Below are 55385 nucleotides of genomic sequence, written 5' to 3' on the forward strand. Positions count from 1 at the left end.
ATCTGGCGCTGCTGGCAAAACCACACCACCTACAACCCCCAGCTCCACGGAGGCGCCATGCAAATCGCGCCCTGAGGTTGACCTAGGGAATCTCATCGGCCCGCCGTTCTGGGCAGCACCACGTCAACAGTCCAGCCCCGCTCCGACGAAGGCCCGGCGGCGAACGAGCCGCCGAGAAGCATCGCGCGCTCGGTCATCCCTACCAACCCATAACCGAGTGAGGTCCCGGGCGCCGAAGCACCTTCTCCGTCGTCGCGAATCGTGAGCCGTACGGCGTCACCGTCCACCGCCACCCGTACATCGATGCGAGTCGCCTGACGCGCATGCCGCACGGCGTTCGTGATCGACTCCTGAGCGATGCGATAGATCGCCGCATCCACCGCTGGTCCGAGGTCCTCGACATCACCCGACACCTCGACCTGAACCCGCTCCCCCACGCTGCGCGCGAGCCGCTCCAGATCAGCAACTCCCGGGTTCGGCGTGAGCGCCGCCGTCCCTTCATCACGCAGTACGCCGACCATCCGCCGCATCTCCGCGAGAGTCCGTGTGCCCTCCGCTTCGATCACTGCGAGCGCGTCCACAGCAGCCTCAGGACGGGAGGCGGCAACGGCCCGGCCGGCCTGCGCCCGAATGACGATCGCCGACACATGGTGAGCCACCGTGTCGTGCAACTCGCGAGCCAACTGCTCGCGCTCGCGTAGCCGTACCTGATCGAGTTCGCGGAGCCGGGAAGTCGACCGATAACGGACCGCGGCCCCGAGCGTTGCCGGGAAGAACAAGAACATGGTGCCGAAGACGGCTTCGACGTACCCGGTGAAGTCGCTGATGTTCGCCAGCGCCGCCGCGACCAGCATGATCACCAGCCCGATGCCGATCTCGCGCCCGGATCCCCAGCGGACGAGTGCGTAGGGCAGCAGGATCACGCAGATCATCGTGTACAGGCCGAAGGGCGCGCGACCGCTGATCATGGCGACGATGTCGATCAAGATCACGGCACCGAACACTGCGGCCACCACGGCGAGAGGCTGGGTACGTCGCCACAGGAGCGCCCAGACGACGGCCACGGCCACCACGGTCGCGAGGGGCCTCCAGACCACGTCCTCGCGGACCACGCCTTCGATGACCGCCGACGTCAGCAAGCCGGCCACGAGCACCCAGTCGCGCCATACCCGCTGCGGCGGATACGGCGCTCGTGGCTCGGCCAGCAGCGAGCGGACGGCGTTTCTCAACATGCCCACAGCGTAGGGACTTCGGGCGCCCAGCGGATCGGCTCAAAGTACGGCTCACAGCTCGGCTCATCGGCCGAGGAAAGTCCGCCCCATCGCCCGAGGTGTGGTCCGGTTCGTCGCCGAGACGATGAACCGCGAACCCTCGCCGAAGGAGCTGAACCATGAGGTCGAATCTCTACAGACTTGGTCGGTACGCCGCACGCCGGCCATGGATTGTCATCGGGGCGTGGCTGGTGGTGGCGGCGCTCGTCGTCGCGGCATCCGGCGCCTTCGGGAAGAAACTCGAGGAGTCGTTCGGGGCACCGGGCGTCGACTCGCAGTCCGCGACCGATCTGCTGTCGGCCGCCGGAGCGGATCAAGCCGGCCTGACCGCGCAGGTGGTCGTCACCCCGCGCGATCCGTCGGCAACCCTCACCTCGCCCGAACTGCAGGCTGCTCTGGCGCAGGTCCGGTCGACCGCGGCCGGGCTTCCTCAGGTGCTTCGTGTGGGGGATCCTGTCATCTCACCCGACGGCCGAGTCGGCCTGATCCGGCTGCAATACCCGGTGCTGGACGAGCTGGAGCCGAGCGATCTGGACAATCTCAAGTCATTGGCAGCCGCTGGTTCGCCGCTGCGGATCGAGCTGGGTGGCGACCTGTTCTACGCCTTCGAAGAGGGCCAGGCTGGTTTCGGCGAGGCGTTGGGTCTGATCGCCGCGATCGTCATCCTGCTGCTCGCCTTCGGTTCGATCATCGCGATGGGCCTGCCGATCGGGATGGCTCTGTTCGGCCTTGCGTTAGGGATCAGTTCGCTGTCCCTGGTCACGTACCTCATCGAGCTGCCCAGCTGGGCGCCTGTGCTCGGCAGCATGATCGGCCTCGGGGTGGGGATCGACTACGCCCTGATCATCGTCACGCGGCACCGCGAGTCCCTCGCCCGCGGGATGAGCGTCGAGGAGTCTGTCGGGCGCGCTGTCAGCACCGCGGGTCAGGCTGTGCTGTTCGCCGGCGGCACGGTGGTGGTCGCGATCCTCGGGCTGGTCGTGGCCGGCGTACCGTTCATGACCGCTGGTGGCGTTGCGATCTCGCTCATCGTCCTGATCATGGTGCTCGCGTCGCTCACCCTGCTGCCGGCCTTCCTCGGCCTTGCCGGGCACCGGATCAACCGCCTCCGGGTACGACGCGTGCGGTCCTCCCCCGGTCCGGGTTGGCAGCGCTGGGCGGGACATGTGTCGCGGCATGCCGCCGCGTATGCAATCAGCGCGACCGTTCTGCTGCTTGCACTCGCGGCACCGGTCCTCGCGCTGCAGGTCGGCACACCGGATGACGGTGCGCTTCCCGTGCAGCGAACAGAGCGCCGGGCTTACGACCTCGTCGCCGCGGGATTCGGGGCCGGGAGCAACGGTCCGCTGGTCGTCGCCGTCGACATCTCGAAGGATCCGACCGTCGTGCAGCCGTTGCTCAAGGCCGTCAAGGCCGACCCGGGGATCGCCTCGGTCGCACCTCCCGAGGTCAACAGCGCGGCCGGCGTCGCGACGCTGATCGCCGTACCGACGACCGGTCCGCAGGACGATGCCACGATGACCACAGTGAAGCGGCTCCGCACGGAGGTCTTCCCTGCGGTACTGCGGGAGAGCCCGGCGAAGGCGCATGTGGGTGGTCAGACGGCGACGCTCGCGGATGTCGGTGCCAGGGTCAACGATCGGCTGGGGCTGTTCATCGGGGCGGTGATCCTGCTGTCCGTCGTACTGCTGACCTTCGTCTTCCGCTCGATCGTCGTACCGGTGAAGGCCGCGCTGATGAACCTGCTGAGCATCGGTGCGTCGTTCGGCGTGATGGTGATGGTGTTCCAGTGGGGCTGGGCGGCCGACCTGATCGGGTTGGAGTCGACCATTCCGATCATCCCCTTCATCCCGATGTTCATGTTCGCCGTGGTATTCGGTCTCTCGATGGATTACGAGGTCTTCCTGCTGACCCGGATCCGGGAGGAGTACGTGCGGACCGGCGACAACCGCGGCGCGACCGTCCAAGGCATCGCGACCACCGGCCGCGTGATCACTTCGGCGGCGCTGATCATGATCTCGGTCTTCGTCAGCTTCGCCCTCACCGACGATCCGACCGCCAAGATGTTCGGCTTGGGTCTGGCGGTGGCCGTACTGATCGACGCCACCGTCGTGCGGCTGGCCCTGGTCCCAGCACTGATGACTCTCCTCGGCGACGCCAACTGGTGGCTTCCGCGGCGCCGGCGGACGCGCACGCGCGATGTCACAGACCGAGTGGCTGTCCTGTCCAAGTGAGCGACCGGTCTGTCCCCTTTCGTCATGGAGGTCGTTCAGGTGCCGCACAGCGCTCCACTCCACGTGCATGGCAGCCACCAGGTCGCCCGGGACCATTGCCTCAGCCCGGCACGCGCCGTCGACCGGCCCACCGGCTCGGCGCGTTACGGGCGGAGTTTCCCGGACTCGAGCCGCTCGGCACCCTTGTCGACGTCGAGTGCCGCGGCGGCGCGGGAGAAGCGCTCGAACCAGGACACGGCCATGACTGTCATACCCTCGGCTCACTGCGGTCTCGTAGGTCCTCGTCCTGCGGGCTGGACGCCGGCGCTATGCCCGCGGCCGCGTACGCCTCCTCGGCGTCGAGGGTCTCCTTGTCCAGCAGCGCCTGGGCCAGCCGGTCGAGGTTGGTCCGGTGGTCGCGCAGGGTGTTGCGGGCTCGTTCGTCGCACTCGTCGAGGCGTACCTCCCGGTCGACCAGCGACCGGGTGTCGGGTGCGGGACTGTTGCCGTCGAGGCCGGGGAACTGCTCCTGGTCCGGACGCGGCAGCACGGTCACCGGTCCGATCGCCTCGGACATGCCCCAGCGGCCGACCATCTGGCGGGCGATCGCGGTGGCCTGTTCGAGGTCGGATTCGGCGCCGGTGCTCACGTCGCCGAACACCAGCTCCTCGGCCGCCCAGCCGCCGAGCGCCCCGATGATGCGCCCGCGCAGGTACGTCGACAGGTACCCTACCGGTCCTCGCTCGGCAACTGGAACGTGACGCCGAGCGCTTTCCCACGCTGCTCAGGCGCGGACATCACACGTACGCCTCGTGGGCGTAGCACCAACGCCAGTTCTCGCCCGGCGCCCCGCCCACCGTCGCCCGACTGGCGTGATGGGCGCATCACCAGAACGAGTAGTGCAACCGGTTCGAGGTGCGCGCCGGGATCTGTGCCACCAGGTCGGTGGCCTGCGTGGAGTACTCCGGCGCGCTCTACAGGTCGTACGTCGTGTCTACCGTCGCGCCGTACTACGAGAAGCCCCGGTCACCGCCGGTCAGCAGGTGCGCGACGGGCCCCACACGACACCGAACACCGCGCCGAGACCACGCCCCAGACCATCAGGCATCCGTGGCTCCGAACAGCACTCGGTCACGCCGCCGAACGCCACAGCGTGATCCCGTTCACCTCGATGCCGTTGCACCGAGCAACGATCTCGTGCGCAGGACGGACGCGAAGAACAGGACGGCGGCAACGATCGCGGCAATCAGGTACGCCGTGGCACTGCGGCCGGGGAAGACCGCGGGCAGACGGCCAGTGGCGACGCCCGGCCACGAGGATGACGAGGATGGCGAACACGCTGAGATCGAGGCAGACGGGGATGCCGGCGATCCGGCCGAGCCGGACGGACGCGTGCATGACTAGGCCTGTTCGGCGGCGAACATCCACCTGTGCTTCTCGAGGCGGGCAGTGATTCCGACGACGAGGCCCTGGCTGACCAGGTCCTCCGCGCCGAGGCGCTCGATCCAGGCCCGGTTGCTCGACGACCCCGGTAAGCCGCTCGACCATCAGCGGCGCCACCTGCGTGCTCTCGACGAAGCCGCTGGGAAAGCTGCCGAAGGGTGTCGTCTTCGCCACGGTCTCCACACGGGCGTCCGCGGCGACGCCGATCGTCGCGAGCACCTCCGGCTGCGTCATCCCGCGACCGCGTAGGCACTGGATCAGTTCTCTCGACGACCAATACGACGTCCGTCGGCCGCGCCAGCATGCTCAGCCCGCGCGTGGCACCGGCGGCAGCGGGAAGCGCAGCGACGCGGCGACCATGTGCTGCTTCAATGTCGTGTCCGCCAGAACATGCTCGATCGAACCGCCGGTCGCCATGACCGCCTCCACCAGCTCGTCGATCACGTCGGGTGTTCGTCGCGTCCGCGCGCCGCACAGCGGGCAGGCCTCCCCCACAGTCGCCAGCCACCCGGACTCGTCGCAGACCACTCCCGGCGCGGTGGCGCCGTCCTGCACCAGCAGAAGCTGGATGGCGGCCGTGGAGCCGGCCCAGAGGCATTGGTCCAGACCGGCCGCGGCCGCGTCCCCGACCGCCACCCGCTCCATCACTTCGGCGACCAACCGCCGCTCCTCCTCACGTTCGTAGCGATCGACGATGCCCTCGGCGGTCCGCCGGATCTCAGCCTCCCTGCCGGTCGCCTCGTCGATGTCGAACGTCCCGGCGACCTTCGGCCGGATGGCCTTCGGGAGGAACTTGAGGAAACCTGGCACGTCCTCCTGATGCCCCCCGACGATCAGGAGTTCGTACCCCTCCACGCGGAACAGGTCGTCCAGCACGGTTGCGACCTGGTGGAAATGACGTCGGGTCAACGTGTCCGCCTTGTTCCGCACCCGGTGCTCGACCAGCCCGTGCCAGCCCGCGAAGTCCGGTTTGCGCAACGTGCGCGCACGAACGCTCCCGACCGGATGCATCTCGCCGAGGTGGAGCTCCCAGAGTTGTGCCGTTGCCCGGTCGACGGCGGCGACGCAGGCCCTGTGGTACTCGTCGAGCACGGCCACCATCGGCCTTACCCACGGCGTCACGTCGACGACGACACGATCCCTGACCGTCCGGGGCAACCGGAGCTCCTCGAACAACCCCGCGGCACTGCAGGCGAACGTCACCAGGGTGCCTGGACCCACGAGGTCCGCCCGTACCGGGTCTTCGATCCGGTTGATGTCGTTCCGCAACGACAGCCGCGCCTCGTGTCCGAGCGAACGGTCCTCGGTGAGCGGGCGGATGTCGTGCATCAGTGAGGACAGACGTGTCCGGACGGCACTACGGGACCCAGTGCCCTCGTCCACGCCGACGTAGACCGACAGCACCGGTATGCCGCCCGAGTTGAAGCGCAGAATCCGGTCGATCGTTTCGGCTGTGATCATCGACTCCACCCCAAGACCGAGCCTGCCGCGGTTTCGGCAGTGCGGCAATCCTCGCTCGCGACCGCACGAGCGAGGATCCCCCAAACACGTAGTTCGCGGCTCGATCATTCGCCGGTCGATGGTTCATACGTGAGGACGACGCAGGTCAGCTCCCCCCAGGATCCGATGTCGAGCCCGCGAAAGGCATGCCGCAGATGCGACTCGACCGTGTGCGGAGACAGCGAGAGCTCGCGGGCGATGGCGCGGTTGGTGAGTCCGTCCGCGGCCCGTCGCGCGACGCGGAGCTCCCCCTGTCAGCCAGCCGAACGCGGGCGCGCCGCTGTGCCGGCGATCGTTCCTCCCCTCGGCGGCCAGCCGGCGCCGCCAGGATCAAGCTCGCCTTGATCGGAGACCCGCGCAACGACGTCCACCTGTTTCGCTGACGCTGCACGTTGCCCTGCTACATGCGCACAATCGGATTGTTGACAAACTCCAGGCGGACGTAGCCGAGGGTGATGTCAGCGGCGAGGCGATCGCCAAGCTCATCGGCGCAGAGCCCCTGACGACCGACGAACTGTTGCAGAACTGGCTGCACGGTACGCCGCTGTGGTTCTACATCCTCAAGGAGTCCGAGCACCGCGGCGACGGCGACCGGCTCGGCGCGGTCGGCGGCCAGATCGTCGCGGAGGTCCTGATCGGTCTCCTCCGCGCCGACCCAGCCAGCTACCTGAGCCTCGAACCAATCTGGGAGCCGTCCCTGCCTTCCGCCGGACCAGCCTTCGGCCTGGCAGACCTGCTCACACTCAGGCCGTGATCATCCGCGGAGGGCTGGCTCAGGAACGGTCGTAGTGGCTTGGTGGGAACGGGTGCTTCTCCGTCAGCGGGTAGACCTCGCCCTCGGACTCTTCCCGGCGGAACTCCGCCTCGGCCTCCTGGTACTCCTCCGACTCGGTGAGGTCGGTCGGCACCGGCTCGTCGGTTGCCGGCGGTACGTCGTCCGGGTCGTAGTCGTCGATGCCGGCCTCGACCCGCTCCTGCTCGGTCCGGCGGGCCAGCTCGTCGTCATCGGGGCGCAGCGACGAAGCCCCACCATGCTCCCGCCGATCGCGCCGAGCATCCTCAGACGTCTCGAACGGTTCATCCGTCATGATTCCTCCTCAAGCGCAGCTGGCGGTCAGGCGGCCGTCAGGAATCACAGTAGTCACGCCTCGCTCGGCACCGGAGCGACCTCGAAGTGGGTGACTGTGTCCTCCCGGTCCAGGAGGTAGTCGTCGTCCTCGGGGTAGTACTTGGCGTGGCTGATGTCGTCGCCGGCGAAAGCGCGGATGTGGTCGAGGTCGGACCACCAGCTCAGCGTGATGATCTCGGTCCGGCCGTCGCCGAGATCGCGGGTGAGCAGCTGCGCGCCCTGGTTCCCCGGCGTACGCCGATAGCCGGACATCCCGGTCCGCTCAACGATGTCGACGTACTCGGCCGCCTTCTCGGTGGGCACCCAGCCCCGCCACATGCGCGCGATCATGCGATCACCGTACGCCGGACAGCGGGGCGCGGACCGGCTCGGGCCGGATAGGGTTTCGTCAGCCGCGACTTGGGGGGAGGCCCATGCTCGACCGGTCCGAGTCTGCGCTGAGCATCGTCGTCCAGTCGCGTTTCTACCGTTCGGCGTTCCTGTCGTTGCTGATCGCCGGGATCGGGGTGTCGGCCGCGACTCCGCAGCTGACCCTGTTCCTCGTCCGCGACCTGGGCGCTCCCCTGCCCGTGGCCGGCCTGTACTACGTCACGAACCTGGCCGCCCCGGTCGCGGGCTACATGGTGGGTCGGTTGTCGGATCGAAGCCATGATCGACTGCTCTGGTTCCGCATCTGCGCGCTGATCGGGACTGCCGCCTGGCTCGCGATGGCGTCCGCGAACACTGTGTGGCTCCCGTTTGTGATCAGTGCCATCGCGCTGAGTGTCGCCGGCGGATCCATGGCGCAGCTGTTCGCGGCGTGTCGAGACGAACTGAGCCGGCACCCGACGAAGGCCGAGAACAGGGTCGTGGCGACGGTCCGGATGGCGTTCACGACCGGCTGGATCCTGGGGCCGGTCTTCGGCAGCTGGTTCGGCGGTGTGTTCGGACTTCGAGCGCTCTTGGTGGCGACGGCGGTCTGCACCTTCGCGCAACTGATCCCGCTCGGGCGCCAACGCGTGGAGCGCTATCACAACCTGTCGATGCCGCCGCGACCCACGAGCCGGCGGCAGATCGACCACCTGATGCCGTTGCTGATCTTCACCGCTGTCTGCGTACTGGCGATGACCGGTGACACGATCAAGTTCGGCTACCTGCCCATCTACATGGCCGAACAGCTCCATGTCTCCGACTCGGTGCGCGGCGCGGTGATCGGCGTACAGCCCCTGCTCGAATTGCTCCTACTGCCCGTGGTCGCCCGGCTGGCCGACCGCTTCGGGCCGATGCTGGTCATGACCGGAGGCGCCGCGATGGGCCTGGCCGGGAACATTGCCTACGCGACCAGCACCTCAGTCGGAGGACTGTTCCTCGGGCAAGCGCTGACGGCCGGTCTCTGGGCGTGCGTCGGCGCGCTCGGAGTGTCGATCGCACAGCAGCTCTACCCCGAAGGCGTCGGTACGGCGTCCGGCATCTTCCTCAGCGCGATCCCGCTCGGCTCCGCGGTCGGAGGCACGATCGGCGGCATCGGCGTGGCAGCCATCGGTCTCCCCCACGTGTTCTTCGTGCCGGCCGTGCTGACGACGTTCGCCATGGTCGGGTTCGGCGTACTCACTGCGCGCAACCACCTGCGCAGGATCCCGTGATCTCCCGGCGCCTGTACTTTGTCGATGCGATGTGTCGACCCCGGGGACTCGTGTTCGACGCATGGACGACAGCACGTCACATCACCCCAAGGAGGAACTGATGCGCACCCTGATCGCCACCGCGTTCGTCTCACTCGACGGCGTCGTCGAGGCACCCGGCGGGGAGCCCGGCTACCGCAACTCCGGCTGGACGTTCAAGGACGTCGCGTTCGACGAGGCGGCGTACGAGATCAAAGGCCGCGAACAGGAGCAGGCCGCGGCCATGATGATGGGCCGGGTCAGCTACGAGGTTTTCTCGCCCGTCTGGCCGGACATGCTCGAGGACTTCCCGCGCTACAAGGTCCTGCCGAAGTACGTCGTGTCGACAACCCTGCAGGACAAGGACCTGGTCACCAACTGGGGTGACATCACCATCCTGCGCTCGCTCGACGACGTCGCCGCCCTCAAGGAGACCGACGGCGGCCCGATCATCATCCACGGCAGCGCCACCCTGGACCGCAACCTCTCCGACGCCGGCCTGATCGACCGCTACCACCTGCTGGTGTTCCCCGTCCTCCTGGGCGCCGGCAAACGCCTCTTCAGCGAAACCGACAAAGACAAGCAAATGCTCACCCTCGCCGAAAGCCAGTCCTACCCCAACGGCCTCCAAAAACTCGTCTACGACGTAACCCACTAACCACCCGATCCGAGACGCCGGACGGACACCCCACCGGTGCCCGTCCGGCGTCTCGCGCCCGGCTGGAGGTTGACGTTGGACCGACTGGTTGCGCATGGCACCGGTAGCCAGCTCCGGCGCTCCGCGGCACAACGGATACACACCCGCACAGCAGGTGATCGTCTCCGGATCACCCACGACTCCCCCGGGTACAAACCGGGTCCACACCCCGTGGCGCAGGGGGCGACTCCGCATCACCCCCACGACTCCCCGGACACACCGGATCCACACCGGATCCGCACCGGCCCGCGTCCACCTCGTGGTCACAAGCGGGGCGACGCAGGAGCCCCGCGTAAGCGAGGAAGGGGCGGGTGGGAGCCGGGGCGAGCACGCGACGGCAGCAGCGCGTAGTCGCGCGGCGGGGCTTCTAACAACACCCTCACACCACAGGTGATCGGGGCGGTTGGGATGTGGTTGGGGCGCGGGTATCGTTAGTTTAGCTAACGATATTGTTTGGGGTGTACACGTGAGTTCTGCACCGGTCGGTACGTCGTCCCGGTTCACTGTTGATGCCGATCATCCTCGTTACAAATGGATCGCGCTCTCCAACACCACGGTGGGCATGCTGATGGCAACCATCAACTCCTCCATCGTGATCATCTCGATGCCGGACATCTTCCGCGGCATCAAGCTCGATCCGCTCCAGCCGGGCAACGTGAGTTACCTGTTGTGGATGCTGATGGGCTTCCTGCTCGTCACCGCGGTCCTGGTGGTTTCCCTCGGCCGGCTCGGTGACATCTACGGCCGGGTGAAGATCTACAACCTCGGTTTCGCAGTGTTCACGGCCGGGTCGATCGCGCTGGTGTTCGATCCGTTCACCCAGGGTTCCGGCGCACTCTGGCTGATCCTGTGGCGCCTGGTTCAAGGCGTCGGAGCGGCCATGCTGTTCGCGAACTCGACCGCGATCCTCACCGACGCGTTCCCGTCCGATCGGCGAGGTTTCGCCCTGGGCATCAACCAGGTCGCCGCCATCGGCGGATCGTTCGTGGGCCTGGTCATCGGCGGCCTGCTCGCACCAGTGGACTGGCGACTAGTCTTCCTCATCTCCGTACCGTTCGGCCTGATCGGCACGGTCTGGTCGTACAAGAGCCTGCGCGAGACCAGCGTCCGCACGCGGGCGCGCGTCGACTGGGTCGGCAACGCACTGTTCGCCGTCGGCCTCACCGCGATCCTGGCGGGCATCACCTACGGCATCCAGCCGTACGGCGGCCACGACATGGGCTGGACGAATCCGTGGGTACTGACCGGACTGATCGGCGGGGCCGCCCTGCTGGCCGTCTTCTGCGTGGTCGAGGCACGGGTCGAGGCCCCCATGTTCAACTTGTCGCTGTTTCGCATCAGAGCGTTCACGGCAGGCAACCTGGCCGGTCTGCTGGCCTCGGTGAGCCGAGGCGGACTGCAGTTCATGCTGATCATCTGGCTGCAAGGAATCTGGCTGCCGCTGCACGGCTACAGCTTCGCCAGTACGCCGCTGTGGGCCGGCATCTACCTGCTGCCACTGACCGTCGCATTCCTGATCGCAGGACCGTTGTCCGGCTTCCTCTCCGACCGGTACGGCGCCCGCGCCTTCGCAACCGGCGGCCTCCTGCTGGCGGCGCTCAGCTTCCTCGGTCTGATGATGCTGCCCACCAACTTCAACTACTGGGCTTTCGGCGGCCTCCTGGTGCTGAACGGAATCGGGTCCGGACTGTTCTCCGCGCCGAACACCACCGCGATCATGAACAGCGTTCCGGCCAACCGGCGCGGCGTCGCGTCCGGTATGCGCGGTACATTCTTCAACTCCGGTACGTCGCTGTCCATCGGCATCTTCTTCAGCCTGATGATCGTCGGCCTCGCGCAAACGTTGCCGGCAGCACTGACCTCCGGACTGGAAGCGCACGGGGTCTCCGCAACCGTTGCTACCGGCATCGGACAACAACCGCCCGTCGGCAGCTTGTTCGCCGCCTTCCTCGGCGCCAACCCGATCGGGACGCTCCTCGGCGGCCTGCCGGCCTCGGCCGTCCAAGGCGCCGACCTGAACACCCTGACCAGCAAGCAGTTCTTCCCACAACTCATCGCCACCCCGTTCCATCACGGCCTGGTGATCGTGTTCAGCGCAGCCATCGCAATGTCCCTCATCGCCGCCGTCGCCTCGCTCTTCCGCGGCACCCGCTACGTCCACACCGACTGATCCTCAAGGGAGCAAGCAAATGAAGAAGCCACTGATGGTCGTACTGGGTGTTGTGGTGGCGCTCCTTGGCCTCCTCTTCACCCTGCAAGGCGCCGATGTGATCGGCGGCAGTGCGATGAGCGGCACCACGTTCTGGACCGTCGCGGGCCCCATCATCATCGTGATCGGCCTGGTCGTCGCCGCCGTCGGAGTCAGGGGCCGGACCCGGTGATGTTCAGGCACAACCGGCGTACGGATCCGGAGGACGACGACCTCCGGGGTACGCCGATCGGCCGCCGAACGATCCTGGGGCTGGCCGCGCTCGCCGGCGCCGGGGTCGTGACCGGCAAGGCGATTCAGGATGGAGCGGCCAAGGTTCTGGCGCCGATCGAGCTTCATGATCCGACCGGCCTGATCTCCCTGATTCCGGTGGGCGACTCCTTCCGGTTCTACTCGGTCACCGGAGGTGTGCCGACCAAGAACGCCCAGACCTACCGTCTCGCCGTCGACGGCATGGTGGCCAATACCGCGTCGTACTCGCTCGCCGATCTTCAGGCGATGCCGCAAACCAGCCTGACGCGGGACTTCCACTGCGTGACGGGTTGGCAAGTACAGCAGGTCCACTGGTCGGGCGTCCGGCTGTCGACCCTGCTCGATCGCGCGCAACCGGCTCCCGGTGCGACCGCCGTACGATTCCGTTCTTTCGACGGCACGTACACCGAGAGCCTGACCCTCGAACAGGCCCGGTTGGATGACGTCATCGTCGCCCTGCAGATGCTCGGTGGGCCGATCACCCACAATCACGGCGGTCCGGTCCGGATGTACGTCGCTCCGATGTACGGCTACAAGAGCACGAAGTGGCTGTCCGGTATCGAACTGACCTCCGCCGTCGAGACGGGCTACTGGGAACACCGTGGCTATCCGGTCGACGGCTTCATCGACCCCACGCAAGGCAAAGACTCATGAACGGAACGGTTCGCCGGTTCGGAAAGGCCACCCGGGCGGTTCACTGGACCGCAGCGTCGCTGATGATCATCTGCATCCTCACCGCCGCGATCCTGTACAACGGGTCGCTCGGAGTGGCGATCGGACACCGCCACATCGTCGAACTGATCCACGTGTACGCCGGATTCGCCCTCCCGGTGCCGATCCTGCTCGGCACAATCTCGGCGGCGTACCGGCTGGATCTGCGACGCCTCAATCGCTTCACGCCGAAGGACTGGAAATGGCTGCGGTCACGCAGCCGGCGCGATGGTTCGATCAAGGTCGGCAAGTTCAACGCCGGACAGAAGCTGAATGCCGCGTTGACCGCCGGCGCGATCGTCGCGCTGCTCGGTACCGGAATCACCATGTTCTTTCCGGGCCTGACGCGATTGGCCTGGCGCACCGGAGCCACTTTCGTGCACGACTGGTTCGCGCTGGCGGTCGGGTTGCTTGTGGTCGGTCACATCTTCTATGCAGTCAAGGATTCCGAGGCGCGCCGCGGAATGCGCACCGGAAAGGTCTCGACGTCGTGGGCCCGTGCGGAACACGCGGCCTGGGCCGACGAGGTACTTCGCCGCCAAGAAGACGACGAATAGGCGCTCATTGCGCCACCTGGGTCTCTGCGCCGATCAAGGTGCGGAGTGCGCGCAGGGCGTAGTACGACCTCGACTTCACGGTGCCGGGAGGTACGCCGAGTTCGCGGGCGGCCTCGGTGACGGATCGGCCGCGGTAGTACAACTCCACCACGACGTCGCGATGTGCGGCGGACACTTGGCGGAGGGCGTCGCCGAGCACCATGGTGTTCACCACGGAGTCGGAGTGATCTCCATGGACGCGGCTGTGCTCACCGATGTCCCCCAGCTCCAGGGGACGGTGGGCTCGAGCGCGGGCCCGGTCGGCGACGAGGTTCCGCGCGACCGTCAACAGCCAGCCGAGCACCGAGCCCTTCTCTTCGACCAGATCGTCGGCATGCTTCCAGGCCCGGACCAGCGTCTCCTGGACGATGTCCTCGGCCCCAGTACGGTCGCCGGTGAGCCGGGTGACGAACAGCAGAACGCTCCGCCCGTACTCGGCGTACAAGCCGTTGACCAGTACGTCGGCCCGACAGCGGTCCGCCTCACCATCAGAGCGCATCCCGGCGAGTCCTCAGAACCGGCTGTCCGGCGCCATCAGCGCAACCGCGGTCGGCAACACGAGGCCGGCCGCGACGAGCGCGAACAGGAGCAGGCGCAGCTGGTCCGTGTCCCGTTCGTCGTACATCTGCCGCGCCGGATGAGGTACGTCGAGCGCGCGGGCTGCCTGGTCGGCGCGCAAGTGGATCACCGATTCCAGCTCCGACATCCGGCGGAGCCGCAGGACGCGGTCGTCCGACCGTGCATACCTGTCGTGCCGCTGCAGCAACTGCCGAAGGCTGACCGCGATCTCCTCGATCGGCGGCCCGATCGGTTCCAAGGCGCCGTCCAGGGAGTTGACGAGCCGCCGGGACCTGGCCCGACGTACGAGGAAATAGGTCACGCCCGCCAGCAGCAGCGCGAGTGACACTCCGCAGAGAACGATGACGATCATGTGCCCGGAATCCCTTGATGTGAGGCGATCTGGGTCCCCCAGGCTGGTGTTGCCTGCTTCACCGGGTACTGCGCGCGATGCGCCGGTGCTCGGCAAGCTTCGAGGCGTTGCATCCGTTGGCCTCGGCAATGATGTAGTGCACCACGCTCATCACGATCGCGTCGGTCTGAGTGGGTTCGATCCGGTCCGAGTCGCAGACCCGGCACCGCATCAGCCACTCGCCGGCCCGCTCGCTGCAGACGACGACCGGGGCGCCGTCAGTTTCCGGGTTGTATTCGACGACCACGTTCACTGTTCGACCTCCTCGTACCGTCGTGCGCGGCACTGTCCGGGGGCAGATCGCCCTCCGGCGAGGGGTGGGACGGGTTAGCCGGGGCCGGCTCCCGTCACACCTCCCGGGACACCTATGGGGACACTCCCAGACTGGGCCGTCCCGCCCTTCCCGGTCGACACGGTCAGCCCCCGTCCCTCCCCCCTGCTAGCAGGAATCCAGCTGGACCCGCCGAGAGCGTGCAGGCACCTCCCGCGGCTGTACGCCGTAGGAGGTGCCTGCGTCGCCGTCCGGTCAGGCGGCAGCCTGTTCGATCGGCTGCCCGTCGACGCTGAGGACGACCTCGATGTTGCCGCGGGTGGCGTTGGAGTACGGGCACCGCTCGTCCGCGCGGAGCATCAGGTCCGCGGCTTCGGCGGCGGAGAGATTTGGTGCGTGCAGGTCCAAGGTGACCTGCAGGCCGAAGCCGCCGTGGCCGGTCGGGCCGATCCCGACCCGGGACCGGATCTGGGAGTCGGCGGCATCAAGCTTGCGACCCTGCGCGACGCCCAGCAGCGCCGACTGGAAGCAGGCCGCGAAGCCGATCGCGAACAGCTGCTCGGGATTCGTGCCGGTACCACCCTGGCCGCCCATGTCGCCGGGGACCGACAGGTCGACGTCCAGGTGACCGTCGGTAGTCCGACCATGCCCGGCCCGGCCGCCCTCCACGGTCGCCTCGGCGGTGTAGAGCACCCTGCTCAACGGTGTGGCTGGCATTCTGCTTCCTTTCTGACGCGCTGACAGACGGTCCCCGGAACGCCGGGGGCTCACCTCCGACGATTGCGCACGAGAACGCCGGTGTCGCTGCGGCCAGCCTCCGACCTCGCGTGCAGCCAGCCGGACGTCAGTCCTTCCCGTTAACAGGTACGTCAGCGAGCCAGGTGCCCCAGGCCGGGCAGGAAGCGGCCGGTAGTGGCGGCGTACTGCTGGTACTGCTCGCGGTGGGGTGGCGAGCAGGTACGGCTCTCCGACGACGCGGGCCTCCAGGTGCAATGCGACGATCAGCACCACGGCGCCGGCGAGTGCAATCCAGTTCGGGACCATGCAGGCCGGGCCGATGCCGGTCAGAACAGGACGAGCGCCAACAGAGTCATGGAGTCAGTCCTTGCAGCAGTCGTCGGTGCAATGGCCGGCACCGCCTTGGGAGTCGGCGATGGGTGAGCAGCAGCCTTCGCCGCGCCAGGCTTGAAGACCCTCACGCACCGCGACCCCGGCGATGACCAGTCCAGCGATCGGGTCGGCCCAGCCCCAGCCGAGCGTCGCGTTCAGCACGAGTCCGAGCAGAAGGACGGCGGACAGATAGGTGCAGAGCAGGGTCTGGCTGGAGTCGGCAACGACGGCGTTGGAGCCGAGAGCCCGACCGGTACGGCGCTGCGCCCACGACAGCAACGGCATAACGATCAGCGAAGCGATCGCCAACCCGATCCCGACCGGCGACGTGTCCGGGTCGGTGCCCGTGATCAACGTCCGAACCGACTCGAAGCCGACGTACGCCGCAAGTGCGAAGAAGGAGAACGCCAGCAGTCGCAGTGCCTGGCGTTCGCGGGTCTCGGGCAGGCGGTGGCGGAACTGCCACAGGATGATGAGCCCGCTGGAAACCTCAACAACCGAGTCCAGCCCGAACCCAACCAGCGCGACGGACCCCGCCACGAGACCCGCGCTGATGGCAATCACAGCTTCGATCACGTTGTAGGTGACCGACGCCCCGGCAAGCAGCTGAGCCCGCCGTCCGAGGCGCCGCCGCTCCTCCGGATCACTGGTCCAGGTGCTGGGCGGCGCGGTGCTGATCTGCACCGACTGCAACTGCAACCCCGACCGACCGTCGCCTGGTCGCGCAATGTACGCCGATGGCGTCTCAGCCGAGTCGGGAGCTGTGCTGGGCGCCGCGCCGGTGACCTGCAGCGGCCGCACCTGCAACTCCGGCCGACCGTCGACCGGTCGGGCAACGTACGCCACCGGCGTACCAGTCGAGTCCGACGCTGCCTTGGTCGAGGCCGACGCCGTGGAACTGCTGGTGTCGCGGTGCTCGGGATGCCCGGCGCGCTCGGGGTACTCGGCACGCTCGGGGTACTCGGCACGCTCGGGGCGCTCGGGGTGGCTCATGGCTTGGCGTCCTGGGTGTGCCGTGCCGCCTCGCCGAAGTTCGGGCAGAGCGCGACCGCGTCGCCGGTCAGGCTCAGCAACCGCTCAGCAGCCGACAACATCTCAAGCGTCGCCTCAGGATGCGTAAGGCTGAACACCGAAGCCCGCCCCTGCGGCCGCGACTCCACCAGCCCACAATCCCGCAAACAAGCCAAATGCTTGGACACCGTCGACTGCGCCAACCCAAGGTGCTCAGTCAGATCCACCACCCGCTGCTCACCCAGCGCCAGATACCGCACAATCGCCAGCCGAGAAACATCACTAAACCCATTGAAGAGACAAGCAGCCACCACCAACGCCCGACCATCATCCAGTCCAACATCGACCGCCCCGGCTATCATCGCCATCCAGCGATGCTAACCGCCGACATCCCCCTTGGGAACCCACCGAGCACTCCCATTCCCGTGCGCGCACAACTGCCGGCCGACCAACTCCAATGCACCCGAGCTCCTGGCCCAGCATCCGCGCGACAACCCAGCCCACCGTCCGCTGGATCCCGCCCCTCACGCACCTGATCTACCCCAAGCCCGCCGCCACCTCGCCGCCGCCGACTCACCTGGTCCACCCATCCACTCCGGCACAGCACAAGCGGTCGGCGCAGACCGCGCGAGCCACCAACCGCCCGAAGCCCCGTCCACCGTCCGCCGGATCCCGCCTCCTCGCTCCCACACCGGATCCACGCCCAGCCAGCCTCCGCCTCGCCGCCGCCGACTCACGCGGGCCACCCGTCCACTCCGGCACAGCACTGCGGGTCAGCGATCACCCCACCACCGCTCTCCCGGACCCACCGGGATCCACACCGGCCCGCGTCACAGGCGGACGACGCAGGCGCCTCGCGCACGCAAGGAGGGGCCGGTGGCGAGCACGCGTGGCCGGGAGCGCGTGTAGCGCCGGCGCGAAACTGCCCACACGCACAGCAACAGCGATCGGGCCGGATCACCACCACTCCCCTCACCGACCGGATCCACAACTACCAGTCCCCGGGCCACACCGGAAGCACACCGGCACGTGACCGCCTCGTAGTCGCGAGCGAGCGACGCAGGAGACCCGCGCAGAGCAAGGAAGGGGGCGGGTAGGAGCCGTCGCGAGTACGCGACGCAAGGAGCTCGCGTAGCGCCGGCGTCGGGGCTACCAGCCACCCCGGCGCAGGACAGGTGATCGACCGGATCACCCTGGACGCACCGGATCCACACCCGCCCGTGACCACCTCGCGGTCGCAAGCGGGCGACGCAGGAGCCCCGCGCAAGGTAAGGAAGGGGGCGGGTGGGAGCCGCCGCGAGCACGCGACGCCAGGAGCGCGCGTAGCGCCGGCGTCGGGGTCAACCAACCACGCCGGCGCACCGGATCCACGCCCCGCCCGTGTCCACCTCGCGGTCGCAAGCGGGCGACGCAGGAGCCCCGCGCAAGGTAAGGAAGGGGGCGGGTGGGAGCCGCCGCGAGCACGCGACGCCAGGAGCGCGCGTAGCCGCGGCGTCGGGGGGATCAGTTAGGCCGGTGCGTGCTCCTTCAGGATTGTCATGAAGGCTCGCATCCAAGCGGGGTGGTCGGGCCAAGCGCGGCCGGAGACTACGTTGCCGTCGACTACTGCGTCGCCGTCGACCCATTCCGCTCCGCCGGCCTTGATGTCGAGGGCGAGTGCTGGGTACGCCGACGTCTTCCGGCCGTTCAGCAGACCAGCAGCCGCGGGGATGAGTGGTCCGTGGCAGAGCTGAGCCACAGGCTTCGACTCGCCGTAGAAGTGCTTCACGATGCGCTGGCAGTCGGCGTCGTTGCGGATGTACTCCGGCGCCCGTCCACCCGGGATCACCAGCGCGACGTACTCAGCCGGATCCACGTCGGCGAACGCGATATCGGCCTGCCACGTGTGCCCAGGCTTCTCGGTGTACGTGTCGAAGCCGTCGACGAAATCGTGCACCACGAACTGCAACTTCTTCACCGTGGGCGCCGCCACGTGGACGTCGTACCCCTCCTCGAGCAGCCGCTGGTAGGGGTAGAACACCTCCAGGTCTTCGGCGGCATCACCGGTCAGAATCAGCACCTTCGCCATCACGCCATCTCCTTCGCAGCCGGGGCTTCCACTCGCCAGCCTCTGCCCGCCGACCGAAGAAGGTCAAGGGTCGACCGACCGCGGCCAGGACAACGACGCGGACTCCGCCAGCGACACAGCCGATGAACAGGAAGGAGGCAGCAAATGAGCGGGAAAGTCGAGTGCCGGGCCGAATCCAAACTGGTATGGTCCGATGACGCCCCGCAGGTCCCGGTGTGCGTGAGGAGACCTGCCGTCAGTGGAAGGTTGGATGCGCACGTGATCATCGAGGTCTCCGATCTCACCAAGGACTTCTCACGGCCGGATGTACGCCCGGGACGCTTCGCCGGCACGCGATCGCTGTTCACCCGGGCCCGCAAGATCACCAGAGCGGTCGACGGGATCAGTTTCCAGATCGACGACGGTGAGTTGATCGGATTCCTCGGTCCGAACGGCGCGGGCAAATCCACCACCATCAAGATGCTCACCGGCATCCTGGTCCCCACCTCGGGCACCGTCACGGTCGCCGGCCAGGTTCCGTGGCGCGATCGGCGCCGGAACGCACGCACCATCGGTGCGGTCTTCGGGCAGCGGACCCAACTCTGGTACGACCTCCCGTTGCGCAACTCGTTCGAGATCATCCGGGACCTTTACACGATGGATCCGGAGACGTACCGGACCCGGCTCGGGGAGTTCACCGAACTGCTCGACCTGGACGAATTCATCGACACCCCGGTGCGATCGCTCTCGCTCGGTCAGCGGATGCGCGGCGACCTGGTCGCGGCCATGCTGTACGGCCCGCGGATCCTGTATCTCGACGAACCGACGGTCGGACTCGATGTCGTTGCCAAGGGCAAAATCCGCGAGTTCGTCGCGGAGATCAACGCAGGCCGTGGTACGACGGTCATCCTGACCACCCACGACATGGACGACGTCGAGCGACTCTGCCGGCGGGTGGTGATCATCGACCACGGCAAGATCCTGTACGAGGGCGACGTCGACATGCTCAAGGCGCAGTACGTCACCAGCCGGGACGTCGTGGTGCACTGCACCGACTACGACGCCACCACGATCTCGTCGCCGTACGCGCAGGTGGTCTCGGCCGACACCTTCAAGGCGACGCTGCGGTTCGACCCGAACACAACGGCCGCTCCGAAGGTCGTCCACGACCTCACCTCGCGCTACCCGATCACCGACCTGTCCTTGCTCGAGCCGGACCTCGAGGACGTGATCCGGCAGCTGTACACGGAGCGGACGCCGGTGCCCGCACGCAGTACGGGCGACTGATGCCCGTCGACACGCTGAGCACCCGACTCACCGGAGTTCGCGGCTTCTACCGGGCCGGGTACCAGTCGGTCCTGGCCTATCGCGGGGATCTCCTGTTCGGGATCGTCGGACTGGTCATCCAGTCCACGCTGACCGTGGTCGTCTGGCGCGTTCTGTTCGTCGGTCACGACCAGGTCGCCGGAATCGGGAGCGCCACCGCGGTCGCGTACGCCGTACTGGCCGGCTGTCTGCAGGCCGTCGTCATGCCCTGGCAGTTCTCGTCACTTCCGCTACGGGTCATGCGCGGTCAGATCGGCGTGGACATGATCCGGCCGCGATCTCTGATCAGCCAGAACCTGGCCCAAGCCGGCGGCACGATGGTCGGCAGACTGCCTCTCGGAGCGGCAGGTCTGGTCACGGGCCTCGCACTCGGAGCGGTGAAGGCGCCGAACACTGTGCTCGACCTACTGGCTTCGGTCGTGTCGATGGCCCTCGGTGTCGCGAACATCATGACCATCAATCTGCTGGTGTCCATGACCGCCTTCTGGACTCTCGAGATCGGCGGCGTGATGATCCTCTACCGGTTCGGGTCGGCGTTCCTGTCCGGCGCCTTGATCCCACTGTGGTTCATGCCGGAGTGGCTGCAACCGATCATCAGCTGGCTCCCGTTCCAGGCGCAGATCTACGCACCACTGTCCATCTGGTTCGGGACCCGGCATGGGGCCGACCTGGGTGGCACGCTGGCGCTCCAGCTCGGCTGGGTGGTGGTGCTCTTCGTGCTCCTGCAACTCGTCTGGCGCCGAGCCGTCCACAGGGTGGTGGTGCTCGGTGGCTGAGCAGATCAAGACCTTGTCCCCGCTCCGGGAGGATCTGCGCGCGAGCCGGATCCTGCTGCGGGCCGGCTGGCATGCGGCGATGAGCTATCGGGTCAGCTTCTTCTCGGCGATCCTCGGCGGGATGGTGCTGCAGGGTACGCAACTGTTGTTCATCGGGGTCCTGCTGGCGAAGTTCAACGTCATCGACGGCTGGCGGCTGAACGACATCGCGTTCCTGTTCGGGATGCGGCTGGCCGCGCACGCGTTCTACGTGGTGCCGTTCGGTGCGCTCATCTCGATCGACCAGGCGATCCAGCAAGGCGATGTCGACCGTTACCTGCTGCGCCCGGCCGGGACCTACCTGCAGGTCGTGACCCGCCACGCACCACTCATGGCCCTCGGCGACGCGCTGCTCGGGTTCGGAGCGGTGGCGGTCTTCGCCCCTCAGGCCTCAGTGGACTGGACGCCGGGAAAGGTGGCGTTCCTGATCGCCGCGGTGGTCGGTGGTGGCCTGGTCGAGACCGGCATGCAAACCTTCCTCTCCGGGCTGTCCTTCCGGATGACGTCCACCATGTCGCTGCGGATCCTCGCCGACGACACCATCACGCAGTTCAGCGGCTATCCGCTGACAATGTTCAGCCGCTGGGGATTCCTCTCCCTCACCTTCATCTTCCCGATGGCGTTCATCGCCTACCTGCCGGCCACCGTGCTCCTCGATCGCACCGGCGACCTGCCGATCCCTGCCTGGCTGGCGTACGTCTCACCGGCCGGCGGACTGGTCGTCTTCGCCATCGGTCTCGTCTTCTTCAACCGGATGATCCGGAGCTACACCAGCCCGGGTAGTTGAGGCCTCCAGAACCCCGAGTGATCGCGCTCGGTCATGGGCAGAGCACGGGCCGTTCGCCTCGCAATTCTCCGAGCTGAAAACGCATATTTGAGGCTTCCCGGACGCCGTCCGCCGTGCCACGCTGCTGCTGTCGACAGGGCGGACTGGAGGCCGAGAGATGAGCCTGGCAAGTCAATCGATGGTTCTTGTGACTGCGATTCGCCTGGCCAATGGACACGACGATCTGGACGGTGTGACGACCGTCCGCTGGGAGGGCAATGCAGGGCCTGAGGAAAGCTCTATCGGCGATCTCGTGCTCTGGATCGCCCGGTCACGGGGCCATGCGTACCTCCAATGGCCCAGCGGACAGCGGGGGCCGCGCCTGCACGTAGCCAACCATCCGACGCGACGCTCGGTGCGCAGCGGCCTGACGGCCGACGGAAGCGACGGCTTGCTGTCATTGCCCCGGTTCTGACGCTGGTTGTCCACAGCAATGACCCTGCGGCTCGCCGGCGGCTTCGTCACGCCGTACGGCGCCCGGCCTGGTCCACTGCGGGACCGGGCGGCCGTCCTTGGCCCACCAGGTGTAGGTCCGGTCCTGCGGCCAGCCCGCCGGTGAGTCCTCCCACTGTTCCTGACGGCCGTACACCGTCAGATCGAGCAGGTGAGCCTGCGTCATGATCGTCTCGACACCCCGGCCGATCGTCTCGTGGGTCAGGAAGACCCGATCGTCGACCCGTAGGTAACAGGCGATGTTGCCGGGCTCGTCCAGGAGGCCCGGCCCGACCCCGAGGTCTTCGACGCCGGCCATCGAGTACCACGGCAGGGTGTAGCCCATGAACTCGCGGAACGGGACGATCTCCTCCCACGGTCCGGCGCAGAACACCGCGAACGACACTCCGCGATGGTTCAGATAGCTGGCATCGTGAACGTCGAAGATCGACGCGGTGCATCCCTCGCACTGACCTTCGATCCCCTTGCCGGTGTGCCACATGTGCTTGTAGGCGATGAGTTGGTCGCGGCCGTCGAACACGTCCAACAACGAGACCGGCCCGTGCTCGCCGATCAAGGTCGCCGACTTGTCGACCTCGGTCATCGGCAACCGGCGCCGGGCCGCGGCGATCGCGTCGCCCTCCCGGGTGTGGGCCTTGTCGCGGGCGAGCAGCCCTCGGCGTTCGCGGAGGAAGGTCTCCCGGTCGACGATCGGTGGCGTGGCGGTCGCTTCGGTCATGGCATCGTCCTTTCGGTTGGTGCTGTCAGAAGGTTGGACGAGCGACCCGGCGAATCGTCATCGCACTTTCTTTCGTCCAGTTCGTCGACGGCGGCGTTGGTACGGTGAGCCGCATGACGAGCGCTGCAGCCGACGACCGGTTCCGCGATGCGTTCGACGAGCACCGGCGCTCACTGCACGCGCACTGCTACCGGCTCGCAGGCAACGTCACCGATGCGGACGACCTGGTGCAGGAAACCTTCCTCCGCGCCTGGCGCTCTCGTGCGCAGTACGAAGGCCGGGCTGCGATCCGGACCTGGCTCTACCGGATCTCCACCAACGTCTATCTCGACCACCACAAGGCGGCGGCACGGCGGAGCGTACCGGCGGGCGATCCACTGGAGTGGTGCACCGACATCGGCCCGTATCCCGACTCCGTGCCGAGCGAGGATCCCCAGTCCGGTCTGGAGGCGCGGGAGACGGTCGAGCTAGCGCTGATCGCCGCGCTGATGTACCTGCCTGCACGGCAGCGGGCGGCGTTCGTCCTCCGCGACGTGTCGGGCTGGACGGCGGCCGAGATCGCCGACGCCCTCGACCTAGCGGTGCCTGCGGTGAACAGTCTGATCCAGCGCGCCCGGCGGACGATTCGCCGGCACGCTCCGGGTGATCCGCGGCAGTGGCGCCGACCGGCGTTGACCGCCGAGGACGAGGAGATCCTGCGCCGGTACGCGGCAGCGACCGATCCAGCCAGTCTCCGGGAGCTGCTGGCCGACGACGTACGCATCACGATGCCGCCGGATGCACCGGTCATCGGGATCGATGCCGTCGCCGAGTTCCTGACCAGGCCGCTGGACTGGCGAACGTTCCCGTCCGCCGCCAACGGCCGCCCTGCCCTGATCTGCTATCTGCGCAGCCCCGGCAGCGATCAGTACGACGCGTTGGTCGTCGATGTCCTCACCATCGAGAACGGCCGGATCGTGGAGAGCAACGCCTTCGTCGGTCCACACCACGTGGCCGCCTTCGGCATGCCGCCCGCCGTACCGGCTGTCAGTCGGTGAACGCGTTGCGCATCGACACCAACTCGATCCCCCGCTCCTCGATCGCCTTGCGGATCTCCGGGTCGGTCACGATCTCCTGATCCGACAGCCGGTACTCCTCGGCCCATCGGTAGGTGTACGTGCCGGGCGAGGTCATCGCCGCGAGCTCCGGATGGGCGGCGGCGCAGTGCGTGACCAAGAGGTGCACGCCGGGCGTCAAGCCGGCAATGTGGTCGAGCATCCACGCCTTCTTGCCGTCCGCCTCCCGGTCGCTCAAGGTCACGATCGAGGCGAATCGCTGCGACTCCACCGGGCCGTAGATGAACGGCTTGCCGGCAGCGTTCGAGACCTCGTCGTACGCCGACTCTTCTGCGGACTGACCCATGTGGACGTCCAGATAGTCGATCGAGAGCCCTTCCGCGGCGAACTTCGCCACCTGGGCGGACAGCTCGCGGACGGAGTCGTCATGGGTGATGGACGCCTGCGCCGCATCGACCGTACGGAGGAACGTCCCGTCATCACCGACCAGCGAGGCTCCGTTGGTCAGCGGTCGCCACCGCAGGAAGTTCCATTCGCAGGTCAGGGTCTGATGCACGCCGAGCGGAATCCCGGACTCACGCGCCAACGCCGCGGCCTCGGTGAACCAGGGGCACGCGGCCATGGTCGAGGCCTGCGTCAGGATCCCCTCCCGGAACGCCTGGATCGTGCCGACGTTGACGGCATGACACATACCGAAGTCGTCACCTTGAACAATGAGCCTGATGTCACCAGCCACGCGCACTCCTCAGATCAGCGAACGAACCCGAGGACGACCGTACCCCGCACCTCGGACAACGACTCATCGCACCAGTGACAGGGCAGTCATCCCCGGTGGGTGATGCCGACCGCTGTCAGAACCGGGCAGTCTGCGGCTTCGGAGGGGGCCATCATGAACGAACACCTGGAGTCCTGGCGGGAGGGTGCGGCCAAGGACGCCATCCGGGACTTCGTCGCGCGGATCGGCGACGAGACCTCGAGCGAGTTCGTCCCCGTGGACGAGCGGGTCGCGGTGTTCGACAACGACGGCACACTGTGGTGCGAGAAGCCGATGCCGATCCAGGTCGGCTTCATCCTGAAGCGCTTCGCGGCCATGGCCGACCAGGACCCGGCGCTGCGCGACCGGCAGCCGTGGCAGGCGGCGTACACGCACGACTTCGACTGGCTCAGCCAGGCGTTGGTCAAGCACTACAACGGTGACGACAGCGACCTGAAGGTGCTGCTCGGCGGCGTGCAGCAGGCGTTCGGCGGGATGAACGTCGAGAAGTACGCCAGCGAGGTGGAGGAGTTCCTGGCGAGCGCCGCGCATCCAACACTCAAGCGCCCGTACCGCGAGTGCACCTTCCAGCCGATGGTCGAGTTGCTCCGGTACCTGGAGGACAACGGGTTCAGCACGTACATCGCTTCCGGCGGCGACCGGGACTTCATGCGGCCGGCCGCCGTGCCGCTGTACGGCATTCCGCCGGACCGCGTGATCGGCAGCAGCTTCGGGCTGCAGTACGTCGAGGACGAGCACGGCAGCGCGGTCATGTACAAGGCCGGTCTGGACGTCTTCGACGATGGTCCGGAGAAGCCGGTGCGGATCTGGAGCCGGGTGGGTCGCCGGCCGGTGCTGGCGGGTGGCAACGCGAACGGCGACATCCCGATGCTGAACTTCGCCGGCGGCCCGGCCCGGCCGGCGCTCAGATTGATCGTGCTGCACGACGATGCCGAGCGGGAGTTCGACTACGTCGCCGGTGCGGAGCGTGCGCTCGAGCGGGCTGGTGACCAGGGCTGGACCGTGGTCAGCGTGAAGAACGACTGGACCACCGTCTTCGCTTGATCAGCCGGGGCCGGTCGGAGTCGGCGCAGCCGCGGGGTGTGGAGGTCTGGCCAGGAACTCGAGGATCGCCAGCGCCACCAGCAGGAGAGCCGCCAGCACCAGTACGTCCTTCCCGGTCGGCCGGTCGATGAACACGAAGATAAGTCCGGCCAGCGCGACCAGCGCGAGCCGCAGGATGGTCAGGTTGGCGTGCACCCACGTGCCGACCGGGCCGGTGCGCAGACCGACCGTCTCGCTGTGCTCGCGCAGCCAGCCGATCCCGGTGCGGAAACCGTGCCGGGTCCGGACCGCAGTTGCCGAGGGCCCGGAGAAGAAGGCTGCCGCGGCAACGACCAGGCCGAACACCAGGACCATCCGCAGCCCGGCCCGGATGAACCGGACCAGGGTGTCGAACACCGACGCCGCGGTGGTCGCCGACACATTGTCGGGAATCCGATCGAGGTACGCCGTGCGCAGCAGAGCGATCACGATTCCGAGCAGGAGCATCGATGCGGCCACGCCGAGCCCTGCACCGACCAAAGCCCGGCGGTGGCCGGGGGCGACGTACACGCCGAGCAGGATCAGGCCGATGGCGACGAAGGGCAGCGCCGTACCGACTCGTTCGAGCAGCCGGTAGGCGTCCTGCGCCCGGGCCAGGTCACGCGAGGAGAACACCTCGAACTGAGGACTGATGTTCGGCACCCGTTCCGCCGCCGTGAAGCCGGCCGAGACCAGACTCTGTTTGGCCGCCGCCACGAACGGCCCGAGGTCGATACTCACCACTCCCTGGCTGACGCTGACCGACTGGGTCCCCTCACCGCTCAGCGCTGCCACCATCTGCTGGTGCGCGACGCGTACGGCGGTCACCCACGCGCCCTGGAAGGTGTCACTGGAGACAACCTCGCCGACCTTGCCCCGGACGAAACCGCGGATCGCGTTGGCGAGCGGCCCGGCCAGCCCGCGGAGCTGGTTCGCGACGAGCGGCGGCAGCCCGCGTTCGGCCAGCACGTCCACCGTCTGCCGGGTGAGCGCGGCCACGTCGACGTACCCGAAGATCTGGGCGGTGACCCGGTCGGCGACAGCGTTCTGGACGCCGGGGTCAGCCGCCAGCGGGGTCACGTTCGCGACGAAGCGATCGGTGTCGGTCACCTGGTTGCGGGCCCAGACACCGACCACGGACAGCGGCATCAGCACGCAGCCGACCAGGATCAGCACCACCGCCAGCGGCGACCGCCAGCCGATCCGGCGCCGCCGGGCCGCCACCTGCGCCCGCAACCGCTCGAGCTCGGCCCGTTCGTCAACCGTCAGGCCGCCTGCCGAGGCGTCCCCGTCCGAGGTCGATCCGCCGGCTGGTCTCCCGAACGCGTCGCTCATGAACCGCCTCCGTGTCTCGACAACTCGAGCCTGACCAGCCGGGGCGGTGCCTTCCTCCCCCGCGCCGGGTGAGCCCGTCGCCGATCCACGGTCCGGTCCGGAGCTCATCCACCCCGGGTGATCCCAGACGGCCGCCGGACCGCGACCGTGGTCCGGAAGGAACACGCGGAGGCCGCGGGGCCAGATGTTCGATACGTCGCCGGCAGCCACTGATCGGCGCGACAGCGAAGGGATGCAGTCATGAGTTTCTGGGACGTCATCTGGTTCATCATCGTCACATTCGCGTTCGTCGCGTACCTGATGGTGTTGTTCCACATCATCACGGACATCTTCCGCGACAAGGGCCTCTCGGGATGGGTCAAGGCCATCTGGGTGATCTGTCTGGTCTTCTTCCCGCTGGTGACCGCGCTGGTCTACCTGATCGCCCGTGGCAAGGGCATGGCCGAGCGTTCGGCGGCGGCCTGGGGAAGTGCGAAGGCCGCGCAGGACGAGTACATCAAGTCGGTCGCCGGGTCCACGTCGTCGCCGGCCGAGCAGATCGACAAGGCCCAGCAACTCCTCACCGCGGGCACGATCACCCAGACGGAGTTCGACACGCTGAAGGCCAAGGCCCTCGCCTAGAGACAGCTGTCGACCCGGTGCTCCGACTCCTCAGGCTCAGTGGATTCGCGACCATGGTCGCGGTCCTCGCAGTCGCCTGCGGTACGCCGACGTCGGCACCAGCACCTCCGGCCGAAGCGACCACCACAACGGCAGAGGCTGAGAGCACCGGCACCACGGCGCCGGTCGATCCCCAGGACATGCGCGCGGACGAGCAGGCCGCCGTCAAAGCGGTGGACACCTTCTGGCGCACGCACTTCGCCGAGCAGTTCGGCAAGGCTTACCAGAGTCCTCGGGTGGAGGGCGGCTACGTCGGTGCGAACGGACCGCGGTGTGGAGGAGAACCGTCGGTGCCGTTCAACGCGTTCTACTGCGGGCCGGGCGACTTCCTCGCGTGGGACGAGCAGTTGATGGAGGCCGGCTACAGCCAGATCGGGGACGCCTGGGTCTACCTGATCATCGCCCACGAGTGGGGCCACGCGATCCAGGCCAGACTCAACCGGGATCAGGTGTCCGTCCAGGCGGAACTGCAGGCGGACTGCCTGGCCGGAGCCGCGCTCCAGGGCGCAGCGAACGACGGGCTGATCGAGATCGAGCCCGGCGACAGCGAGGAACTCGCCAAGACCCTGGCCGCTGTCGCCGACGACTACCCCTGGACCAACGAGAGCGACCACGGCAACGCTCAGGAGCGGACGTCAGCCTTCAACACCGGAGTACAGGGAGGTGTGTCGGCCTGCGCCTGAGTCGGCTCTATCGGGTACGGCGTTCGTCGTGCTCCGCGAGGGCCGCACCGAGCTGGGCGCCGACGACTGCAGAGGCGACGACGAGCAGAGCGAGTACGACGAGCCAGGAGATGAGCGCGATCGCCACGCCGATCACGCCGTACCGCTCTGTGTTGCGCTCGATCAGGTGCGGTACGTACACGGCACCCGCCGAGGTGACGGCCACCTGAGCCACCGCGCTGACGACGGCGCCCGGGAACAGCAGGCGCCAGGAGACCCGCCCGCTCAGCAGCAGCCGGCTGGCGAGCCACCACGCCGGAACCGCCGCACAAGTCTGAGCGATCACGGTGAGGAGCAGGCCGCCCGGCAGGTCATTGGCCAGGCTCGCCAGGTAGCCCAGCAGGATCAGCGCGATCAGGATGAGGAAGGCACCCTCGAGGCCGTTGATCGTCCTGCGCAGCCCTCGAGCCGGCAGATTCCACGCGACTTCATAGGTCCGCTGGACCGATCGCGCGAAGCTGCTCGAGGAGACCAGGATGGTGATCACGCTCAGGAAGGTCAGACCGCCTGAGCCGGCCGGCGGCTGTCCGAACAAGGACCGCACTGCATCCGCGGACGGGCCGGTCAGCGAGAACCTGTCAATCAGCCAGTCACCGATGGCCAGCGAGTCGGAACTGCTGACCAACGTCGCCAGCACGATCATCAGCGGAATCAGCGCGATGAAGGCCTGCCCCGCCAGCGTCAGCGCCCGGTCGTAGAACCTGATCTCGATCGCCGAGACCACGATCCGCCAGACGACGCTCCGCCGTATGACCTGCACCACCCGCAGGACCAGTGGATGCTCGGCCAACCGCTTCACCACGGGTCCCAACTCCCACCCATCGCACCGCTCCCCCGGGGCACACGCATCACGGACCTACGACGCTAGGCGCGACCGCTGACGCCGTACACCTCCCTGGCGGGTGAGGACGGGCTACCGTCCCCTGGCGACCGCCTGGATGGCTCTGAGCCGGCCGTCGGACAGCCCTTCGGTGAGGTTCTTCACGCGCTCGCGGAAGTTGGGGACGAACGCGTGCAGCCCGAGGGGGCTCGGTGGAAGCGACTGCATCGCTCGCATCAGGGCGCCGACTTGCTCGGTCCGATCCGTCCAGTGCTCGACGGTGAATCCGGCCGACTCGATCGCGGTACGCAGGGCAGCCGGCGTACTCAGATGGGTGTGCTCGGGTACGTCGGCCCACGGCAACGGGTAGTCGAGTTCACGCTCGTCGCCGGCGGCGATGTCCCACACGGCGAGCTGACCGCCGGCCCTCAGAACCCGCCTCGCCTCCTGATAGAGACGGTCCTTGGCGGCCACGTTCATCTGGACATGCTGGCTGAACACGGCATCGAACGACGCGTCGTCGAAGGGCAGCGCGGTCACATCCCCCTGCCGTACGGCGATCCGGTCGTCCAGCCCGACGAGACCGTTCAGCCAGCGGGCGGTCTCGCAGTACTCCTCGGACAGGTCGACCGCCGTCACGACGCAGCCTGAATGGCCCGCGAGGTAGCGTGCGGTTCCTCCGATGCCTGTGCCGGCGTCGAGCACCTCACTGTCCGGCGTGAGGTCGACCAGGTCCACCAGCTGGGCGGTCACGAGTCGTCCGCCGGTGTGGTAGTCCTCGAGCAGCGCGAGATCGGCGGCCTCGAGCCCGTCCAGGTCTTTGCCTGCGGCAACGAGGGCCTGCTCGATGGCTGCCCGCGATTTGCCGGTGACGTACTGGGCCGGGATGGCGTCGGTCATGCCATTTCCTCCACTCCGTGGCAGGACCCGATGTCCGCGATCGCGTCGGCCAGGAGGTCCGGGTGTTCGCTGGTGGTCAGGTGGCCGCCTGGGAAAGTGATGATGCGGGCTTCGGGCACCCTTTCCCGGGTGGCCGTGATCTGGCGATGCTCGTACGGGTCTTCCGTGCTGCCGCCGACGTACAGGGGCACTGTGCCGTTCAGTTCCCGGGCGATCGCGGCGAAGTCCCAGCGGGTCGCGTTGCGGCGGTGTTCCTTGACGAAGCCGGCGCCGTCGTGGAGGAACCTTGCTCCGTCGCGACGGACCACTGCCGACCAGAGTTCCTTGAGTTCGGTTTCTGTCGGATTGTAGTTGCGGGAGTACATGCGGGCCTGCTTCCAGCCCCGGATGAATGCGGGGAACGAGCGTTGCAAGCTCCGTGCGCCGAGGGCACCGAGCGGTGATCTGAGCATCGGAGTGCCTTGCCAGGGGTGCGTATGCGCGTCGGCGAACAGACCGCCGTTCACCATGAAGACCGCGGTGATCTCTGGCCGGCTCTTGCGGCGCAGGAGTTCCAGCAGGGTCAGTGAGCTGTAGTCGAACGTGACCACGACGGTACGACGTACGCCGTGGTGCCGCCAGAGAGCCTCGACGAGATCGGCTCGTCCGACCGTGGAATGCGGGTAGCGCTTGGGCTTGTCCGAATCGCCTTGGCCGACGGGGTCGACGTACAGGCGTGGACCCAGCTTGGCGGGGAGCAGGCGATCCACCTGGGCCCAGCCGTACGAGCCGTCCGGGAATCCGGGCAACATCGTCAGCCACGTCGCATCCTTGGTGGTGGGCGTCGCGCGCTCGAAGACCTTCAGTACACCGGGCCTCGGCTCGGTGAGTACACGTGCGGACTTCGCGTCGTACCAGATTCGCTGCCCGCCGGCGAACCATGCGTCCGCGGTCAACCACGGCGTGTCGGTAGTCGTCTCCATCAGGAGCCCTCCCTCGCAGTTATGTGGACACCGTCCACATTAGCTCGGTTTGGTGGACAGTGTCCACATTGATAACCTGAGCCGGTGAGCATCGACGAGGAAGCACCACGGTCGCGGCGGCGGCCGCGAGGCGACGTACGCGCCGGCCTGGTCGCGGCCGGAGTCGAACTGGCTCGCACGGGCGGTCCTGACGCGGTCGTACTGCGCGAGGCGACCCGGATCGTCGGCGTCGTACCCAACGCCGCCTACCGGCATTTCGCCGACCGCGACGAGCTACTCGCCGAGGTCTGCACCGTGGCCATGAACGAGTTGGCCGACCGCATGGACGCCGACATCGCTCGCATCCGCGGCAAGCGCGGGAATCCCGGTGCGGCCCAACGCCGGCTGGGCGCGATCGGAACGGCGTACCTGCGATTCGCGCATGAGGAGCCAGGGCTGTTCGCCACGGCATTCGCTGTGCCGCAGCAGCACGGCTATAACGACCGCACTCCACTGGGTCTGCTGCGCGACGCGTTGGACGAACTGGTGGAGGCCGGCGTCCTCGATCCGCAGCGGCGCGAGGGCATCGAGTACCCCATCTGGTCCATCGTCCACGGAACCGCCGTACTCACCGGCCAAGGGCCGCTTCGCGACGCGCCCGATCTCCGCCAGATCGAGGGCCTCAGCCTGGCTTTCATCGCCAACAGTCTCACGTAACGGCCGCGTTAGGCTGGCAGGAACGTAGGTCTGGAGGCCGTGATGGATGGGGATGCCAAGCAGCGCGTCAAGGATGCGCTGATCGCTCAGGCCGAAGCCGGGCTCCGGTCGTCGCAGGCGAGTGTGGCGGAGCACGACTCCGCCGCGATGCTGGACTCCGACGTGGCGGACTCGGTCGACGACCTGTCCCAGTCCGGCGAGGCCGCTGACCTGGGCGGGCTGCTCGATGACGTCGAGGATCGGCAGAAGCGGATCCTGGCCCAGATCAAGGGCCTCGACTTCGGGGTCAAGACTGCCGTGGCGCCAGGCGCACTCGTCGGCTTCGACGGGGACCGGTACGTCGTCGGGGTGGTGGCTGAAGCGTTCGAGTGCGACGGCGTCACGTACGAGGGTCTCTCCTCCGATTCACCGCTCTACGCGTCGCTGAAGGGGCTGGGAGTCGGCGACACGTTCAGCTTCGGCGGCCGCGAACACCGCGTCGATTTCCTCGCGTAACGTGCGCCCTTCAGGCTCGGCGGCCGCAGAGTTCCTGGGCGATGTGTTCGCCGATCGGTAGGCATGCTGTGGCGGCCGGCGACGGCGCGTTGAGGACGTGCAGGGTCCGGCCGTCACGGAGGAACAGGAAGTCGTCGACGAGTTGTCCCTGCTTCGTCACCGCCTGAGCACGGACGCCAGAGCCTGCCCGCCGTACGTCGGCCACCTGCAAGTCAGGCAACATCCGCTGCGCTGCTCTGACCAGGGCCTTGCCGGTGAGCGAGCGCAGAAACTCCTGCGCTCCGGTCTTGCCGTACCGCCGCGCGAGCCGCCAGGAGCCGCGGTACGTCAACGACTCCCACAGGTCCTTCGGCACGATGTTCTTCCAGCGGTAGCCCTCCCGAGCCAGCGCCGGTACGGCGTTCGGCCCGATGTGCACCGTGTCTTCGATGCCGCGGGTCAGGTGCACTCCCAGGAACGGCAGATCCGGGTCGGGCACCGGATAGACCAGTCCCTTCACCAGATAGTCACGCTCCGGCACGATTTCGCTGTACTCACCGCGGAACGGCAGGATCCGTACGCCCGGCTCGAGACCCGAGGCCCGCGCGAGCCGATCGCTGTGCAGGCCGGCGCAGACCGCGACCCGATCCGCCTCGATCACCTCGTCCGTCGTCTGCACCCGCACGACCGAGCCGGCGCTCTGAACCGAGGTGACCGTCACGCCGGTGCGGATCTCGCCTCCCTCCGCCCGAACGTCGTCGGCCAGCGCACGCGACACCAGCTTGAAGTCCACACGTCCGGTCGAATCGACGGCCAGCGCGCCCCTCACGCGGAGGTGCGGTTCGCGCTCCCTGACCTCGTCGAGGGTCAGCCGCCGTACCGGCACGCCGTTGTCATGGCCCCGGTCGAACAGCCGGTCGAGCTGCACCATCTCAGCCTCGCTGGTGGCGACCACGAGCTTCCCGGGCACATCCACGGGAATGTCCTTGGCCTCGCAGAACTCCCGCAACGCCACCCCACCGGCAACCGCCAGCCGAGCCTTCAGCGATCCAGGCTTGTAGTACAACCCCGAGTGAATGACCCCGGAGTTATGCCCCGTCTGATGGGCCGCAACCGCCGACTCCTTCTCCAGCACCACAACCGGCGTACCCGGATCCAGCCGCTGCAAAGCCCGCGCCACCGCCAGCCCCACCACACCCCCACCAACCACGACCGCTGACCCCATCAGCCCTCCCTACCTAGACATCCCCGACAAAAGAACCGCCGACCCGCCCCCGAGATACAGCCCGCGAGCCGGTGATCCGTCACAGTCACACTAAGTGTTCAGCTCGCATGGCAGCGCTCAACTGGGTTGTCGTCACCCAACAACCGGCCGCCGGGTGCTCGTGACTCATCCGGGTGGGGTGAGGCGCTGGGCAGGGGCGGAGGGAGAGCATCCAGGTGCGGTCCGCTGCTGGTTGCGGCCGGCGGACGCAGGGAGAGGAGTGGGCAGACATGGCTGAGCACAGTGGGAAGAGGCTGGCCGGCTTCGTCGTTTTCGCCGGCGCGTTGCTCATGGTGGAGGGCCTCATCAACGTGATCCACGGGCTCACCGCCCTGCTCACCGACGAGCGGCTGGGAATCGAGCGGGACAGACTCGTCATCGTGAACGTGACCGCCTGGGGCTGGGTCGTCCTGATCTCCGGGCTGCTCCTCATGCCCATCGGCGGCGCCCTGCTGACCGGAGCCGCCTGGTCCCGGATCGCCGGGATCGTGGTCGTCAGCCTGCACGCGGTCACGCAGATCGCGTGGCTCAACGCCTACCCGGTCTGGGCCATCCTGATGATCGCCCTGGACGTCATCGTCCTGTACGCCCTCACCGCCCGCTGGTCCGACGTACGAGACAGCCTCGGAGGCGTAGGCGACGCCCCCTGGAGCGCCCTGGAAGGCCCCGAATTCTCCAACGCCGACCCCCAGGGCTCCCCACCCCGTGCTTGAGAGCCCTGGCCGCTCAAACTGCCGTCAGTAGGCAGTGAGCGTTGGTGTGAGCTCCACAGCTCGCCGGCTGTGTGAGCTCTGGCGGACGGCGTCGATGACGCGGAGAACGCTCCGGCCGTCGGTGGCGGTGATGGCCGGTGGTCGTCCATCGGCGACCGCTGCCGCGAACTCCGTGAGCTCAGGCATCAGCATCATCGTGATGTGGTCGCCTTGCATTGCCGGCCGGATGATCGTCGGGTCCCGATAGGCCTCGAGAGTCTCGCTCTGGACCTCGACGTCGAACTGCACGAAGTTCCGGCCGCGGAGAGCGACGAACCCCGAGCTGCCGACGATCCGGAGGTCGTAGAAGAAGCCCGGGGCCTGTTGCGTCACCAGGAACTGTGCAAGCCGTCGATCCGTGAACCCCAGAGTCAGGGCCGAGGTCTCGTCCACTCCACTGTCCGCTCGATCGTGAACCGTTGCGGAGACGCTGGTCGGCTCCTCGCCCATGAACCAAAGAGCCAGGTCGATCAGGTGACAGCCGACGTACAGCATCGGACCACCACCGGACTCCGGACGCGCGACCCAGCCATCGTCCATGGCGCCGGTCCCGATGGCGCCAGTGATCGCGCGAACCTCACCGACCGCACCCTGTGCGAGCAGATCCGACACGTGTCGCGCCATCCCGTAGCGGAAGGAGTACCCGACCATGCACGTCACCCCGGCGCTCGCGGCCGCGAACTCGACCTCCTTGCCCTGCTCCTCGGTGAGCGCCATCGGCTTCTCGATCATGACGTTCTTGCCGGCGCGGATCGCCGCCAACGCCGTGGGAGCGAGTGCATCGTGCGGCGTCGCGATCAGTACGGCGTCGACGTCTTCGGCGTTCAGCAACTCGCCAACCGACGGGTGGGCGCTGGCCCCTCCGCTCAGCGCCGCCACCGCCCGCGCGGCGAGCGTGTCCGGATCGACACCTGCCACGAGTTCGAGGTGATCGGAGCGTACGACGGCTCGCGCCAGGTTCGTCCCGTGGAAACCACATCCGACAACTGCCGTCCTCAAAGGCTCCATGAGGGCCTCCCTTCCCTGCCTTCACGCTAGGTACTGCGGCGGTGAGTATCGATGTGCACGATGTACGCACTCGGTGCGCAGTCAGTGCTCGGAGGTTTCCAGGCTCGCGGTGAGTCCTTCGGCTGCCAGGTCGACAGCGTCTGCGATCGGTACGCCGAGGCCGCGCGACCAGGCTGCCTCGAAGCCCGACTCGCCAAGCTGCTCGCGGGCTCGCACCACGAGTCGTGAGATCTCCGCCTCCTCGATCGACGGCCGCGGAGCGCCGAGGCCGGCTCGACGCTCACTCGCGATCGCGGTCAGACACACCGCGGTCGACATCGCTCCGCGTGCGGCGACGGTCTGCGCGGCGATCTCGATGCAGCGGACCGACGCTGTCGAGCCGTCGTCCCCGACCTCCTGGCTGACCTCGAGACTGTCACCTGCGAGCTCGGCCGCCCTCCGGACGTCTCCCAGTTCTAGCGTCACGAGTGCCAGATTCATCAGCGCGGCACGCTCACCCATGCGCGTCCCCGCCTGGCGCCACAGCACGTGGCATTCCTCGAGGAGCCTGCGCGCCTGTTCGAGCCGGCCGGCTCTGCGGGCCTGCTGCGCCGTTTCGTTCAATGCGTAGGCGATACCCCACCCATCCCCGAGCTGCCGCTCGAGCACAAGCGCTTGCTCCAGCCATCCCATCGACTGTTCCGGATCGCCCATCAAACTCGTCGCGCGTCCCAGACACAGCAGCGCCTGCGCCTCCTCGGGAACGCTCCCGGCGTCGCGCGCAGCCTCGACCGCAGACTTGTACAGCGCGACTGCCTCGGCGTACCCGCTGTGATGCAGGGCAAGATCGCCGAGACCACAACACGCCCGGGCCCAGATCGTCCGGTCATTGACGGTGCTGCTGATGGTCCGGCTCCGTTCGAAGAGTTCCATCGCACGGTCGAGATCACCGGCGTACTCAGCGAGCCGGCCCCACGAATGAAGACCCGCGGCGACCATGGGCGAAGGCCGGCCGGCGGCGCGATCGAGGAACCGCGCGAACCACTCGTCGCCCTCGGCCAGGAATCCCTGGGACAGCCAGAATCCACCGAGAGCCTGGCAAAGCCGCAAGCCCTCGTCGATCCGGTGTCCGTCGAGCAACCACCGCAGGGCTGCGCGTAGGTTGGCATGCTCGAGGCGCAGCCGGGCCATGTCCTGGGGGTATCGAATGCCCAGCCTGGTCACCGCGCCGTCCTCGGCCAGCATCAGGAAGTGCTTCACGTGGCGATCGCGAGTGACCTCGGCGTCATGTGTCGCGTCGAGGTGCTCGGCGGCATACTCACGAATGGTCTCCAGGAAGCGATAGCGGCGTACGTCGCCTGCGTCCTCGACCGCGACGAGCGACTTCTCGACCAGGCCCTCCAGAGCACCGACAAGCGCTGCCCGTGAGATGTCGCCCCGGGCGCAGACGGCCCGCGCTCCCTCCAGGCTCCAGCCGCCCCTGAAGCTGGCCAGCTGCACCATCACCTTCTGCTCGGTGGGGTCGAGCAGCGCGAAGCTCCAGTCAAGTGCCGCGCGCAACGTGCGGTGCCGCGGCGGATCCACCCGGCTCCCCCGCGCCAAGAAGTCGAGCCGATCAGTGAGAAGCTCAGCGACCTGAGCGACACCAAGCGCCGGAATGTGCGCAGCGGTCAGCTCTATCGCCAACGGAAGGCCTTCCAGGCGGTCGCAAACCTCGCCGACCAGCAGCAGCTCGTCTCGCGTGAACGCTGCTGCCCCGGCGTTACGCGCCTGCCGACTCAACAGTTCCACAGCGTCGCCGGCGGTCAGCGGCGGCACAACCCATACAGTCTCGCCGGGGATCCGCAGCTGCTCGCGGCTTGTGGCCAGGACCCGCAGACCTGGCGCATCGCGAAGGAGCCTGTCTGTCAGCTGCGCACACGCCACCACCATGTGTTCACAGTTGTCCAGCAGGAGCAGAACCTGCCTCGAACGAAGGTGTTCGCGCACGCATTCCTCTGCTGACTCGCCAGGTCTCAAGGTCACGCCGAGCGCCGTGGCCACCGTCGCCGCTACGACGGTGTCGTCGGCCACCGGTGCAAGTGCGACGATCACGGCACCATCGACATACGCCGGCTCCGTTCGTCGCGCGAGCTCGAGAGCGAGCCTGGTCTTTCCGACCCCTCCGGGGCCGGTGAGTGTCAGGAGTCGCGCAGTCTCGGCACGCCGTACCAGCTCGTCGAGCTCGGCCTGCCGTCCGACGATCGGCGCCGGCTCGATCGGCAACGTGTAGCGCGCTGGTGCGTCGCCGCGGCGGCACGCTGCCATGAACACTGCGCGGTCAGGCGAGGTCAGTCGCAACGCATCGGCCAACCGCCGTGCGGTATCCGGGTAGGGAGAGTTCCGCGCGCCACGCTCGAGATCCGCAATCCCCCGGCGACTGAGTCCGCTCTGCTGAGCAAGCGCTTGCTGAGACAGACCTGCCAAGGTGCGGTAACGACGCAGTACATCGCCGAACCGCTGCTCTCCACCCCAGGGATGCCCTCCGACCCCCACGATCGAAGCGTAGCCCCCCACTTTCCCGACGAGTCGTTGACAAGTGTCTTGGGTGCGGATCAGTGTCTGAAGAAGGCTGCTCCAGGGGGAAACGATGCCAGCTTCAGGGGAGATTTCTGTTGCGGATAACGCTCCTAAGGAGGTCAAGGATCGGTCGAAGAAGGAGCCGAGGGTGCCGCAGTTCGATGCGACTGTCGGAGTGCCTGATATCAAGTTGGCGAAGCGGAGTGGGACGCCTAAGCATCGGCTGGTGGCGATCGGAGATTCGTTGACGCACGGGTTCCAGAGTGGGGCGGTGTTCAACACCGACATCTCGTATCCGGCCATCATCGCGTACGAGCTGGGCTGGCTCGACAAGTTCCGTTATCCGCGTTATCCCGGGTACGGCGGTCTGCCGTTGAACATGGAGCTTCTTCTTCGTGAGTTGGCGGACCGGTTCGGCGCCGAGCTGAACCTCTTCGAAGTACCGCTGGCGCTGTTCGCGGCCAGGTCGTGGATGGGCAAGCTCGAGGACTACTACGAACGTGGCGACGGGAGTCACGTGGCGAAGACCAGCGGGTACAACCACGCCCTTGCGGTCTACGGCTGGGATCTGCGCGACGCGCTCCAGAAGACCTATGACGCCTGCGCGGCACGGATCGGCTCGCCCCGCGACGATCGGATTCACCAGATCGTGCAGAACCACAACGATCGAGCCGCCCTGTCCGTCTATCCGAACGGGTCGGACGACGATCGGAAGCTGACTCTCTTCCAGACCGCGGCCAAACTGGGAGACGAGAAAGATGATTCCGAGTGCGGTATCGAAACCTTGATCGTCTTTCTGGGCGCCAACAACGCGCTGAAATGCGTGACCCAGCTACGCGTCGGCTGGAGCGGTGACGACTATCGCGACCTCGGCAAGAAGGAGCAGTACACGGTCTGGCAACCAAGTCATTTCGCCGCCGAGTTCGCGGAGATCGTCGAGGAGATCAAGAAGATCCATGCTCGGCACGTCGTCCTCTGCACCGTCCCGCATGTGACGATCCCGCCGATCAGCCGGGGCATCGGCACCAAGATCCAGCCGGGTTCGCGGTACTTCCCGCACTACACCAGACCGTGGGTGCGCGACGCGGACTTCGACCCGCGCAAGGACAAGTCCATCACCGGCCCGGAAGCGTTCGCGGTGGATGTCGCGATCGACATGTTCAACCAGACCATCGAGGACGCCGTACGCGCGGCCCGCAAAGGAAACCGCGACTGGTACCTGCTGGACGCCGCCGGCCTGCTCGACCGGATGGCTTCCCGCCGCTTCATCACCGACCCCAATGCGCGCCCGGACTGGTGGACGCCGTACCCACTGCCGCCCGCTCTGAGAGCGCTGCAGCCCGTCGTCGACTCGCGGTACCTCGCCAGTGACGGGCACGGCGGACGCGCGGCCGGCGGCCTCTTCTCCCTCGACGGCGTCCATCCGACCACGGTCGCCTACGGCATCCTCGCCCAGGAAACGATCAACATCCTCCGCCTCGCCGGCGTCCCCTTCACCACCCCGACCGGCGCGGCGCGTCCGGACCCCGTCAACGTCGACTTCGACCGCCTGATCCGCCTAGACACCCTGGTCCAACGCCCACCCGACAACGTCACCCTAACCCTCGACATCCTCAGCTGGGCCGACGAGAAACTCGACTGGGCCAAACGCGCGCTCACCTTTCTCAGCTGAACGCACACGACTCGGTGGCCACCCTCGGCCTAGGCACTGTGAAGTGGGGTACTGGCAGGATCTGGCACGCGCGCTGACCTATCGAAGGAACAGATCACATGAGCAACTGGACCGCGGAAGAGCTGCACAAGCTGGACCGGATCGACGAGATCCGCGTCGCCGGACGTCGCAAGGACAACTCGCTGCGCACCCTCACCATTGTGTGGCACGTCGTCGTCGACGGAAGCCTGTACGTACGGTCAGTGCGCGGCAGCGAAGGCAGCTGGTACAAGGGCGTCGTCCGCCACCACGAAGGCGCAATCTCCTGGGACGGGACAACTCGCGAAGTCAATTTCATCCCCGACGACAGCGTCGACGATCAGCTCGACACGGCGTACCTCGACAAGTACGGCAACGGACCGGACACCCGCGCAATCATCAACGCCACGGCCAAAGCCACCACTCTCCGACTCGAACCCCGCTAGGCGCGAACCAGCACCGACCTGCACAGCGGCCGCCCGCGCCGGCGTCGGGGAACTACTGCCTGACCGCCGGGTGACGCGTCAGAGTTCGCCGCCCAGGGCGTTGGCCAGGCCGTCTCGGGTCAGGCCGAGGCGGTTGAGCATTTCGGCGTCTGCGTCGTTGTCGGGGTCGAACTGATCTGGCAACTGGTCTGCGACCGACTCGGCAACATCGGGGCCGTAGGCGCGGCGAATGATCGCAATGGCCTCGGCCTTCGTGAGAACCGCCATGATTCCTACCTTTCACGGCCTTGGCGCGATCGCCCGCCCGTCGTTGGCCTGTTCACGTCAGGTCTAGCACGCCGTGTCGAACTGGCGGTCCCTCGTTCGACGCACTGGCAGGCGACGTGATCGACCAACACGAGAGGAAGCTCCCATGCCTTCATTCATCGAGCGCTTCCGCGCGCACAGACGACGGGTGGTGGCCACCGCACTGGCGACCGTCGTGGCGGCGAGCGGACTCACACTGGGTACCACGGCGGTGCCCTCCGCCGCACATGTAGATGACAGCTCACTGTCCTGGACGCCTTGTCCCGGCGTCCCCGAGCCATCCCTGGGCCTCGAATGCACCACGGTGACTGTCCCACTGGACTACGCAAAACCTGCCGGCGAGAAGATCGAGATCGCGGTGTCGCGGCTGCCGAGCACCAACCCTGCTCGCCGACGTGGTGTGCTGTTACTCAACATCGGCGGCCAGGGTGACTCGCAGGCGGCGCTGCCGCTCGCGCTGGTGTCGCTGGGGCTTCCTGCCAGCGTGCGGGAGACGTACGACCTCATCGAATTCGACCCGCGCGGCATCGGACGCAGTACGCCGCTCACCTGCAACCTGCGGCCCGACCAGGCGGCGACTCTGATCCCGCCGCCCTACGCACGGACTGCTGCGGACGTCAACCAGCGCGCCGCCGACGCCCGGCAGATCGCCGAGCAGTGCGCGCAGTCCGGTACCGCGCATCTGCTGCCCTACATCACCAACACCAACGTCGCGAGGGACATGGACCGGATCCGCCAGGCTCTCGGCGAACAGCGGATCTCATACCTCGGGTACTCGCACGGAACCTACCTCGGCACGCTGTACGCCGCGCTCTTCCCGAAGCGGACCGACCGGATGGTCTTCGACAGCGTCAGCGGTCTCGGTGGGCTCGACGCCGTCGGCGCTCGTCGGTGGGGTCTGGGCTTCGAGCTGCGGTTCCCGGACTTTGCGCGGTGGGCCGCATCTCAGGACGCGACGTACGGTCTCGGTGCCACCCCTGCGCAGGTGCGGACGCGGTGGCTGCAGATTGTCGACAACCTCGACCAGGCACCAGTCGCTGGAATCAGCGGCGCCGCTTTGCGCGCCATGACGTACGGCATGTTGTTCAACGATTCGATCTTCCCGGCTCTGGCGTCGGCCCTGCAGGCTCTCGCCGCTGGTCAGGCACCGCAGCTTCCGCCTCCACCCGCGGGCGGAGACTTCTCCGGCATGCTGGCGCTGGTCTGCAACTCCCCCGGTTGGTCTCGAGACATCGACACCTACCAGCGTCACGTGGCTGTCGACCGGCTTCGCTATCCCCTGTTCGGCCCGGCGGCGGCCAGCGTCTGGCCGTGTGCGTTCTGGCCGGCCAAGCCTGAGCCGCGCGTAGACATCAGCAAAGCAGGATCGTCGACAATCCTGCTGGTGAACAATTTGCGCGATCCAGCCACGCCGTACGTCGGTGCCGTCGAGCTGCACCGAACGCTCGGTGCGCGATCTCGCCTGGTCACCGCCGATCAAGGCGGCCACCTGTCCTACTTGTTCGGCAACAACACCTGCGCCAAGAACCTCGAGACCACGTTCCTGGTCGACGGCAAGCGCCCGTCACGAGACACGTTCTGCCCCAGCGCCTGACACCCGAACGAGTCAGGTGGTAGCGGTCGCCACCGATCAACCCCGAACAGCGGTGCGGAACCAACCGCACCGCTGCCGGGGCTCACGAACTGCGCGGTCCTGTCAGTGAGCGGCTTCGGTGGGGTGGTTGAGGTCGCGTAGGAAACGGGATGACGTTCCTGTTTGGTCTTGGTAGCCGCGGTGGCGGTAGAAGGTGTGTGCGGCTTGGCGGCGGTCTGCGCTGGTGACTTCCATGCGGGTGCATCCGCGACTTGCGGCGAAGGATTCGGCCACTGCCACCAGTTGGCCACCGATGCCCTGGCCGCGGGCGTGGTCGGAGACGACCAGGGCCATGATCCGGCCCGACGAGCCGGCGAGCTGAAAGAACGGGCAGATGTGGACCGCGACCAGGCCGAGAAGGTTGCCGTCGGCATCGGCCACGTAGGTCGCGCTCGAGGGGTCGTCATCCCAGGTCTGGATGCGGGTTGCTGTTGTGGCGGTGCCGTCTTGGACATACCCGAGCTGCTCAAGCAGTTCGTTGACGGCCGCCGCATCGGTCGCCTGTGCCGGTCGTATTTGCACGTTTCCCCTCTCAACTAGGCGATGAGAAAGTCGAAGTAGGTGTCTGGATAGGGCTCGTCCTGCAGTGTGTAATGCCACCACTCACAGTCGTATGAGCTGAACCCGCTGGCCTCCATGACAGAGCGAAGGCACAGACGGTTCGCCGCTTCGACCGGCGTGATTCCAGTTGCTCCATGGTGGGAGACCGAATCCATCAGGTCATGGTCACCGCCCATGGAAGCGAGTTCGCCGGTGGTCAAGTGATACAGCGTCAGGTCAACAGTGCTGCCCCGAGTGTGGCCTGACCGGGCGGCGACATATCCCCTGTCGAACATCTCGGTCCTGTCGATCTTCGGATAGTGCCGTAGCTTCGTTCGCCCATCCTCCGGCTGCTTCGACCAGCGCAGAAAGCTGTCCACGGCGCGCTGAGGGCGATAACCGTCCCACAGAAGCAAGCCGAAGCCGAGGGAAGCGGCCGACTCTTGTGCTCGTTCCAGGGCCGCGCACAAGGCCGTCGTACCGACAATTCGGTTCGCGAGATACCCGTCGACCGGCTTGCCGGTGAAGTTGTCCCAGGTGGCGTACTTCGCATCCCACCGTACGCCGGGCACGAACTCGTCCACGAAGACAAGGTCAGCGTTCATCGGAGCTTCCCAGTCACCGCCAGCGAGACCATCCCGTCGATCACCTCGGCCAGCGGCATCCCGGCGGCGGCCATCATCCTGGGATAACGGCTGTACGACGTCATGCCAGGGAACGTGTTGACCTCGTTGAGGATCACCTCACCACCCGAAGTGAGGAACATGTCTACCCGAGCGAGTCCCCTGCAGCGCAAGGCGCGATAGATCGCCTTCGCGGTCTCCTGAACAAGCGAACGCGCTTCCGCGGAGATGTCAGCCGGAACGATCGGCGTCGAGTTGTCAGAACCGGTCTCTGGCGAACTCTCCTGATGGATTCGGAAGAAGCTGTGAGACAGCGCAATCCGATCGACCTCGCCGACCACCAGCTCCGAATCGTTCCCCAAGACGGCGCATCCGACCTCGCTGCCAACGACCGCCGCTTCGATCAACACCTTCGAGTCGTACTGCCGTGCGAATTCCAATGCCCCCGGCAACTCCTCCTTCCGGGACACCTTGCTGACACCGAACGACGATCCCGAACGGGCCGGCTTCACAAAGACCGGATAGGTGAACTGGTCGGCGTCGATGTCGTCGTCCACCGAGACGATCCAGAACTTCGGCGTAGCGATCCCCGCGCTGCGGGCGACGATGTACGCCAGCGACTTGTCCATGCACAGGGCCGAACCTTGGATATCGCAGCCCGCGTACGGGATGCCGGAGAGCTCCAACAGGCCCTGAATCGCGCCATCCTCGCCGAACTTGCCGTGCAGGACCGGCAACACCACGTCCAGGCTGATCGTCTCGTAGCGTCCCTGCTCCAGAACCAGCAGTCCGTGGACACCTCGGTCCGGCGACAGGACGACCGGACGGCAGTTGCCGGTCTCCCAACCGACGTCCGGGCCGTCACAGAGCATCCAAGCCCCGCTCGTCGTGATCCCGATGTAGTACGGCTCATACTTTTCCACATCCAGGTGCCTTGCGATCTCCTGCGCGGATTTGACGGAGATGGGGTGTTCCTCGGAACAGCCGCCGAACAGAATGCCGATCTTCATATCCATTGCTGCTTTCTGTGTTCGAATGCCAGACAGTTGGTCAGAGAATTCTCAACGGTGTCGCTCAGGGCGCGGTCGGTGTAGTAGGCGGTGTGCGGACTGATCAGCACGGTGGGCAGTTCGTGCAGCCGCAACAGCAACTTGCTGGCGATGGGCTGGTTCCTGCAGTCGGCGTAGAAGATTCCTTCCTCCCCTTCGATGACGTCCAGCGCCGCAGCACCGATGCTGCCGTTTTCCAGGGCGTGAACCAGGGCCTCGGTCTCGATCAGAGCGCCGCGCCCGGTGTTGACGATGAACGCGCCGTACTTCAGCTGCTTGATGCGCTCACGATTCAAGAGATGGTGCGTGTCCTCGGTCAGCGGCGTATGGAGCGTCACGATGTCGCTCCGCTCGAGCAGTTCATCGAGCCGTACGAAATTGGCACCCGCCTTGGGGCGCTGGTCATACGCCAAGACCCGGCAGCCGAAGCCTCGCAGCCTGTCCATGACCGCCGTGCCGATGCGCCCCGTTCCGATGACCCCGACGGTCAGGTCGCGGAGTTCCTTCCCGCGCACCTCATTCAGTCGGTAGTCATGGACATCAACACGGCGCAGGATGGATTTCGCATCCCGCACCGCCATCAACATGAGCATCAGCGTGTAGTCCGCCACGCTGTCAGGCGAATAGTCGACATTCTCAACCAGGATCCCGACGCTCTCGGCGTACTTCACGTCGATGTGGTTGTATCCGACGCTTCTCGTGGACACGTACTCCACGCCGGCCCGGCTGAGCGCCAGAAGAGCGGCATTGGTAATCCGAGTCTTGTGACCGACACTGATACAGCGACTCCCGGAGGCCAGTTCGACGTTCGCCTCAGATACCGCCGCTGCTGTGATCGTTGGCGTGACGCCAAAACGAGGTGCCAATTCTCGGAACAGGACGGCCTCGTCCTGCCCACATCCAAAAATCGTGACCGGCACGGTCGAGGAGGAAGAGGCCAGCCATCGACGGAGCGCCGCTGGTTCGCTGTAGGTCATGCCACCCAGTCAAAGGGGCACGGTGTTGTCCGCCTGTATGTGGATTTCGATATGCCGACGAAATGCTAACGACGGGTAACCTGCCGCGGCCGTGTGAGCGCTGGCATGCGCCACCAGCGGTACGACGCCAGCGCGGCCAGCCCGGCGCCGGCGGTGTTGAGCAGTACGTCGTCCACAGAGGACACCCGGTCCAGCCGCAGGACGTACTGCGCGATCTCGACCAGGACCGAGCAGCCCGCCGCGAGCGCCAGGATCCGCGGCAGCGACGCCAGCGCCACGAACCGCAGGGGGACGAAGAACCCCAGCGCCGCGAACACCAGCAGATTGCCGACAATCTGCGGCGTCGACATCGTGAGGAGGTCCCGCAGCGGTACGAGGCTCATCCGACCGGGGACCTCACCGGCTCGGCTGCCTGGCAACAGGATCATCCACACCCACGGCATCGTCCCGTAGACGATGCCGACCTCCGCGAGCGAGGTGCGCCACGGCTGCGCGGCGCCAGCGACAGTCCGCCGGCGTGCCAGTCCGCACACCACCAGCGCGGCCAACGGCAGCACGGCCACAGTCAGGAACGCCACGCCGGTGAACGTGTCGAACCAGCGGTGCCACCCGTCGATGATCACCCAACCCCCACCTTCCGCCGCCTCATGTAGAGGTCGAACCCCCGGTAGATCATCGGCCGCAGCGGCAGGTCCCACTCCCCGAGATACCTCACGGCCTGACCGCCGGTCCCGACCTTGAACTGGATCAGCCCGACGTGCGAGTCGGCGGCATTGAGAGTGGGCGTGATGCCGCGCAGATTGTAGACATCGCATCCGGCCGCCAGCGAGTCGCGGATCATCGCCCACTGGCAGGCATTCGATCCGCGCACCTCACGCTTCGAGGTGGAAGAGGCGCCATACGAGTACCAAGCCTGGGCGCCGACGCGGATCAGCATGGTGGCGGCGACCAGGTCGCCCTGGTGGCGGGCCAGGTAGAGCCTGATCCGCTCGGGGTCCTCGGCTCTCAGCGCCGCGACCATCGTCTCGAAGTACCGCAGCGGCCGGGGCCTGAAGTGGTCGCGCTCGGCGGTATGGACGTACAGATCATGAAACGCCTTCAGATCCTCGCCAACCGTGACCTCGACGCCCTCCTTTACCGCCCTCTTGACGTTGCGGCGCCACAGCTGGTTCATGCCCTTGAGCAGGTCGTCCTCGGTCCTCCCGACCAATGGAAGCTCAAAGTTGTACTGCGGATGCCCGGCGCCGAACCCGTCCTCCGGACTCTGTGGCAGCCAGCCGGCGTCCCGCAGCTGGCTGGTCACGCGGGCACCGACCGGGTCGGCCTGCTGACTGGGTAGGTCAGTGAGCCGCTCCACACCCGGGTCAGCAATCCCCTCCTTGATCTGGGCAGCACACCACGTGTCCGTGCGTACCGGCGGACCAAGCCGGATCGCGAACGCGCCGCCCGCCTTGAGGTACGCCGCCAGCGGCTCGAGCCACGCGTCGATCTCGCCGGTCCAGTCGATCACCGGCCCCTCGGGCAGATACGCCAGCGTGTACCGCTCCAGCCGAGGCACGGGACGATGAAGCACGAGCCCGGCGCCGACCAGCCGCCGACCGTCGTACCAGCCGAGAGACTCGCTGCGCCACTCGGTCTTGACGCTCCCCCAGGCCGGCGTCTGCAGGAAACTGACCGACCGCTGTGCCTGCACGAACCGCAGGTGCTCAGCGGCGCTGATCGACCCGACAGTCAGGGTCACCGCTGCATCCGCGGGTCGTGCGTAGGGTCGGCGTACCTCGGTGGACAACCGTGATCGACGGCTTCAGGGCGCAGTTCGTAGTGCCAGGGTTCATTGTCGTAGATCTGGCACAAGCCGTACGCAGCGCCGTACTTGGACAACCATGCCGTCGCATCTGAGCGCCCGATGTCGATCGCCTGCCCCAACACATGAGGCGACGTCTCTGGAGTCGCAACCCATCGCGCTGCTTCCTCCCTCGAGCCGTACTTCGCGACCGCCTCACTCAGCAGTTGTTCCTGGTACGCCGGGGACCTCCACCCGCTGTTGACAAAGAACTCGACCCCGTCGTCCGCGGCATCCGTCGCGGCCTCACGCAGCGCAGCGAGCAACTCCGGGTCAAGGTTGGCGACACCGGGAATCTCGTCGTCGAAGACCTTCACGCCCGCAGGGACGAAGCCATCGGCCAGTGCACCGTGGCGAGTGTCGCTGGGCGAGGCGACCGGGAAGGATGACGTCGCCAACGACTGGTGGATGAAAACGCCGACAAGCGCCACATTGGCGACGACGAACGCCGCGCGGACGGTCAGTTTGGTACGGCGGCCTGTTGCCTGTGCCGGTTCGCTGGCTGACATGCGTTCAGTCAAGGCAGCGGACTGTTGCCGGCGCGTATCCGGTTTTGGATACGCCGGCGATATGGTCCAGCTCGTAACATCAAGAGTGTGCGCGTGCTGATCGTCGAGGACGAACCCGAGATGGCGGACGCCGTTCGCGACGGCCTGCGCCTGGAAGCGATCGCGGCCGATATCGCCGGTGACGGTGACACGGCGCTCGAACTGCTGAGCATCAACAGCTACGACATCGCCGTACTCGACCGCGACATCCCCGGGCCGTCCGGCGACGAGATCGCCAAACGGATCGTTGCCTCCGGCAGCGGTATGCCGATCCTCATGCTCACCGCCGCCGACCGGCTCGACGACAAGGCCTCCGGGTTCGAACTCGGCGCCGACGACTACCTCACCAAGCCTTTCGCACTCCAGGAACTCGTGCTCCGGCTCAGAGCTCTCTACCGCAGGCGCGCCCACAACCGACCACCCGTGCGGGAGATCGCCGGCCTGCGGGTGGATCCGTTCCGCCGCGAGGTCTATCGCGATGGCCGATACGTCGCGCTCACGCGGAAGCAGTTCGCCGTACTCGAAGTACTCGTCACCGCCGAGGGCGGCATCGTCAGCGCCGAAGCGCTCCTGGCGCAGGCGTGGGACGAGAACGCTGATCCGTTCACCAACGCCGTACGCATCACTGTCTCCGCACTGCGCAAACGTCTGGGCGAGCCGTGGATCATCGCGACCGTGCCAGGCGTCGGCTACCGCATCGACACGGGAGGCGAGGGTGGTGGATAGAGAGCCTGGTTGGAGCGTTCGCCTCAAACTCACGCTCAGCTATGCGGGGTTCGTGATGCTTGTCGGCGTCTCGCTGCTCGCGGTCGTGTGGGTGTTCCTGCTGCGTTACGTACCGGTGCAGCTCTCCCCGTCGCCCATGTCTTTGCCCGACCGCTCCGACCTGACGGCGGCCTTCCTGCCGAAGGCCGTCATGATGTTGATGTTCCTGCTGGTCGTCGGCCTGGTCGGAGGCTGGATCATTGCCGGCAGCATGCTCGCGCCGCTGACTCGCATCACCCATGCGACCCGGCAGGCAGCGAACGGATCGCTCACGCACCGGATCCTGCTGGAAGGCCGCGAGGACGAGTTCCGCGAACTCGCCGACGCCTTCGACACCATGCTCGCCCGGCTCGAAGCGCACGACGCCGAGCAGAAGAGATTCGCGGCCAACGCCTCCCACGAACTGCGTACGCCGTTGGCGATCACGCAGACCCTTCTCGATGTGGCCCGCAACGATCTGAACGGCGACAACCGCGTGCTGGTCGACCGCCTGCACGCCGTCAACACCCGGGCGATCGACCTCACCGAAGCACTGCTCGTGCTCAGCCGCGCCGACCAGCGGTCCTTCACCCGGGAGCACGTCGACCTCTCCCTGCTGGCCGAAGAAGCCACCGAAACGCTTCTCGCACTCGCGGAGAAACAAGGCCTCACCATCGAGACCACCGGCACCGTGACGCCCACTATCGGCTCACACGCGCTGCTGTTGCAGCTGACAACGAACCTCGTGCACAACGCGATCGTCCACAACCTGCCCGACCACGGCACCGTGTGGGTCACGACCAGCGCCCGCCCCAGGACCGTGGTGCTCACCGTGGAGAACACCGGCGAGAAGCTCACGCCACAGCTGGTCTCCACGCTCACTGAGCCGTTCCAGCGCGGCACCCAACGCATCCGCACCGACCACGCGGGGGTCGGCCTCGGCCTGGCGATCGTCAGAAGCATCGCCCAAGCCCACGACGGAACCCTCACCCTCACGGCCCGGCCCACCGGCGGTCTCCGGGTGACGGTCGAACTACCCGCAGCACCTGTTTGACGATCAGGGGAAGCGCCTGGCGCTTCCCCTGATCTTCACGCCTTGGCCTTGCGAGCCCTCGGCTTCCGAGGCGCGGGATGCGAACCGTTGCCGTTGCCGTTGCCGTTGGCCTCGGTTTCCGGCTCGGCCGCGAACGGGATGAACGGCATGGTCAGCGGCAACGCCGCCAGCCGCATCAGCAGCAGGACGTTGTCGTCACCGGCGGTCTTGTTGAGCCGGAGGCGGCCGCAGTTGGTGCATCGGTGGATGAGGACCCACCGGCCCTCGCCGCGAACCGTGACCGCGATCGGTTCCATCCCGCCGCTGCAGTCGGCCTTGCGATCACCCGGGACGTTGCGGTCCAGATGACGCGACCACAGACAACTCGGGCAATGATTTCGATGGGTGGTTCCAGGGGCGTCGAGCGAAACCTCTACGCCGCAATGTTCACAGCTGAACGAACGTGCGAATGCCAAACCAAAGACCTTTCAGAGCGAAGCTGCTGGACATGACAGACATCGGCTTCCCTCCTCCCGGTCCGCGCCGGCTCACCCGGCGCACTCCCCCACAGCAGATCAGCCCTCATCCTCCACCGTCAATCGATTAACGGTCGGAGGCGGGCCGTGCACTTCTCGGGTCCACAGCCAGTCGATGATGCGGTCGACGCCGCGGGCGAGTTGGCGGCGGTACGTCGTGAACGGCAGGCCGAGCACCTCCGCGGCGCGTTCCTGGGTGGCGGCGGGTCGTAGGAAGGTGCGGTCGACAGCCCGGAACGGCCTCTCGTCACGCGGGTCGGCGCGCAGCGACTCGGCGGCCTCGAGGAGGAGGGCACGAAGCGTGTCGGCGGACGCGTCACCGTGGTCGCGGACGAGCCTGGAGCGCAGGAGCGGACTGCCGGCGAGCCGGTCCGGCCGGTGCAGCGACCGCAGGGCGGCGCGGACCGCCTGGGCGAACTCAGGCTGGGACAGCACCAGTTCCGGGTCGGCACCGGTGGGCGGTCCGGCAGGGGCGCCGATCTCCCGATCGGACATCAGCTCCAGCCAGCCCAAAGGCCCCAGCCGCCGGAAGTCGTGGGCGTACACGGCGTAGTGATGGCCGCCGACGTCGTACTCCGCCTCATGGGCCCGGTGGTAATCGATGTAGGCGAAGAAGGGCTCCCAGTAGGCCGCGTCCTCGAAACACGCGATGAAGTCCCAGGACAGTCCCGGGCTGGTGAGCACGTGCTGGATGTGCCGCGCGGTGATCACGTTGTTCGACGGCGACGGCTTCTGATAGACCTCGCGATCCATGAAGAACCTGGCCGCATAAACGGTCTCGCCCGGCCGCGGCGGGCCGTGTCGCTGTGCGTAGTCCCACATCGCCGCGGCGGCCGGGTCCGCGGCGAGGTCGGACTCGCCGACCAACTCCAGGCTGATCTCCCCGGCGTAGCCGATCGGGTCGCCGGCACCGGCCCGGAAGGCGACGAAATTCGCCGCGGGATGCCCGATCCACTGCGCTACGAACTCGGCCTGCTCAGCCCCCTGGTGCCGCTCGGTCATCGCCAGGATCGGAGCCCGGTCCTCGTCGCGGAGCTCGTCGGGGAAAGCCTGACCGAACGACTCCCACTCCCAAAAGCTCCTCATCGCCGGGTTGTTGCGATGGAGGAAGATGATGTCGGCGGTCCAGCGGTGCTGTTCCAGTCCCCTGGTACGGCGTGCCTGCTCCACCAGGTGCCGACGTACCCGCCGGTGCAGGTCGGCGTACGACGCTCGGTCCCGCCATCGCAGGTCCGCGTCGAGCACGTCCCGCGCCACGTCGTGCGGGAACACGCCGTACTGGTCCTCCTCGATGAACGAAAGTCCCCGCAGCCAGCCGAACAGCTCATGCGCGTCGTCGCCGCCGAGCGCGGTACGGAGCAGATCCTCGGTGGTGAACCGGGCATGCGCGCAGGCCTCCAACGCTTCCCGGTGCCGTGGGCTGGGGACCCACTCGACGAAGTGTTCGAGCAGTACCCGGACCACGTCCGGCGTTTCCTGCAGGGACAGGCCCGGTGCAAGGCCGCCTCGGTGCTGCTCGACGACATCAACCAGCAGGGACAGCGCAAGCGGATGACCGTGAGTCATCTCGAGCACCCGTCCGTGCAGGTCCTCGGGTACGCCGGCGGCGTGCAGGTAGGCGCGTGCGTCGTCGGGTTGCAGGTTGCGCAGGGCAACCACTCGCAACAGCTCGCTCCAGCCGTGATCGCTCGCCCACTGCGGCGATGGCGGCGTCCGCCCGGCGGCCACGACCAGCGCGTCCGCGGGCAGCGCCGGCAGGAACTCCTCCCGCAGCCAGTTGTCGAGCGGCAGCAACTGCTCGTAGGTGTCGATGAACAGAATCGGCCGTGCGTGCGCAGCGAGGCTCTCCAACGGTGCGGCTTGGTCCGGTACGCCGAGGGCCGCGCCGAGTGCGGCGTAGAACCCAGGCGGCGATGGCTCGATCGTCCGGGCGTCGAGACGTACCGCGGTGGCACCCGCCTCCTCGGCGGCCTCGGCGAGAGCGCCGAGCAAGGTGGTCTTCCCGATCCCTCCCGGCCCGTGCACGAACAGCACCGTGAAGCCGGACTCCGCCGACGTCACCGCCGTACGGAACAACTCGAGCTCACCGGTCCGCCCGACGAACCGCCGGCGCCGCGCCTGCCGCAGCCGATCCGCGACCGTGATCGCACCGGCCCGCGCCGTCGGCGTGGACTTGTCACGGCTCGTCATGCGCCACCCCCTCCGGCACTCCGAGCATCCTCAGTCCAACCTGCCCCTCGCCTCGTTGGCGGTCAAGACGAACGGACAGCTCGTACGGCGTTCGGACAGCGATTGGACAGTGATTGGTCTGGCAGGTGAGCAGGTCGGTGCCGCACGCTGCCGGCACTGAGACAGCTCCGGAGGTGTGAGATGGCGGAAATCGTCGTACTGGGCGCCGGCCTGAACGGCCTGGTCACCGCGATGCTCCTGGCCCGCGACGGCCACAGTGTGCAGGTCCTGGAACGGGACGAGGCCGCGCCCGGCGATGCCGACACTGTCTGGGACCAGTGGCAGCGGCCGGGAGTCAACCAGTTCCGCCAGCTGCACTTCATGTTGCCCCGCTGGCGGGCGCTGATGCAGCGCGAACTGCCCGCCGTCCTCGAGCAGGTGATCGCCTTCGGCGGCTGCCGCGTGAACGTGTTCGGTGAGCTGCCGGCCGGCCTGACCGGTGGCCCGCGCGACGGCGACGAGCGGTTCGATACGGTGACAGCCCGGCGTCCGGTCCTCGAGGCGGCTGCCGCTGCTGTCGCACAGCGAACCCACGGTGTTTCGATCCGCCGCGGCGTCACGGTCCGCGAACTGGTCACCGGCAACCGCCTGGTCGCGGCGGCACCACACGTGACCGGAGTGGTGATCGACGACGGCGCCGTACTCCCTGCCGATCTCGTCGTCGACGCGACCGGGCGACGATCGCCGATCGGCGTCATGGTTGAGTCCGCCGGCGGCCGTCGCCCCAATGAGGAGCGCGAGGACTCAGGATTCGTGTACTACGCCCGCCACTTCCGTTCGGCCGACGGATCCCGGCCCGCGGCCCTCGGCACATTGCTGCAGCACTTCGACAGCCTGTCGGTCCTGACCCTTCCCGGCGACAACGGCACGTGGGGCGTCGGATTCATCACGTCCGCGCGGGACAAGCACCTGCGCGGGCTGCGTGACACTTCCTCGTGGCAGACGGCCCTGAAGCTGTATCCGACCGCCGCCCACTGGGGAGAGGCCGAACCGATCACCGACGTACAGGTGATCGCCGGGATCGAAGACCGGTACCACCGCTTCGTCGTCGATGGCGAGCCGGTGGTCACCGGGCTCGTTGCGGTCGGCGATGCCTGGGCGTGCACGAACCCCTCGCTCGGCCGCGGCGCGTCGATCGGGATGCTGCACGCCTGCGCGCTGCGCGACCTGCTCCGCGACGTCAGCCCGGACCAGCCGGAGAAGCTGGTACGGCGGTTCGACGAGATCACCGAGAGCACGGTCGCCCCGCTGTACAGGATGACGCTGGCCTTCGACCGGCACCGGCTGAACGAACTCGCCGCCGACGTGGCCGGCGAGACGTATCAAACCTCAGACGCGAGCTGGGCGATGAGCAAAGCGTTGTACGCGGCCGCCCAGCACGATCCCGACGTACTGCGTGCGTACGCGTCTGTCATGTCGATGCTGAACACTCCCCAGGAGGCACTGGCAGCGCCCGGCCTGGTCAGCAAGGTCCTCACGCTCGGCGCCAACGCGCCGCAGTACCCGATCCCTGGCCCCGGCCGCGCACAACTCCTCTCCGCGATCACGAACTAGGAGCTCGCCATGCGCATCGACATCAACGGAACAACCCTCGAGGTCGAGGACCTCGGCGACGGCGAGCCCGTCCTCCTGCTGCACGGCTGGCCCGACAGCCATGAGGTCTGGCGCCACCAGGTCGCGGCGCTCGGCGATGCCGGTTACCGAACCATCGCCCCGGACCTCCGCGGATTCGGCGGGTCCGACAAGCCCGGCTCTGTCGCGAGCTACGGCATGATTCAGATGGTCAGCGACCTGATCGGTCTCCTCGACGTCCTCGGCGCGCCACGGGCCAATGTCGTGGGTCACGACTGGGGCGGTGCGATCGGCGCGGTACTCGCCGCGCTGTCGCCCGAGCGGGTTGCCACCCTGACCTGCGTGTCGGTCGGCCACCCGGCGGCGTTCGCGGCCGCCGGCTGGGCCCAGCGCGAGAAGTCCTGGTACATGCTGCTGTTCCAGTTCCCCGGCGTCGCCGAACACTGGCTCGCCGACAACGACTTCGCGAACCTGCGGGCGTGGAGCCGGCACCCGGACATCGAGTCCGTCATCGCGCACCTCCGCGACCCCGCCGCCCTGACGGCAAGCCTCGGCGTCTACCGCGCGATCCTGCCGCCGGAGTCGCTGATCCGCCCACCGACGGACCTCCCGCGCATCCAAGCACCGACGATGGGAATCTGGACCACCGACGACCTCGCCATCACCGAAGAGGCCCTGACCGGCACCGCAGCCTTCGTCGACGCCCCCTGGCGGTACGAGCGAATCAACAACATCGGCCACTGGCCCCAACTCGACGCCCCCGACCAGGTAAACACCCTGCTCCTCAACTTCCTCTCCACCCTCCCCACTCCCACACCAGCGCGCTCCTGATCGCCCACGCCCGGCGTGCACAGCCCCCAAAGCGGCGTACGACGACGGTCCCGACCCACAGAACCATGTGAACACGTGATGTCCGCAAGGCGTCAGGACTGGGCGAGCTGCGGGATGAACGCGGCCAGCGCGCTGGTGAGCAGTCGCGAGAAGACCGCACGGCCGGTCTACGGATCCCGCAGGAGGCAGACTCCCCGGGCCAGGAAGCGCCCGGAACCGGCCGGCACGGGGTCACGCGGTGGGTCAGTCCGAGCGTCCAGTGCCTGGGCTCGTGGCCACGAGTCCGACAACGCCTCCGAGCGCGGTTGTCGCGAGGGCCAACGGTGCCTCCGCGGCCTTGCCTTGATAGATCAGGACGAACGCCATAGTGCCGAACACGAAGATCGCCGCGGTCATCGTCATGACGACGATGTACCACAGATGCTGACGGGTGCGGCGGTCTGGATTGCCGAGAACCCCCTGGGCCAGCTGTCGCTGCTGATCGCTTGGCAGAGCGCGCACCGCACCCTCCGCTGCAGCCCTTTTCTGCGTGGTCGTGTCCAGACTCTGTACGA

At 67.3% G+C, this 55385-nt stretch carries 58 protein-coding genes and 1 pseudogene (1 of these 59 running past the window's edge); 25 read left to right on the forward strand and 34 right to left on the reverse strand.

What is annotated here, in order from left to right; all coding sequences use genetic code 11:
* Window positions 1–92: 92 nt before the first annotated feature.
* Window positions 93–1232: a sensor histidine kinase gene (locus E0H73_RS39235; RefSeq protein WP_131365295.1), complete on the reverse strand. Its 1140-nt coding sequence runs from the start codon at window positions 1230–1232 to the stop codon at window positions 93–95.
* Window positions 1233–1390: 158 nt separating this feature from the next.
* Between E0H73_RS39235 and E0H73_RS39240 the strand changes: the two genes are divergently transcribed.
* Entirely contained in the window at window positions 1391–3505 is a 2115-nt protein-coding gene (locus E0H73_RS39240) for an MMPL family transporter (RefSeq protein WP_131365297.1), read from the forward strand.
* Window positions 3506–3752: 247 nt separating this feature from the next.
* On the opposite strand, the gene E0H73_RS39245 is transcribed toward E0H73_RS39240, so the two are convergent.
* From E0H73_RS39245 to E0H73_RS48500, 4 genes and pseudogenes are all read right to left on the reverse strand, one after another.
* Window positions 3753–4208 (reverse strand): ATP-dependent metallopeptidase FtsH/Yme1/Tma family protein, encoded by a 456-nt coding sequence (locus E0H73_RS39245; protein ID WP_202867795.1) that lies wholly within the window; start codon window positions 4206–4208, stop codon window positions 3753–3755.
* A gap of 407 nt (window positions 4209–4615) precedes the next feature.
* Complete coding sequence (locus E0H73_RS39250) at window positions 4616–5161, reverse strand: hypothetical protein (protein ID WP_131365299.1); 546 nt, start codon at window positions 5159–5161, stop codon at window positions 4616–4618.
* A gap of 72 nt (window positions 5162–5233) precedes the next feature.
* Entirely contained in the window at window positions 5234–6388 is a 1155-nt protein-coding gene (locus tag E0H73_RS39255; RefSeq protein WP_131365301.1) for a baeRF10 domain-containing protein, read from the reverse strand.
* Between the two features lie 104 nt (window positions 6389–6492).
* Window positions 6493–6663 (reverse strand): annotated as a pseudogene (locus tag E0H73_RS48500) (helix-turn-helix domain-containing protein); the annotation flags it as partial.
* Between the two features lie 281 nt (window positions 6664–6944).
* On the opposite strand from E0H73_RS48500, the gene E0H73_RS39265 reads away from it, so the two are divergent.
* Window positions 6945–7181, forward strand: a complete 237-nt coding sequence (locus tag E0H73_RS39265; RefSeq protein ID WP_202867787.1) for a hypothetical protein — start codon at window positions 6945–6947, stop codon at window positions 7179–7181.
* A 19-nt stretch (window positions 7182–7200) separates the two neighbouring features.
* On the opposite strand, the gene E0H73_RS39270 is transcribed toward E0H73_RS39265, so the two are convergent.
* Together E0H73_RS39270 and E0H73_RS39275 are read right to left on the reverse strand one after the other, a co-directional pair.
* Complete coding sequence (locus E0H73_RS39270) at window positions 7201–7515, reverse strand: hypothetical protein (RefSeq protein WP_202867788.1); 315 nt, start codon at window positions 7513–7515, stop codon at window positions 7201–7203.
* A 53-nt stretch (window positions 7516–7568) separates the two neighbouring features.
* On the reverse strand, window positions 7569–7886 hold the full coding sequence (locus tag E0H73_RS39275; protein ID WP_131365303.1) for an antibiotic biosynthesis monooxygenase family protein: 318 nt from the start codon (window positions 7884–7886) through the stop codon (window positions 7569–7571).
* Window positions 7887–7969: 83 nt separating this feature from the next.
* On the opposite strand from E0H73_RS39275, the gene E0H73_RS39280 reads away from it, so the two are divergent.
* The 6 genes from E0H73_RS39280 to E0H73_RS39305 all read left to right on the forward strand — a co-directional run bounded on the left by E0H73_RS39280 (window position 7970) and on the right by E0H73_RS39305 (window position 13622).
* Window positions 7970–9178 (forward strand): MFS transporter, encoded by a 1209-nt coding sequence (locus E0H73_RS39280; RefSeq protein WP_131365305.1) that lies wholly within the window; start codon window positions 7970–7972, stop codon window positions 9176–9178.
* Window positions 9179–9278: 100 nt separating this feature from the next.
* Window positions 9279–9854: a dihydrofolate reductase family protein gene (locus E0H73_RS39285; RefSeq protein WP_131365307.1), complete on the forward strand. Its 576-nt coding sequence runs from the start codon at window positions 9279–9281 to the stop codon at window positions 9852–9854.
* A gap of 505 nt (window positions 9855–10359) precedes the next feature.
* Entirely contained in the window at window positions 10360–12063 is a 1704-nt protein-coding gene (locus tag E0H73_RS39290; RefSeq protein WP_238164565.1) for an MFS transporter, read from the forward strand.
* Between the two features lie 19 nt (window positions 12064–12082).
* Window positions 12083–12274: a hypothetical protein gene (locus E0H73_RS39295; protein WP_131365309.1), complete on the forward strand. Its 192-nt coding sequence runs from the start codon at window positions 12083–12085 to the stop codon at window positions 12272–12274.
* Window positions 12274–13008 (forward strand): molybdopterin-dependent oxidoreductase, encoded by a 735-nt coding sequence (locus tag E0H73_RS39300; RefSeq protein WP_131365311.1) that lies wholly within the window; start codon window positions 12274–12276, stop codon window positions 13006–13008. Before E0H73_RS39295 ends, E0H73_RS39300 begins: the two co-directional genes overlap by 1 nt.
* The gene (locus E0H73_RS39305) at window positions 13005–13622 is read left to right on the forward strand and encodes a cytochrome b/b6 domain-containing protein (protein ID WP_131365313.1); all 618 of its coding nucleotides are present in this window, start codon (window positions 13005–13007) and stop codon (window positions 13620–13622) included. The genes E0H73_RS39300 and E0H73_RS39305 overlap by 4 nt, the downstream gene beginning before the upstream one ends.
* A gap of 4 nt (window positions 13623–13626) precedes the next feature.
* Here the strand turns inward: E0H73_RS39305 and E0H73_RS39310 are convergent, their stop codons facing one another.
* The 7 genes from E0H73_RS39310 to E0H73_RS39340 all read right to left on the reverse strand — a co-directional run bounded on the left by E0H73_RS39310 (window position 13627) and on the right by E0H73_RS39340 (window position 19091).
* Entirely contained in the window at window positions 13627–14160 is a 534-nt protein-coding gene (locus tag E0H73_RS39310; protein ID WP_131365315.1) for a sigma-70 family RNA polymerase sigma factor, read from the reverse strand.
* Window positions 14161–14172: 12 nt separating this feature from the next.
* Window positions 14173–14592, reverse strand: a complete 420-nt coding sequence (locus tag E0H73_RS39315; RefSeq protein WP_131365317.1) for a hypothetical protein — start codon at window positions 14590–14592, stop codon at window positions 14173–14175.
* A gap of 58 nt (window positions 14593–14650) precedes the next feature.
* The gene (locus tag E0H73_RS39320) at window positions 14651–14884 is read right to left on the reverse strand and encodes a hypothetical protein (protein WP_131365319.1); all 234 of its coding nucleotides are present in this window, start codon (window positions 14882–14884) and stop codon (window positions 14651–14653) included.
* 273 nt (window positions 14885–15157) lie between these two features.
* Window positions 15158–15619: an Ohr family peroxiredoxin gene (locus E0H73_RS39325; RefSeq protein ID WP_131365321.1), complete on the reverse strand. Its 462-nt coding sequence runs from the start codon at window positions 15617–15619 to the stop codon at window positions 15158–15160.
* A 381-nt stretch (window positions 15620–16000) separates the two neighbouring features.
* Complete coding sequence (locus E0H73_RS39330; protein ID WP_337590341.1) at window positions 16001–17005, reverse strand: cation diffusion facilitator family transporter; 1005 nt, start codon at window positions 17003–17005, stop codon at window positions 16001–16003.
* Window positions 17002–17391, reverse strand: coding sequence for an ArsR/SmtB family transcription factor (locus tag E0H73_RS39335; protein ID WP_131365322.1), 390 nt, complete (start codon window positions 17389–17391; stop codon window positions 17002–17004). The genes E0H73_RS39330 and E0H73_RS39335 overlap by 4 nt, the downstream gene beginning before the upstream one ends.
* A 1139-nt stretch (window positions 17392–18530) precedes the next feature.
* Window positions 18531–19091 (reverse strand): DJ-1/PfpI family protein, encoded by a 561-nt coding sequence (locus tag E0H73_RS39340; protein ID WP_131365324.1) that lies wholly within the window; start codon window positions 19089–19091, stop codon window positions 18531–18533.
* 258 nt (window positions 19092–19349) lie between these two features.
* Between E0H73_RS39340 and E0H73_RS39345 the strand changes: the two genes are divergently transcribed.
* From E0H73_RS39345 to E0H73_RS39355, 3 genes are read left to right on the forward strand one after another with little or no spacing between them, the layout of a single operon-like run.
* A complete protein-coding gene (locus E0H73_RS39345; RefSeq protein ID WP_238164566.1) occupies window positions 19350–20357 on the forward strand; it encodes an ABC transporter ATP-binding protein in 1008 nt (335 codons plus the stop codon).
* Window positions 20357–21172, forward strand: a complete 816-nt coding sequence (locus tag E0H73_RS39350) for an ABC transporter permease (RefSeq protein ID WP_131365328.1) — start codon at window positions 20357–20359, stop codon at window positions 21170–21172. The genes E0H73_RS39345 and E0H73_RS39350 overlap by 1 nt, the downstream gene beginning before the upstream one ends.
* Entirely contained in the window at window positions 21165–21998 is an 834-nt protein-coding gene (locus E0H73_RS39355) for an ABC transporter permease (protein WP_165556003.1), read from the forward strand. Before E0H73_RS39350 ends, E0H73_RS39355 begins: the two co-directional genes overlap by 8 nt.
* A gap of 436 nt (window positions 21999–22434) precedes the next feature.
* On the opposite strand, the gene E0H73_RS39360 is transcribed toward E0H73_RS39355, so the two are convergent.
* The gene (locus E0H73_RS39360) at window positions 22435–23208 is read right to left on the reverse strand and encodes a DUF899 family protein (protein WP_131365332.1); all 774 of its coding nucleotides are present in this window, start codon (window positions 23206–23208) and stop codon (window positions 22435–22437) included.
* Window positions 23209–23321: 113 nt separating this feature from the next.
* On the opposite strand from E0H73_RS39360, the gene E0H73_RS39365 reads away from it, so the two are divergent.
* A complete protein-coding gene (locus E0H73_RS39365) occupies window positions 23322–24245 on the forward strand; it encodes an RNA polymerase subunit sigma-70 (RefSeq protein WP_131365334.1) in 924 nt (307 codons plus the stop codon).
* Here E0H73_RS39365 and E0H73_RS39370 read toward each other — a convergent pair.
* Window positions 24235–24999, reverse strand: coding sequence for a carbohydrate deacetylase (locus E0H73_RS39370; protein WP_131365336.1), 765 nt, complete (start codon window positions 24997–24999; stop codon window positions 24235–24237). The two genes, E0H73_RS39365 and E0H73_RS39370, sit on opposite strands and share 11 nt — an antisense overlap.
* Before the next feature lie 153 nt (window positions 25000–25152).
* On the opposite strand from E0H73_RS39370, the gene E0H73_RS39375 reads away from it, so the two are divergent.
* Window positions 25153–26082, forward strand: a complete 930-nt coding sequence (locus E0H73_RS39375; protein ID WP_131365338.1) for a haloacid dehalogenase-like hydrolase — start codon at window positions 25153–25155, stop codon at window positions 26080–26082.
* On the opposite strand, the gene E0H73_RS39380 is transcribed toward E0H73_RS39375, so the two are convergent.
* Window positions 26083–27435 (reverse strand): hypothetical protein, encoded by a 1353-nt coding sequence (locus E0H73_RS39380; protein WP_131365340.1) that lies wholly within the window; start codon window positions 27433–27435, stop codon window positions 26083–26085.
* Between the two features lie 240 nt (window positions 27436–27675).
* Here E0H73_RS39380 and E0H73_RS39385 point away from each other — a divergent pair, with 240 nt between their 5' ends.
* Both E0H73_RS39385 and E0H73_RS39390 read left to right on the forward strand, forming a co-directional pair.
* Complete coding sequence (locus E0H73_RS39385) at window positions 27676–28056, forward strand: SHOCT domain-containing protein (protein ID WP_131365342.1); 381 nt, start codon at window positions 27676–27678, stop codon at window positions 28054–28056.
* A gap of 53 nt (window positions 28057–28109) precedes the next feature.
* Window positions 28110–28778: a neutral zinc metallopeptidase gene (locus E0H73_RS39390; RefSeq protein ID WP_131365344.1), complete on the forward strand. Its 669-nt coding sequence runs from the start codon at window positions 28110–28112 to the stop codon at window positions 28776–28778.
* 7 nt (window positions 28779–28785) lie between these two features.
* Here E0H73_RS39390 and E0H73_RS39395 read toward each other — a convergent pair whose 3' ends face one another.
* From E0H73_RS39395 to E0H73_RS39405, 3 genes are all read right to left on the reverse strand, one after another.
* Complete coding sequence (locus E0H73_RS39395; RefSeq protein ID WP_165556004.1) at window positions 28786–29619, reverse strand: YhjD/YihY/BrkB family envelope integrity protein; 834 nt, start codon at window positions 29617–29619, stop codon at window positions 28786–28788.
* A 111-nt stretch (window positions 29620–29730) separates the two neighbouring features.
* Window positions 29731–30537 (reverse strand): class I SAM-dependent methyltransferase, encoded by an 807-nt coding sequence (locus tag E0H73_RS39400; RefSeq protein ID WP_131365348.1) that lies wholly within the window; start codon window positions 30535–30537, stop codon window positions 29731–29733.
* Entirely contained in the window at window positions 30534–31499 is a 966-nt protein-coding gene (locus E0H73_RS39405; protein ID WP_131365350.1) for an alpha/beta fold hydrolase, read from the reverse strand. The genes E0H73_RS39400 and E0H73_RS39405 overlap by 4 nt, the downstream gene beginning before the upstream one ends.
* A 90-nt stretch (window positions 31500–31589) precedes the next feature.
* Here E0H73_RS39405 and E0H73_RS39410 point away from each other — a divergent pair, with 90 nt between their 5' ends.
* Window positions 31590–32195 carry a TetR/AcrR family transcriptional regulator gene (locus E0H73_RS39410; RefSeq protein WP_420323451.1) on the forward strand — a complete coding sequence of 202 codons (606 nt, stop codon included), beginning with the start codon at window positions 31590–31592 and terminating at the stop codon, window positions 32193–32195.
* Window positions 32196–32237: 42 nt separating this feature from the next.
* Window positions 32238–32690: a hypothetical protein gene (locus E0H73_RS39415; protein ID WP_131365354.1), complete on the forward strand. Its 453-nt coding sequence runs from the start codon at window positions 32238–32240 to the stop codon at window positions 32688–32690.
* A 10-nt stretch (window positions 32691–32700) separates the two neighbouring features.
* On the opposite strand, the gene lhgO is transcribed toward E0H73_RS39415, so the two are convergent.
* Entirely contained in the window at window positions 32701–33894 is a 1194-nt protein-coding gene (gene lhgO / locus E0H73_RS39420; RefSeq protein ID WP_131365356.1) for an L-2-hydroxyglutarate oxidase, read from the reverse strand.
* 269 nt (window positions 33895–34163) lie between these two features.
* Here lhgO and E0H73_RS39425 point away from each other — a divergent pair, with 269 nt between their 5' ends.
* The gene (locus E0H73_RS39425; protein WP_131365358.1) at window positions 34164–34646 is read left to right on the forward strand and encodes a DUF7144 family membrane protein; all 483 of its coding nucleotides are present in this window, start codon (window positions 34164–34166) and stop codon (window positions 34644–34646) included.
* A gap of 24 nt (window positions 34647–34670) precedes the next feature.
* Here the strand turns inward: E0H73_RS39425 and E0H73_RS39430 are convergent, their stop codons facing one another.
* Complete coding sequence (locus E0H73_RS39430) at window positions 34671–35693, reverse strand: Gfo/Idh/MocA family protein (protein WP_131365360.1); 1023 nt, start codon at window positions 35691–35693, stop codon at window positions 34671–34673.
* A gap of 81 nt (window positions 35694–35774) precedes the next feature.
* The gene (locus tag E0H73_RS39435) at window positions 35775–38519 is read right to left on the reverse strand and encodes an ATP-binding protein (protein ID WP_202867789.1); all 2745 of its coding nucleotides are present in this window, start codon (window positions 38517–38519) and stop codon (window positions 35775–35777) included.
* Here E0H73_RS39435 and E0H73_RS39440 point away from each other — a divergent pair.
* Together E0H73_RS39440 and E0H73_RS39445 are read left to right on the forward strand one after the other, a co-directional pair.
* A complete protein-coding gene (locus tag E0H73_RS39440; protein ID WP_238164567.1) occupies window positions 38503–39903 on the forward strand; it encodes a hypothetical protein in 1401 nt (466 codons plus the stop codon). The genes E0H73_RS39435 and E0H73_RS39440 overlap by 17 nt on opposite strands.
* Before the next feature lie 98 nt (window positions 39904–40001).
* Window positions 40002–40367 carry a DUF2255 family protein gene (locus E0H73_RS39445; protein ID WP_131365366.1) on the forward strand — a complete coding sequence of 122 codons (366 nt, stop codon included), beginning with the start codon at window positions 40002–40004 and terminating at the stop codon, window positions 40365–40367.
* A gap of 78 nt (window positions 40368–40445) precedes the next feature.
* Here the strand turns inward: E0H73_RS39445 and E0H73_RS39450 are convergent, their stop codons facing one another.
* Window positions 40446–40634 carry a hypothetical protein gene (locus tag E0H73_RS39450; RefSeq protein ID WP_131365368.1) on the reverse strand — a complete coding sequence of 63 codons (189 nt, stop codon included), beginning with the start codon at window positions 40632–40634 and terminating at the stop codon, window positions 40446–40448.
* A 145-nt stretch (window positions 40635–40779) separates the two neighbouring features.
* Here E0H73_RS39450 and E0H73_RS39455 point away from each other — a divergent pair, with 145 nt between their 5' ends.
* Window positions 40780–42267, forward strand: a complete 1488-nt coding sequence (locus E0H73_RS39455; RefSeq protein ID WP_131365370.1) for an alpha/beta hydrolase — start codon at window positions 40780–40782, stop codon at window positions 42265–42267.
* A gap of 102 nt (window positions 42268–42369) precedes the next feature.
* Here E0H73_RS39455 and E0H73_RS39460 read toward each other — a convergent pair whose 3' ends face one another.
* The 7 genes from E0H73_RS39460 to E0H73_RS39490 all read right to left on the reverse strand — a co-directional run bounded on the left by E0H73_RS39460 (window position 42370) and on the right by E0H73_RS39490 (window position 47847).
* Window positions 42370–42909: a GNAT family N-acetyltransferase gene (locus tag E0H73_RS39460; protein WP_337590342.1), complete on the reverse strand. Its 540-nt coding sequence runs from the start codon at window positions 42907–42909 to the stop codon at window positions 42370–42372.
* Window positions 42843–43451: a D-Ala-D-Ala dipeptidase VanX gene (gene vanX, locus E0H73_RS39465; protein ID WP_131365374.1), complete on the reverse strand. Its 609-nt coding sequence runs from the start codon at window positions 43449–43451 to the stop codon at window positions 42843–42845. Before vanX ends, E0H73_RS39460 begins: the two co-directional genes overlap by 67 nt.
* The gene (gene vanA / locus E0H73_RS39470; protein WP_202867791.1) at window positions 43448–44479 is read right to left on the reverse strand and encodes a D-alanine--(R)-lactate ligase; all 1032 of its coding nucleotides are present in this window, start codon (window positions 44477–44479) and stop codon (window positions 43448–43450) included. Before vanA ends, vanX begins: the two co-directional genes overlap by 4 nt.
* Window positions 44476–45495 carry a D-lactate dehydrogenase VanH gene (gene vanH, locus E0H73_RS39475; protein WP_131365378.1) on the reverse strand — a complete coding sequence of 340 codons (1020 nt, stop codon included), beginning with the start codon at window positions 45493–45495 and terminating at the stop codon, window positions 44476–44478. The genes vanA and vanH overlap by 4 nt, the downstream gene beginning before the upstream one ends.
* Window positions 45496–45560: 65 nt before the next feature.
* Window positions 45561–46118 (reverse strand): VanZ family protein, encoded by a 558-nt coding sequence (locus E0H73_RS39480; RefSeq protein ID WP_202867792.1) that lies wholly within the window; start codon window positions 46116–46118, stop codon window positions 45561–45563.
* A complete protein-coding gene (locus E0H73_RS39485; RefSeq protein ID WP_131365380.1) occupies window positions 46115–47236 on the reverse strand; it encodes a lipid II:glycine glycyltransferase FemX in 1122 nt (373 codons plus the stop codon). Before E0H73_RS39485 ends, E0H73_RS39480 begins: the two co-directional genes overlap by 4 nt.
* Window positions 47233–47847 (reverse strand): M15 family metallopeptidase, encoded by a 615-nt coding sequence (locus E0H73_RS39490; RefSeq protein WP_131365382.1) that lies wholly within the window; start codon window positions 47845–47847, stop codon window positions 47233–47235. The genes E0H73_RS39485 and E0H73_RS39490 overlap by 4 nt, the downstream gene beginning before the upstream one ends.
* An 87-nt stretch (window positions 47848–47934) precedes the next feature.
* Between E0H73_RS39490 and E0H73_RS39495 the strand changes: the two genes are divergently transcribed.
* Both E0H73_RS39495 and E0H73_RS39500 read left to right on the forward strand, forming a co-directional pair.
* Window positions 47935–48612 (forward strand): response regulator transcription factor, encoded by a 678-nt coding sequence (locus E0H73_RS39495; protein ID WP_131365384.1) that lies wholly within the window; start codon window positions 47935–47937, stop codon window positions 48610–48612.
* Window positions 48605–49684, forward strand: a complete 1080-nt coding sequence (locus E0H73_RS39500) for a sensor histidine kinase (protein ID WP_131365481.1) — start codon at window positions 48605–48607, stop codon at window positions 49682–49684. Before E0H73_RS39495 ends, E0H73_RS39500 begins: the two co-directional genes overlap by 8 nt.
* Window positions 49685–49719: 35 nt before the next feature.
* Here the strand turns inward: E0H73_RS39500 and E0H73_RS39505 are convergent, their stop codons facing one another.
* Both E0H73_RS39505 and E0H73_RS39510 read right to left on the reverse strand, forming a co-directional pair.
* Window positions 49720–50139 (reverse strand): RNHCP domain-containing protein, encoded by a 420-nt coding sequence (locus E0H73_RS39505; protein WP_131365386.1) that lies wholly within the window; start codon window positions 50137–50139, stop codon window positions 49720–49722.
* A 99-nt stretch (window positions 50140–50238) separates the two neighbouring features.
* Window positions 50239–52389 (reverse strand): AAA family ATPase, encoded by a 2151-nt coding sequence (locus E0H73_RS39510; RefSeq protein WP_131365388.1) that lies wholly within the window; start codon window positions 52387–52389, stop codon window positions 50239–50241.
* A gap of 180 nt (window positions 52390–52569) precedes the next feature.
* Here E0H73_RS39510 and E0H73_RS39515 point away from each other — a divergent pair, with 180 nt between their 5' ends.
* On the forward strand, window positions 52570–53982 hold the full coding sequence (locus E0H73_RS39515) for an FAD-dependent oxidoreductase (protein ID WP_131365389.1): 1413 nt from the start codon (window positions 52570–52572) through the stop codon (window positions 53980–53982).
* 9 nt (window positions 53983–53991) lie between these two features.
* A complete protein-coding gene (locus E0H73_RS39520; RefSeq protein ID WP_131365391.1) occupies window positions 53992–54831 on the forward strand; it encodes an alpha/beta fold hydrolase in 840 nt (279 codons plus the stop codon).
* Window positions 54832–55074: 243 nt separating this feature from the next.
* Here the strand turns inward: E0H73_RS39520 and E0H73_RS39525 are convergent, their stop codons facing one another.
* Window positions 55075–55385, reverse strand: the 3' portion of a protein-coding gene (locus E0H73_RS39525) for a hypothetical protein (RefSeq protein ID WP_131365393.1). The gene runs 241 nt beyond the window's last position; 311 of the gene's 552 nt are visible here — the last part of the coding sequence; its start codon lies off the right edge, out of view; it ends in the stop codon at window positions 55075–55077.

This window comes from Kribbella pittospori (assembly GCF_004331465.1).
Classification (GTDB): Bacteria; Actinomycetota; Actinomycetes; order Propionibacteriales; family Kribbellaceae; genus Kribbella; species Kribbella pittospori.

Bases quoted from the DNA above. Each gene is read 5' to 3' on its own strand.
- E0H73_RS39235 (WP_131365295.1), bottom strand. From the start codon at position 1,232: ATGTTGAGAAACGCCGTCCGCTCGCTGCTGGCCGAGCCACGAGCGCCG.
- E0H73_RS39240 (WP_131365297.1), top strand. From the start codon at position 1,391: ATGAGGTCGAATCTCTACAGACTTGGTCGGTACGCCGCACGCCGGCCA.
- E0H73_RS39250 (WP_131365299.1), bottom strand. From the start codon at position 5,161: ATGACGCAGCCGGAGGTGCTCGCGACGATCGGCGTCGCCGCGGACGCC.
- E0H73_RS39255 (WP_131365301.1), bottom strand. From the start codon at position 6,388: ATGATCACAGCCGAAACGATCGACCGGATTCTGCGCTTCAACTCGGGC.
- E0H73_RS39270 (WP_202867788.1), bottom strand. From the start codon at position 7,515: ATGACGGATGAACCGTTCGAGACGTCTGAGGATGCTCGGCGCGATCGG.
- E0H73_RS39275 (WP_131365303.1), bottom strand. From the start codon at position 7,886: ATGATCGCGCGCATGTGGCGGGGCTGGGTGCCCACCGAGAAGGCGGCC.
- E0H73_RS39280 (WP_131365305.1), top strand. From the start codon at position 7,970: ATGCTCGACCGGTCCGAGTCTGCGCTGAGCATCGTCGTCCAGTCGCGT.
- E0H73_RS39285 (WP_131365307.1), top strand. From the start codon at position 9,279: ATGCGCACCCTGATCGCCACCGCGTTCGTCTCACTCGACGGCGTCGTC.
- E0H73_RS39295 (WP_131365309.1), top strand. From the start codon at position 12,083: ATGAAGAAGCCACTGATGGTCGTACTGGGTGTTGTGGTGGCGCTCCTT.
- E0H73_RS39300 (WP_131365311.1), top strand. From the start codon at position 12,274: ATGTTCAGGCACAACCGGCGTACGGATCCGGAGGACGACGACCTCCGG.
- E0H73_RS39305 (WP_131365313.1), top strand. From the start codon at position 13,005: ATGAACGGAACGGTTCGCCGGTTCGGAAAGGCCACCCGGGCGGTTCAC.
- E0H73_RS39310 (WP_131365315.1), bottom strand. From the start codon at position 14,160: ATGCGCTCTGATGGTGAGGCGGACCGCTGTCGGGCCGACGTACTGGTC.
- E0H73_RS39315 (WP_131365317.1), bottom strand. From the start codon at position 14,592: ATGATCGTCATCGTTCTCTGCGGAGTGTCACTCGCGCTGCTGCTGGCG.
- E0H73_RS39325 (WP_131365321.1), bottom strand. From the start codon at position 15,619: ATGCCAGCCACACCGTTGAGCAGGGTGCTCTACACCGCCGAGGCGACC.
- E0H73_RS39330 (WP_337590341.1), bottom strand. From the start codon at position 17,005: ATGAGCCACCCCGAGCGCCCCGAGCGTGCCGAGTACCCCGAGCGTGCC.
- E0H73_RS39335 (WP_131365322.1), bottom strand. From the start codon at position 17,391: ATGGCGATGATAGCCGGGGCGGTCGATGTTGGACTGGATGATGGTCGG.
- E0H73_RS39340 (WP_131365324.1), bottom strand. From the start codon at position 19,091: ATGGCGAAGGTGCTGATTCTGACCGGTGATGCCGCCGAAGACCTGGAG.
- E0H73_RS39350 (WP_131365328.1), top strand. From the start codon at position 20,357: ATGCCCGTCGACACGCTGAGCACCCGACTCACCGGAGTTCGCGGCTTC.
- E0H73_RS39360 (WP_131365332.1), bottom strand. From the start codon at position 23,208: ATGACCGAAGCGACCGCCACGCCACCGATCGTCGACCGGGAGACCTTC.
- E0H73_RS39365 (WP_131365334.1), top strand. From the start codon at position 23,322: ATGACGAGCGCTGCAGCCGACGACCGGTTCCGCGATGCGTTCGACGAG.
- E0H73_RS39375 (WP_131365338.1), top strand. From the start codon at position 25,153: ATGAACGAACACCTGGAGTCCTGGCGGGAGGGTGCGGCCAAGGACGCC.
- E0H73_RS39380 (WP_131365340.1), bottom strand. From the start codon at position 27,435: ATGAGCGACGCGTTCGGGAGACCAGCCGGCGGATCGACCTCGGACGGG.
- E0H73_RS39385 (WP_131365342.1), top strand. From the start codon at position 27,676: ATGAGTTTCTGGGACGTCATCTGGTTCATCATCGTCACATTCGCGTTC.
- E0H73_RS39390 (WP_131365344.1), top strand. From the start codon at position 28,110: ATGGTCGCGGTCCTCGCAGTCGCCTGCGGTACGCCGACGTCGGCACCA.
- E0H73_RS39400 (WP_131365348.1), bottom strand. From the start codon at position 30,537: ATGACCGACGCCATCCCGGCCCAGTACGTCACCGGCAAATCGCGGGCA.
- E0H73_RS39405 (WP_131365350.1), bottom strand. From the start codon at position 31,499: ATGGAGACGACTACCGACACGCCGTGGTTGACCGCGGACGCATGGTTC.
- E0H73_RS39415 (WP_131365354.1), top strand. From the start codon at position 32,238: ATGGATGGGGATGCCAAGCAGCGCGTCAAGGATGCGCTGATCGCTCAG.
- lhgO (WP_131365356.1), bottom strand. From the start codon at position 33,894: ATGGGGTCAGCGGTCGTGGTTGGTGGGGGTGTGGTGGGGCTGGCGGTG.
- E0H73_RS39425 (WP_131365358.1), top strand. From the start codon at position 34,164: ATGGCTGAGCACAGTGGGAAGAGGCTGGCCGGCTTCGTCGTTTTCGCC.
- E0H73_RS39430 (WP_131365360.1), bottom strand. From the start codon at position 35,693: ATGGAGCCTTTGAGGACGGCAGTTGTCGGATGTGGTTTCCACGGGACG.
- E0H73_RS39435 (WP_202867789.1), bottom strand. From the start codon at position 38,519: ATGTCGGTGTTGAACACCGCCCCACTCTGGAACCCGTGCGTCAACGAA.
- E0H73_RS39445 (WP_131365366.1), top strand. From the start codon at position 40,002: ATGAGCAACTGGACCGCGGAAGAGCTGCACAAGCTGGACCGGATCGAC.
- E0H73_RS39450 (WP_131365368.1), bottom strand. From the start codon at position 40,634: ATGGCGGTTCTCACGAAGGCCGAGGCCATTGCGATCATTCGCCGCGCC.
- E0H73_RS39455 (WP_131365370.1), top strand. From the start codon at position 40,780: ATGCCTTCATTCATCGAGCGCTTCCGCGCGCACAGACGACGGGTGGTG.
- vanX (WP_131365374.1), bottom strand. From the start codon at position 43,451: ATGAACGCTGACCTTGTCTTCGTGGACGAGTTCGTGCCCGGCGTACGG.
- vanA (WP_202867791.1), bottom strand. From the start codon at position 44,479: ATGAAGATCGGCATTCTGTTCGGCGGCTGTTCCGAGGAACACCCCATC.
- vanH (WP_131365378.1), bottom strand. From the start codon at position 45,495: ATGACCTACAGCGAACCAGCGGCGCTCCGTCGATGGCTGGCCTCTTCC.
- E0H73_RS39490 (WP_131365382.1), bottom strand. From the start codon at position 47,847: ATGTCAGCCAGCGAACCGGCACAGGCAACAGGCCGCCGTACCAAACTG.
- E0H73_RS39510 (WP_131365388.1), bottom strand. From the start codon at position 52,389: ATGACGAGCCGTGACAAGTCCACGCCGACGGCGCGGGCCGGTGCGATC.
- E0H73_RS39515 (WP_131365389.1), top strand. From the start codon at position 52,570: ATGGCGGAAATCGTCGTACTGGGCGCCGGCCTGAACGGCCTGGTCACC.
- E0H73_RS39520 (WP_131365391.1), top strand. From the start codon at position 53,992: ATGCGCATCGACATCAACGGAACAACCCTCGAGGTCGAGGACCTCGGC.